The 56,622-nt window shown below is 37.4% G+C and carries 61 protein-coding genes (1 of these 61 only partly in view); 29 read left to right on the forward strand and 32 right to left on the reverse strand.

The window, feature by feature from the left end:
- The first annotated feature begins 634 nt into the window (after positions 1-634).
- Positions 635-1,567, forward strand: coding sequence for a ribosome biogenesis GTPase YlqF (gene ylqF, locus H4J66_RS03645; RefSeq protein WP_182170738.1), 933 nt, complete (start codon positions 635-637; stop codon positions 1,565-1,567).
- Between the two features lie 10 nt (positions 1,568-1,577).
- Entirely contained in the window at positions 1,578-2,006 is a 429-nt protein-coding gene (locus H4J66_RS03650) for an HIT domain-containing protein (protein WP_182170740.1), read from the forward strand.
- 42 nt (positions 2,007-2,048) lie between these two features.
- On the opposite strand, the gene megL is transcribed toward H4J66_RS03650, so the two are convergent.
- Positions 2,049-3,254, reverse strand: a complete 1,206-nt coding sequence (gene megL, locus H4J66_RS03655; RefSeq protein WP_182170743.1) for a methionine gamma-lyase — start codon at positions 3,252-3,254, stop codon at positions 2,049-2,051.
- A gap of 294 nt (positions 3,255-3,548) precedes the next feature.
- On the opposite strand from megL, the gene H4J66_RS03660 reads away from it, so the two are divergent.
- Positions 3,549-5,111, forward strand: a complete 1,563-nt coding sequence (locus H4J66_RS03660) for a sigma 54-interacting transcriptional regulator (protein WP_182170746.1) — start codon at positions 3,549-3,551, stop codon at positions 5,109-5,111.
- 19 nt (positions 5,112-5,130) lie between these two features.
- On the opposite strand, the gene H4J66_RS03665 is transcribed toward H4J66_RS03660, so the two are convergent.
- From H4J66_RS03665 to H4J66_RS03675, 3 genes are all read right to left on the reverse strand, one after another.
- Entirely contained in the window at positions 5,131-5,409 is a 279-nt protein-coding gene (locus tag H4J66_RS03665) for a stress response translation initiation inhibitor YciH (RefSeq protein ID WP_310650620.1), read from the reverse strand.
- A 241-nt stretch (positions 5,410-5,650) separates the two neighbouring features.
- Complete coding sequence (locus H4J66_RS03670) at positions 5,651-6,577, reverse strand: electron transfer flavoprotein subunit alpha/FixB family protein (RefSeq protein WP_182170752.1); 927 nt, start codon at positions 6,575-6,577, stop codon at positions 5,651-5,653.
- A complete protein-coding gene (locus H4J66_RS03675; RefSeq protein ID WP_182170755.1) occupies positions 6,574-7,326 on the reverse strand; it encodes an electron transfer flavoprotein subunit beta/FixA family protein in 753 nt (250 codons plus the stop codon). Before H4J66_RS03675 ends, H4J66_RS03670 begins: the two co-directional genes overlap by 4 nt.
- 306 nt (positions 7,327-7,632) lie before the next feature.
- Between H4J66_RS03675 and H4J66_RS03680 the strand changes: the two genes are divergently transcribed.
- A complete protein-coding gene (locus tag H4J66_RS03680) occupies positions 7,633-9,282 on the forward strand; it encodes an electron transfer flavoprotein-ubiquinone oxidoreductase (protein WP_182170758.1) in 1,650 nt (549 codons plus the stop codon).
- Between the two features lie 1,138 nt (positions 9,283-10,420).
- Here H4J66_RS03680 and H4J66_RS03685 read toward each other — a convergent pair.
- From H4J66_RS03685 to H4J66_RS03700, 4 genes are all read right to left on the reverse strand, one after another.
- The gene (locus tag H4J66_RS03685) at positions 10,421-11,194 is read right to left on the reverse strand and encodes a DUF2884 family protein (RefSeq protein WP_182170761.1); all 774 of its coding nucleotides are present in this window, start codon (positions 11,192-11,194) and stop codon (positions 10,421-10,423) included.
- 51 nt (positions 11,195-11,245) lie between these two features.
- Positions 11,246-12,931 carry a DUF342 domain-containing protein gene (locus tag H4J66_RS03690; protein WP_182170764.1) on the reverse strand — a complete coding sequence of 562 codons (1,686 nt, stop codon included), beginning with the start codon at positions 12,929-12,931 and terminating at the stop codon, positions 11,246-11,248.
- A gap of 37 nt (positions 12,932-12,968) precedes the next feature.
- Entirely contained in the window at positions 12,969-13,295 is a 327-nt protein-coding gene (locus tag H4J66_RS03695; protein WP_182170767.1) for a hypothetical protein, read from the reverse strand.
- Positions 13,296-13,498: 203 nt separating this feature from the next.
- Positions 13,499-14,773, reverse strand: a complete 1,275-nt coding sequence (locus H4J66_RS03700) for a CinA family nicotinamide mononucleotide deamidase-related protein (protein WP_182170769.1) — start codon at positions 14,771-14,773, stop codon at positions 13,499-13,501.
- 183 nt (positions 14,774-14,956) lie between these two features.
- On the opposite strand from H4J66_RS03700, the gene H4J66_RS03705 reads away from it, so the two are divergent.
- From H4J66_RS03705 to dapA, 3 genes are all read left to right on the forward strand, one after another.
- Positions 14,957-15,727: a hypothetical protein gene (locus H4J66_RS03705; protein ID WP_182170771.1), complete on the forward strand. Its 771-nt coding sequence runs from the start codon at positions 14,957-14,959 to the stop codon at positions 15,725-15,727.
- Positions 15,728-15,855: 128 nt separating this feature from the next.
- Positions 15,856-16,242: a hypothetical protein gene (locus H4J66_RS03710; protein WP_182170773.1), complete on the forward strand. Its 387-nt coding sequence runs from the start codon at positions 15,856-15,858 to the stop codon at positions 16,240-16,242.
- 62 nt (positions 16,243-16,304) lie between these two features.
- A complete protein-coding gene (gene dapA, locus H4J66_RS03715) occupies positions 16,305-17,213 on the forward strand; it encodes a 4-hydroxy-tetrahydrodipicolinate synthase (RefSeq protein ID WP_182170775.1) in 909 nt (302 codons plus the stop codon).
- A gap of 7 nt (positions 17,214-17,220) precedes the next feature.
- Here dapA and H4J66_RS03720 read toward each other — a convergent pair whose 3' ends face one another.
- Entirely contained in the window at positions 17,221-18,093 is an 873-nt protein-coding gene (locus H4J66_RS03720; RefSeq protein WP_220463196.1) for an RluA family pseudouridine synthase, read from the reverse strand.
- 124 nt (positions 18,094-18,217) lie between these two features.
- On the opposite strand from H4J66_RS03720, the gene H4J66_RS03725 reads away from it, so the two are divergent.
- From H4J66_RS03725 to H4J66_RS03740, 4 genes are all read left to right on the forward strand, one after another.
- On the forward strand, positions 18,218-18,559 hold the full coding sequence (locus H4J66_RS03725; RefSeq protein WP_070374451.1) for a ribonuclease E inhibitor RraB: 342 nt from the start codon (positions 18,218-18,220) through the stop codon (positions 18,557-18,559).
- Between the two features lie 118 nt (positions 18,560-18,677).
- Complete coding sequence (locus H4J66_RS03730) at positions 18,678-18,890, forward strand: hypothetical protein (RefSeq protein ID WP_182170777.1); 213 nt, start codon at positions 18,678-18,680, stop codon at positions 18,888-18,890.
- Positions 18,891-19,552: 662 nt separating this feature from the next.
- Positions 19,553-20,791: a 3-oxoadipyl-CoA thiolase gene (gene pcaF / locus H4J66_RS03735; RefSeq protein WP_182170779.1), complete on the forward strand. Its 1,239-nt coding sequence runs from the start codon at positions 19,553-19,555 to the stop codon at positions 20,789-20,791.
- A 169-nt stretch (positions 20,792-20,960) separates the two neighbouring features.
- Complete coding sequence (locus H4J66_RS03740) at positions 20,961-21,620, forward strand: lysoplasmalogenase (RefSeq protein ID WP_182170782.1); 660 nt, start codon at positions 20,961-20,963, stop codon at positions 21,618-21,620.
- 6 nt (positions 21,621-21,626) lie between these two features.
- On the opposite strand, the gene H4J66_RS03745 is transcribed toward H4J66_RS03740, so the two are convergent.
- Positions 21,627-22,559 (reverse strand): LysR family transcriptional regulator, encoded by a 933-nt coding sequence (locus tag H4J66_RS03745; RefSeq protein ID WP_182170785.1) that lies wholly within the window; start codon positions 22,557-22,559, stop codon positions 21,627-21,629.
- Between the two features lie 107 nt (positions 22,560-22,666).
- Here H4J66_RS03745 and H4J66_RS03750 point away from each other — a divergent pair, with 107 nt between their 5' ends.
- Complete coding sequence (locus H4J66_RS03750) at positions 22,667-23,194, forward strand: NADPH-dependent FMN reductase (protein ID WP_182170788.1); 528 nt, start codon at positions 22,667-22,669, stop codon at positions 23,192-23,194.
- On the opposite strand, the gene cobD is transcribed toward H4J66_RS03750, so the two are convergent.
- From cobD to H4J66_RS03775, 5 genes are all read right to left on the reverse strand, one after another.
- Positions 23,168-24,238 carry a threonine-phosphate decarboxylase CobD gene (gene cobD, locus H4J66_RS03755; RefSeq protein WP_259369053.1) on the reverse strand — a complete coding sequence of 357 codons (1,071 nt, stop codon included), beginning with the start codon at positions 24,236-24,238 and terminating at the stop codon, positions 23,168-23,170. The two genes, H4J66_RS03750 and cobD, sit on opposite strands and share 27 nt — an antisense overlap.
- A complete protein-coding gene (locus H4J66_RS03760; protein WP_182170878.1) occupies positions 24,238-25,203 on the reverse strand; it encodes a CobD/CbiB family cobalamin biosynthesis protein in 966 nt (321 codons plus the stop codon). The genes cobD and H4J66_RS03760 overlap by 1 nt, the downstream gene beginning before the upstream one ends.
- A complete protein-coding gene (locus H4J66_RS03765; RefSeq protein WP_182170794.1) occupies positions 25,203-25,895 on the reverse strand; it encodes a histidine phosphatase family protein in 693 nt (230 codons plus the stop codon). Before H4J66_RS03765 ends, H4J66_RS03760 begins: the two co-directional genes overlap by 1 nt.
- Positions 25,896-25,969: 74 nt before the next feature.
- Entirely contained in the window at positions 25,970-26,584 is a 615-nt protein-coding gene (locus tag H4J66_RS03770; RefSeq protein WP_182170797.1) for a phospholipid-binding protein MlaC, read from the reverse strand.
- A 167-nt stretch (positions 26,585-26,751) separates the two neighbouring features.
- On the reverse strand, positions 26,752-27,339 hold the full coding sequence (locus tag H4J66_RS03775; protein ID WP_070374442.1) for a TetR/AcrR family transcriptional regulator: 588 nt from the start codon (positions 27,337-27,339) through the stop codon (positions 26,752-26,754).
- A 299-nt stretch (positions 27,340-27,638) separates the two neighbouring features.
- On the opposite strand from H4J66_RS03775, the gene H4J66_RS03780 reads away from it, so the two are divergent.
- Entirely contained in the window at positions 27,639-28,634 is a 996-nt protein-coding gene (locus H4J66_RS03780; protein WP_182170800.1) for a catalase family peroxidase, read from the forward strand.
- Positions 28,635-28,817: 183 nt separating this feature from the next.
- On the opposite strand, the gene H4J66_RS20155 is transcribed toward H4J66_RS03780, so the two are convergent.
- From H4J66_RS20155 to H4J66_RS03805, 5 genes are all read right to left on the reverse strand, one after another.
- Complete coding sequence (locus H4J66_RS20155) at positions 28,818-29,726, reverse strand: hypothetical protein (RefSeq protein ID WP_259369052.1); 909 nt, start codon at positions 29,724-29,726, stop codon at positions 28,818-28,820.
- Between the two features lie 408 nt (positions 29,727-30,134).
- Entirely contained in the window at positions 30,135-31,610 is a 1,476-nt protein-coding gene (locus H4J66_RS03790) for a carbon starvation protein A (RefSeq protein ID WP_182170803.1), read from the reverse strand.
- Between the two features lie 475 nt (positions 31,611-32,085).
- Complete coding sequence (locus tag H4J66_RS03795) at positions 32,086-32,520, reverse strand: tetratricopeptide repeat protein (protein WP_182170806.1); 435 nt, start codon at positions 32,518-32,520, stop codon at positions 32,086-32,088.
- Positions 32,521-32,888: 368 nt separating this feature from the next.
- The gene (locus H4J66_RS03800; protein WP_182170809.1) at positions 32,889-33,170 is read right to left on the reverse strand and encodes a hypothetical protein; all 282 of its coding nucleotides are present in this window, start codon (positions 33,168-33,170) and stop codon (positions 32,889-32,891) included.
- Positions 33,171-33,329: 159 nt separating this feature from the next.
- The gene (locus H4J66_RS03805; protein WP_182170812.1) at positions 33,330-34,205 is read right to left on the reverse strand and encodes a LysR family transcriptional regulator; all 876 of its coding nucleotides are present in this window, start codon (positions 34,203-34,205) and stop codon (positions 33,330-33,332) included.
- Positions 34,206-34,306: 101 nt separating this feature from the next.
- On the opposite strand from H4J66_RS03805, the gene maoP reads away from it, so the two are divergent.
- Positions 34,307-34,627, forward strand: coding sequence for a DUF413 domain-containing protein (maoP, locus tag H4J66_RS03810; RefSeq protein WP_182170814.1), 321 nt, complete (start codon positions 34,307-34,309; stop codon positions 34,625-34,627).
- Between the two features lie 98 nt (positions 34,628-34,725).
- Here the strand turns inward: maoP and H4J66_RS03815 are convergent, their stop codons facing one another.
- Positions 34,726-35,208, reverse strand: a complete 483-nt coding sequence (locus H4J66_RS03815) for a DUF1353 domain-containing protein (RefSeq protein ID WP_182170817.1) — start codon at positions 35,206-35,208, stop codon at positions 34,726-34,728.
- 124 nt (positions 35,209-35,332) lie between these two features.
- Here H4J66_RS03815 and H4J66_RS03820 point away from each other — a divergent pair, with 124 nt between their 5' ends.
- The 7 genes from H4J66_RS03820 (at position 35,333) to H4J66_RS03850 (ending at position 41,369) form a co-directional block, all read left to right on the forward strand.
- Positions 35,333-36,679 carry a magnesium transporter gene (locus H4J66_RS03820; protein ID WP_182170820.1) on the forward strand — a complete coding sequence of 449 codons (1,347 nt, stop codon included), beginning with the start codon at positions 35,333-35,335 and terminating at the stop codon, positions 36,677-36,679.
- Positions 36,680-37,065: 386 nt separating this feature from the next.
- Positions 37,066-37,284, forward strand: a complete 219-nt coding sequence (locus H4J66_RS03825; protein ID WP_070374433.1) for a hypothetical protein — start codon at positions 37,066-37,068, stop codon at positions 37,282-37,284.
- 26 nt (positions 37,285-37,310) lie between these two features.
- A complete protein-coding gene (locus H4J66_RS03830; protein WP_070374432.1) occupies positions 37,311-37,562 on the forward strand; it encodes a hypothetical protein in 252 nt (83 codons plus the stop codon).
- Between the two features lie 524 nt (positions 37,563-38,086).
- Positions 38,087-38,992 (forward strand): 30S ribosomal protein S6--L-glutamate ligase, encoded by a 906-nt coding sequence (rimK, locus tag H4J66_RS03835; RefSeq protein WP_070374431.1) that lies wholly within the window; start codon positions 38,087-38,089, stop codon positions 38,990-38,992.
- 14 nt (positions 38,993-39,006) lie between these two features.
- The gene (locus tag H4J66_RS03840; RefSeq protein ID WP_182170823.1) at positions 39,007-40,044 is read left to right on the forward strand and encodes a succinylglutamate desuccinylase/aspartoacylase family protein; all 1,038 of its coding nucleotides are present in this window, start codon (positions 39,007-39,009) and stop codon (positions 40,042-40,044) included.
- Positions 40,041-40,364, forward strand: coding sequence for a RimK/LysX family protein (locus H4J66_RS03845; protein WP_310650619.1), 324 nt, complete (start codon positions 40,041-40,043; stop codon positions 40,362-40,364). Before H4J66_RS03840 ends, H4J66_RS03845 begins: the two co-directional genes overlap by 4 nt.
- 135 nt (positions 40,365-40,499) lie before the next feature.
- The gene (locus H4J66_RS03850; RefSeq protein ID WP_182170826.1) at positions 40,500-41,369 is read left to right on the forward strand and encodes a mechanosensitive ion channel family protein; all 870 of its coding nucleotides are present in this window, start codon (positions 40,500-40,502) and stop codon (positions 41,367-41,369) included.
- Between the two features lie 87 nt (positions 41,370-41,456).
- On the opposite strand, the gene H4J66_RS03855 is transcribed toward H4J66_RS03850, so the two are convergent.
- Positions 41,457-42,314 (reverse strand): mechanosensitive ion channel family protein, encoded by an 858-nt coding sequence (locus H4J66_RS03855; RefSeq protein WP_182170829.1) that lies wholly within the window; start codon positions 42,312-42,314, stop codon positions 41,457-41,459.
- A gap of 26 nt (positions 42,315-42,340) precedes the next feature.
- On the reverse strand, positions 42,341-42,979 hold the full coding sequence (locus tag H4J66_RS03860) for a phospholipid-binding protein MlaC (protein WP_182170832.1): 639 nt from the start codon (positions 42,977-42,979) through the stop codon (positions 42,341-42,343).
- 402 nt (positions 42,980-43,381) lie between these two features.
- Between H4J66_RS03860 and H4J66_RS03865 the strand changes: the two genes are divergently transcribed.
- The 3 genes from H4J66_RS03865 (at position 43,382) to H4J66_RS03875 (ending at position 44,923) form a co-directional block, all read left to right on the forward strand.
- Positions 43,382-43,705 carry a hypothetical protein gene (locus tag H4J66_RS03865; RefSeq protein WP_070374425.1) on the forward strand — a complete coding sequence of 108 codons (324 nt, stop codon included), beginning with the start codon at positions 43,382-43,384 and terminating at the stop codon, positions 43,703-43,705.
- Between the two features lie 116 nt (positions 43,706-43,821).
- Complete coding sequence (locus H4J66_RS03870; RefSeq protein ID WP_070374424.1) at positions 43,822-44,028, forward strand: cold-shock protein; 207 nt, start codon at positions 43,822-43,824, stop codon at positions 44,026-44,028.
- 304 nt (positions 44,029-44,332) lie between these two features.
- Positions 44,333-44,923, forward strand: coding sequence for a LysE family translocator (locus H4J66_RS03875; protein WP_070374423.1), 591 nt, complete (start codon positions 44,333-44,335; stop codon positions 44,921-44,923).
- 109 nt (positions 44,924-45,032) lie between these two features.
- Here H4J66_RS03875 and H4J66_RS03880 read toward each other — a convergent pair whose 3' ends face one another.
- The 4 genes from H4J66_RS03880 to H4J66_RS03895 all read right to left on the reverse strand — a co-directional run bounded on the left by H4J66_RS03880 (position 45,033) and on the right by H4J66_RS03895 (position 48,927).
- On the reverse strand, positions 45,033-46,328 hold the full coding sequence (locus H4J66_RS03880; RefSeq protein ID WP_182170834.1) for a Xaa-Pro peptidase family protein: 1,296 nt from the start codon (positions 46,326-46,328) through the stop codon (positions 45,033-45,035).
- A 124-nt stretch (positions 46,329-46,452) separates the two neighbouring features.
- The gene (locus H4J66_RS03885; protein WP_182170837.1) at positions 46,453-47,061 is read right to left on the reverse strand and encodes a PilZ domain-containing protein; all 609 of its coding nucleotides are present in this window, start codon (positions 47,059-47,061) and stop codon (positions 46,453-46,455) included.
- A 12-nt stretch (positions 47,062-47,073) separates the two neighbouring features.
- Positions 47,074-47,688, reverse strand: a complete 615-nt coding sequence (locus H4J66_RS03890) for a TetR/AcrR family transcriptional regulator (RefSeq protein WP_182170840.1) — start codon at positions 47,686-47,688, stop codon at positions 47,074-47,076.
- A 12-nt stretch (positions 47,689-47,700) separates the two neighbouring features.
- Positions 47,701-48,927 carry a threonine/serine exporter ThrE family protein gene (locus H4J66_RS03895; protein ID WP_070374419.1) on the reverse strand — a complete coding sequence of 409 codons (1,227 nt, stop codon included), beginning with the start codon at positions 48,925-48,927 and terminating at the stop codon, positions 47,701-47,703.
- A 100-nt stretch (positions 48,928-49,027) separates the two neighbouring features.
- Here H4J66_RS03895 and H4J66_RS03900 point away from each other — a divergent pair, with 100 nt between their 5' ends.
- The 3 genes from H4J66_RS03900 to H4J66_RS03910 all read left to right on the forward strand — a co-directional run bounded on the left by H4J66_RS03900 (position 49,028) and on the right by H4J66_RS03910 (position 51,368).
- Positions 49,028-49,201, forward strand: coding sequence for a hypothetical protein (locus tag H4J66_RS03900; protein WP_182170842.1), 174 nt, complete (start codon positions 49,028-49,030; stop codon positions 49,199-49,201).
- Between the two features lie 127 nt (positions 49,202-49,328).
- Complete coding sequence (locus H4J66_RS03905) at positions 49,329-50,099, forward strand: class II aldolase/adducin family protein (protein ID WP_182170845.1); 771 nt, start codon at positions 49,329-49,331, stop codon at positions 50,097-50,099.
- Positions 50,100-50,183: 84 nt separating this feature from the next.
- On the forward strand, positions 50,184-51,368 hold the full coding sequence (locus H4J66_RS03910) for a mandelate racemase/muconate lactonizing enzyme family protein (RefSeq protein ID WP_182170848.1): 1,185 nt from the start codon (positions 50,184-50,186) through the stop codon (positions 51,366-51,368).
- 59 nt (positions 51,369-51,427) lie between these two features.
- Here H4J66_RS03910 and H4J66_RS03915 read toward each other — a convergent pair whose 3' ends face one another.
- The 4 genes from H4J66_RS03915 to H4J66_RS03930 form a co-directional block, all read right to left on the reverse strand.
- Entirely contained in the window at positions 51,428-51,886 is a 459-nt protein-coding gene (locus H4J66_RS03915) for an Lrp/AsnC family transcriptional regulator (protein ID WP_182170851.1), read from the reverse strand.
- 82 nt (positions 51,887-51,968) lie between these two features.
- Positions 51,969-52,835 (reverse strand): amidohydrolase, encoded by an 867-nt coding sequence (locus H4J66_RS03920; RefSeq protein ID WP_182170854.1) that lies wholly within the window; start codon positions 52,833-52,835, stop codon positions 51,969-51,971.
- 177 nt (positions 52,836-53,012) lie between these two features.
- Positions 53,013-53,750, reverse strand: a complete 738-nt coding sequence (locus H4J66_RS03925) for an SDR family NAD(P)-dependent oxidoreductase (RefSeq protein ID WP_182170857.1) — start codon at positions 53,748-53,750, stop codon at positions 53,013-53,015.
- A gap of 33 nt (positions 53,751-53,783) precedes the next feature.
- Positions 53,784-55,295 (reverse strand): dipeptidase, encoded by a 1,512-nt coding sequence (locus H4J66_RS03930; RefSeq protein WP_182170860.1) that lies wholly within the window; start codon positions 55,293-55,295, stop codon positions 53,784-53,786.
- Between the two features lie 260 nt (positions 55,296-55,555).
- Between H4J66_RS03930 and H4J66_RS03935 the strand changes: the two genes are divergently transcribed.
- The gene (locus tag H4J66_RS03935; protein ID WP_182170863.1) at positions 55,556-56,038 is read left to right on the forward strand and encodes a GNAT family N-acetyltransferase; all 483 of its coding nucleotides are present in this window, start codon (positions 55,556-55,558) and stop codon (positions 56,036-56,038) included.
- Positions 56,039-56,093: 55 nt separating this feature from the next.
- Here the strand turns inward: H4J66_RS03935 and H4J66_RS03940 are convergent, their stop codons facing one another.
- Positions 56,094-56,267 carry a DUF3545 family protein gene (locus H4J66_RS03940; RefSeq protein WP_157470826.1) on the reverse strand — a complete coding sequence of 58 codons (174 nt, stop codon included), beginning with the start codon at positions 56,265-56,267 and terminating at the stop codon, positions 56,094-56,096.
- A gap of 196 nt (positions 56,268-56,463) precedes the next feature.
- Here H4J66_RS03940 and H4J66_RS03945 point away from each other — a divergent pair, with 196 nt between their 5' ends.
- A protein-coding gene (locus H4J66_RS03945; protein WP_182170866.1) for a hypothetical protein crosses the window boundary here: on the forward strand, positions 56,464-56,622 show its 5' portion. The gene runs 90 nt beyond the window's last position; only the first 159 of its 249 coding nucleotides appear in the window; it begins with the start codon at positions 56,464-56,466; its stop codon lies off the right edge, out of view.

Below are 56,622 nucleotides of genomic sequence, written 5' to 3' on the forward strand. Positions count from 1 at the left end.
TCCCATTCCGAACTCAGAAGTGAAACGCAGTAGCGCCGATGGTAGTGTGGGAGTTCCCATGTGAGAGTAGGACATTGCTAGGCTTCTATTTAGAAAAACCCGTAGCTGATGCTACGGGTTTTTTGCTTTCTGACGTTTAAAAATAAATCATTTATACCTGTAGAGTCGTAGCACCAACATTAGTGTGACTTATGTTCGACATTCTCATGTGAGAGTAGTACATTGTTAAGCTTCTATTTAGGTCGCTCTTTGCCATCTTTGGCAACACGACATTAGTATATTCCTACACGTCAGAAACCCAATTCGAAAGAGTTGGTTTTTTTGTTTTCTGTCGTTTAATAAACTTAGCAAAAATTGCTAATTCTCATCAAAATAAATCAATAGGTAACATTTAAACGTAATACTTTATGGCTAGTCTGGCTTTAATAAGCATGCCTGTGATTAACGTAATGTTTATTTGTATTCTAATCTTTGTAAACTTGCCGCTAAGGCGAGTTAAACTTAATATCTTTCAGCTCGAAAACTTATCTTATAACTGGCGATGCTTGTAATATCATATTTATTTTCAATGTAACGTGTGTATCAATGCGTAACTTGCTAAAATCTACACATTAGTAAATTACTTAGTGTTGTTATGGCTATTAATTGGTTCCCTGGGCATATGCATAAAGCCCAAAAAGAAATAAAAGAAATTCTTCCACAAATCGATGTGGTCATAGAAGTGTGTGACGCTAGATTGCCGTTTAGCAGTGAAAATCCGATGATCACTGAGATCAGAGGTGATATCCCCCTTATTAAAATTCTCAATAAGTCCGATCTTGCCGATCCTGCAAAAACAAAAATTTGGCTAGAATATTTAGAGTCTCAAAAAAATGTCAAAGCAATCGCTCTAACCACAGATAACCCTTCTGTAGCGAAGACACTCCCTAGTCTTATTCGTAAATTAGTACCGAGTAAAAATGAAACGGGTAAACAGATCAACGTTGTTATTATGGGTATCCCTAACGTAGGTAAATCTACTTTATTAAATACTCTTGTTGGAAAAGCAAAAGCTAAAGTGGGTAATGAGCCCGCTGTGACTAAAGGTCAGCAGCGAATTCGTTTAGACGAAGGTCTTTACTTGTATGATACTCCAGGTATGTTGTGGCCAAAAATTGTTAATGAAAACAGTGGCTATCGATTAGCGATTACCAGCGCAGTTAAAGATACCGCCTTCGACCATGAAGATATTGCCTCGTTTGCTGGTGAATATTTATTAGCGCATTACCCGCAACGATTAAAAGAACGTTATGAATTTGACGATACGCCACAAACCGAAGTAGAGTTACTTGAAGAAATAGGTCGTAGACGCGGCTGTGTTAAATCAGGTGGTCGTATTGATTATCATAAAGCCGCAGCAATATTAATCAATGAGATACGCGATAATACCCTGGGCGGCATTACCTTTGAAACTCCCGATATGATAGAGATTGAAACACTTCATTTTATAGAGCTTGAGGCTAAAAAGGTAGCGGCTAGAGAAGCTAAGAAAACTGCCCGCGGTCGCGGTCGTAAAAATAAACGTTAAGAGAGTCTATATGTCTAATACATTTCAACTTCACGCGCTATTACAACGTGACACCATTGAGTTACTTGAGTTACCACTGTCAACACTATTACTAATGAATGATAGTAATTATCCGTGGTTTGTTTTAGTACCTAGGGTCGATGATATTCAAGATATTTATCAACTTGATTGGCAGCAACAACAGCAGTTTCTCAATGAATCAAGCTTGTTAAGTGAAATCTTAATACAGTTATTTAATGGCACAAAAATGAATGTAGCGGCATTAGGTAATATTTGTCCACAACTTCATGTCCATCACATTGTTCGCTTTGCGGATGATATTGCTTGGCCTAAGCCTGTGTGGGGTGAGTTTGCAACGAAGGCTTATACAGAAAGTGAATTAACCTTGTTAAAAGAAAAAGTACTGCCTGCGCTAACTAAAATTATAACGCAGGATTAATACTTTACGGGTAATTATACTTACTCGTTATAAAACGCTAAGTTAGGCAACTCGCTCTTGGCGGTTTTCTATTTGATCTAACGATTGCTTTAGATCGTCAAGTAAATCATTTACGTGTTCTAAACCAACAGATATTCGAATCAAACTATCACTGATACCTGCCGCCACTCTCTCTTCTGGTGTATAAGGTGAATGAGTCATCGAAGCAGGGTGCTGAATAAGAGACTCTGCATCACCTAGGCTTACTGCGATCGAAAATAAACTCATCCGATTTATAAACTCTTCGCCACCTTTTAAATCTGCATTTAATTCAAAAGCGATAACTCCACCGGCCGCTTTCATTTGCGTACCAATAAATTTATAACCGTCATGCGATTTAAGGCCAGGGTAATAAACTTTAGCTATCATTGGGTGACTTTCTAAAAACTCAGCAATTGTTTGTGCATTTGAACAGTGACGTTCCATACGCAGTGGTAAGGTTTTTAATCCTCTCATAATTAACCATGCATCATGTGGGCTCATTGTTGCGCCAATATCTTTAAGTGCCGTTAATTTGATATGTTCTATCATTTCAGCATTACTGCAGATAATACCTGCTACTACATCACCATGACCATTTAGATACTTAGTTGCACTGTGAACAACGATGTCAGCACCAAATTTTCCAGGTTGCTGTAAAACAGGGGTTAGGAAAGTATTGTCAACGATTGAAAGAATACTGTGTTTTTTTGATATAGCTAAAATACGTGCTAAATCTAAAACTACTAAATTTGGGTTTATTGGTGTTTCTAGGAATATAACTTTAGTATTTGGTTTTATCGCTTTTTCAATATTTTCAGGCACTTTCATATCAACAAATGAAACTTCAATGCCGAATTTGGTTAGCATATGACTGATCAATGCATATGAACAGCCATATAAGGCACTAGAGGAAATAATATGATCACCACATTGCAAATTAGCTAATAAGGCGCCAGAAACAGCTGCCATGCCTGTTGCTGTGGCAGCGGCATCTTCCATCTCTTCCATGGCAGCAACACGCATTTCTAATTGTCTTACTGTAGGGTTACCTAATCGTCCATAGATATATCCTTCAGCTTCACCCGCAAAACGGTCGGCGCCTTGTTTAGCGTTTTCAAAAATGAAAGTAGATGTTTGGTAGAGTGGTGTTGCTAAAGAGCCAAATTGCTCATCGTTAATTCGGCCTGAATGGATTGCTTGTGTTTCAACATATTTACTATTTTTCATAAATTTTCTCTTTAATAAGCATTTTGATTGAGAAAATTAACAGGCACTTTGTTATTATTTATAGGTTGCGCCGCTAATTTCTATTATATTGATCCGTTTATTTTACAGCTGCAAAAATAGAGCCAGCAATATATAAGTTATTTATATCAATGTGTTATGTTTTATTTAGTGTATGCCCTCACTGATTTGTAATTAAATTATTACAAATCGATCGCTTATCAGCTATTCTGTAATATAATTAATACATTGTAATTAATATATTACAATATGGCTGTAAAACATTGAGATAAAATAATGAGAATTGAAATTAAAGTAAAAGATCGTATTGGTATAAGCCAAGAAATCTTGGCTATTTTTGCTGATAATCGTTGGAATATACGTTCACTTGAAGTGGTTAGTCACTTTATTTATGTCCACTTTATGTCCAATGAATTAGCATTGTCAGATGTGCAAAATTCTCTGTCACATCGCGATGATATAGTTCATTGTTTATCTGTCGATTTATTACCGACACAGAGACGTGAAGCTCATTTAAAGACCTTATTAGACACTATTCCTGACCCTATACTCGATATCGACCAAAATGGTATTATTGTTATCATTAATACGGCCGCTCAGTCGTTATTAAAAGGTTTAGTGATAACAATTGAGGGACATCATATCGATCAATATATAGATCAGTCCTTTCAAGATATGCTTAATTCTTCAATGAGTAATTTTTCACTTTCATTCCTCGAACATTCTTATTTAGCTGACATCACGCCGATATTTTCAGAACATAGTTCATCGGGTGTTATACTCACTTTACGTTCAATGAACCGCGTTGGTCAGCATATCGCGTTAATACAGAGTCGAGAGCAAGCTGAATTTGATAATATTATTGGTGAAAACTCAGCTATTCGGCTGTTAAAGTCTCAAACACTCAGGTTTTCAGAATTAGAATTACCGGTACTTATCAGTGGTGAAACAGGTACTGGTAAAGAGTTACTAGCTCGTGCTTTGCATAATGCCAGTCGACGTGCTGATGCACCTTTTTTAGCGCTGAATTGTGCAGCATTACCTGAAAACTTATTAGAAAGTGAATTGTTCGGCTATGCGCCAGGTGCTTTTACCGGGGCTCAAAAAGGGGGTAAACCCGGGCTATTTGAATTGGCAGAAACAGGAACTATCTTTTTAGATGAAATTGCAGAAATGTCAGTATATTTACAAGCTAAGTTATTACGATTCTTACAGGACTATAAATATCGTCGCTTAGGTGGCACGAAAGAGTTAACAGCGAATGTGCGTATAATCAGTGCCAGTCACCAACACTTACCGCAACAGATTGAACGACAATTATTTAGAGAAGACCTATTTTATCGCCTCAATGTATTGAATTTGTCGATACCACCACTGCGTGAACGACCCGATGATATTATTTTATTAGCGGCACACTTTATTAAAATGGCGGCGCTTCAAGTTGCACGAAAAGTACCTACTTTAACAGAGCAAGCACTTGCTGCCCTTAAGATATGCCCGTGGCCAGGTAATATTCGCCAGTTACAAAATATTTTATTTAGAGCAGTGGCCCTTAATGATAGTGGTGTTATTGAAAAATCTGATATTGATGGTGCGTTATCACAATTTTCAGCTGTCGTTGTGCCAATAAGTCACAATATTGCTGGTTCTGCTAGCGATGGTGATAATTTTGCTGAGCAGCCTCAATGGTCGGACTGGAATAGTGCTCAAGAAAAATTTGAAGGAGATTTGCTTAAAACGTTGTATCCGCTTTATCCAACAACGAGGAAACTAGCAGAGCGGCTAAAGGTTTCACACAACAAAATAGCAATGAAATTACGAAAGTACGATATAAGCTAGCCCGTTAGATATTTGCTGACTAACCGCCAACAAATTTTACCTTAAAGCCATTGCTCTCAAGGACTTGTTTTATTTGCTCTCTTTTATCGCCTTGCACTTCGATGACTTCACCTACAACACTGCCACCGGTGCCACAGGTTTTCTTTAATTTTGTAGCAAGCTCTTTTAGTGCTTTTGCATCTAGGCCTAATCCACTAATGGTGATGACGCCTTTACCTTTTCTGCCTTTAGTTTCACGTCTAACTTTAGCAAAGCCATCACTGGCTGTTATTGTTTGGGCGTTATTGTCTTGCTTGATACGGCCACTATCTGTTGAATAGACTAATGCACTATCGACTGGTTGCTGTTTGGCTGAATGCTCAGCCGTGGATGTCTCTCTACCAAATGCACCAGCAAGATCGCTAAGACTAGAAAGTTTATTTTTCATGATGTCGATATCCAATTGTTAATTGTCTGAATGGCTAAATAAAAGATAAAAATAAAGCCACTATTAAAGTGGCTTTATTATACCTAGAAAATAAGTCTGAAAACGTTATAGTTTACAGTTTACCTTCAAGCTCTGGTAATACATCAAATAAATCACCAACAATACCGTAATCAGCTACCTGAAAAATAGGTGCTTCGGCATCCTTGTTGATCGCAACAATGATTTTAGAATCTTTCATACCAGCTAAATGTTGTATTGCACCACTTATACCTACAGCTATGTATAAGTCAGGAGCTACAATTTTACCTGTTTGACCGACCTGCATGTCATTTGGTACAAAGCCAGCATCTACAGCGGCACGTGAAGCACCAATAGCAGCGCCAAGCTTATCTGCAATACCTTCAAGTAATTTGAAGTTATCGCCGTTTTGCATGCCACGACCACCTGAAATAACGATACTTGCTGCACCTAAATCAGGACGTTCAGATACAGAGAGTTCATCATTTACATGCGTTGAAATGCCAGCATCTGTTACTGAGTCTACTGCTACAATCTCAGCACTACCATCAGTGGCAACTGGGTCAAAACCGGTAGGACGAACCGTAATGATTTTTTTACTGTCTAAGCTTTGCACTGTGGCAATAGCATTACCTGCATAAATAGGACGAACAAAAGTATCACTACTTTCTACAGCAATAATATCTGATATTTGTGCAACATCTAATAAAGCGGCAACGCGAGGCATAAAGTTCTTACCTGTCGTTAAAGCTGTTGCTAAAACGTGTTCGTAATCAGCAGCAAGTTCTGTTACCAATAAGCTAATGTTTTCAGCTAACTGATGTTCATAAGCTGGATTATCAGCAACAAGTACTTTACTTACACCGTTAACTTTAGCGGCTTCTTGTGCGACACTCTGACAATTACTACCAGCAACTAATATATGAATGTCACCACCAATTGCTTGAGCTGCAGCAACTGTTTTAAGCGTGTCAGCTTTTAATGTGCTGTTATCATGTTCAGCAAATACTAAAATACTCATGAAATCACCTTCGCTTCATTTTTCAGTTTTTCAATTAATGTATCTACACCATCAACAATAATACCGGCTTTACGTGTTGCAGGTGATACAACCTTTATTAATTTTGAACGTGGGCTTAAATCAACGCCAAGATCTGCAGCGGGTTTAACCACTAATGGTTTACGCTTTGCTTTCATGATATTCGGTAATGAAGCATAACGAGGTTCATTTAAACGCAGATCGGTAGTAACAATTGCAGGTAGGTTAAGGGATACAGTTTGTAAGCCGCTATCAACTTCACGTGTTACATTAACTTTATCGCCTTCAACTTTTACAACTGATGCGAAAGTACCTTGCGGCATACCTGTTAAGGCAGCGAGCATTTGACCTGTTTGATTATTATCACTGTCGATAGACTGCTTACCTAGAATGACCAATTGTGGCTGTTCTTCTTCAACAATCTTTTGTAAAAGTTTGGCGATATTAAGAGCGTCTAACTTCTCATCAGTTTCGATTTGAATAGCGCGGTCTGCGCCTAATGCTAAAGCCGTTCTTAATTGTTCTTGGCAAGGTTTGTCACCAACGGATACCACAATAACTTCAGTGGCAACGCCAGCTTCTTTTAAACGAACCGCTTCTTCTACAGCGATTTCACAAAAAGGGTTAATTGCCATTTTTACATTAGCAAGATCAACATTTGAATTGTCTGCTTTTACGCGAACTTTGACGTTATAGTCAATTACACGTTTAATAGGTACTAATACTTTCATCGTAGCCTCTGATTGCGTTTGTTGTGTTTGTATTTATAGTGTAAAGCTAAGGTTTGATTAATTAAACTAACATTAGCAAGTATTTCTCAATATTGCTCCACAGACTAATACTAGACTACGTGAACGTCAACGTAATACGGTGCTTGTCTCGATAAATTGAGCTTAAATAGCTTTTGTCGCAATATCTTTCAATAGAAGATAGTATTTATCAACAAAATATCTATAATGAGTGATATTATCAAACAGGTGTTTGAAAATCAAACGAGTGTTTGATTTTATTTAAATCAATATTTTTTGGGGAAATTTATGGAACGCGAATCGATGGATTTTGACGTTGTTATTGTTGGTGCTGGTCCGTCTGGCTTAGCAACAGCTTGTCGTTTGATGCAGTTAGCAAAAGAAAAAGATCAAGAACTTTTAGTCTGCGTTGTTGAAAAAGGCTCAGAAGTTGGAGCACATATTTTATCGGGGGCTGTTTTTGAGCCAAGAGCGCTAAATGAATTATTCCCAGATTGGCAAGACAAAGGTGCGCCACTTAATACAAAAGTTACCGGCGATGATCTTTATTTACTTAATAGCGAAACCAACGCGATAAAATTACCAAACATCTCTGTACCAAAAACTATGCATAACGATGGAAACTATATTGTTAGCATGGGCAACGTATGTCGTTGGTTAGCAGAGCAAGCGGAAGAATTAGGGGTTGAAATTTTTCCTGGTTTCCCTGCACATGAAGTACTCTATAACGATGATGGTAGTGTTGCGGGTATTATTACCGGTGACATGGGTCTAGATGTTAACGGTAAAGAAAAAGATTCGTTTGTTCCTGGAATGGAACTTCGCGCTAAGTATACTGTTTTTGCTGAAGGTTGCCGTGGTCACTTAGGTAAAGAACTGATCAGTAAATTTAATTTAGATGAAGGTGTCTCTCCACAGCATTATGGTTTAGGTTTTAAAGAGATTTGGGACATTGACCCCGCTAAGCACCAAGAAGGTCTCGTGGTACATACAGCCGGTTGGCCATTAGATCAAGGTGCAACGGGCGGTGGTTATTTATACCATGCAGAAAATAATCAGGTATTTGTAGGTATTATTGTAGATTTAAATTATAGCAACCCGCACTTAAGCCCATTTGATGAATTTCAACGTTATAAACATCATCCAAAAATTAGTCAGTACCTTCAAGGCGGTAAACGTGTTTCTTATGGAGCACGAGCGATGGCAAAGGGCGGTTTTAACTCATTACCTAAAATGACAATGCCAGGTGGTATTATAGTTGGCTGTGATGCTGGAACGATAAACTTTGCTAAAATCAAAGGTAATCACACCGCAATGAAATCCGGTATGTTAGCCGCTGAAAGTATTTTTCAAGTGATCGTTTCCGGTGATGAAGGTGGTAAAGACCTTGCCGATTATACTGAAAGGTTTAAAAACTCTTGGTTATATGACGAACTTTATAGCTCTCGCAATTTTGGCCCGGCTATGCATAAGTTTGGTATGACCTTGGGTGGTGCTTATAACACCATAGATCAAAACCTATTTAATGGTAAATTACCGTTTAACCTCAAGGACGATACGCTTGACCATGACCAGCTTAAATTAGCCTCGGAGTCGGCGGTTATCAATTATCCAAAACCAGATAATAAACTAAGTTTTGATAAATTAACCTCAGTATTTTTGTCAAATACTAACCATGAAGAAGAACAACCTTGTCACTTAAGACTGACTGACGTTGATGTTCCAATTACGGTTAACTTAGCTAAGTATGCAGAGCCTGCTCAGCGTTATTGTCCGGCTGGCGTATACGAAATTGAATCGACAGAGCAGGGTGACAAATTAGTGATCAATGCGCAAAACTGTATTCACTGTAAAACCTGTGATATTAAAGACCCAAGCCAAAATATAACTTGGGTAACACCAGAAGGCACCGGTGGTCCGAATTATCCAAATATGTAAGTTACTATTTGTATGATTTTAATTATAAAAAACCTGCTGATGCAGGTTTTTTTATGTTTAGGATTAAGTCGTTGTGTTGATGATAGTGATGGTTTCAGAGAGTCGGTGAGCGTTTAGTCCTTTAGTCGTCATGCTTAATTCATTTCAGTATCTGATTTTTGTGGTTGTAATTACAGATCCTGAAACAAGTTCAGGATAACGGTGTTGTGTTGAGAATGACGTTGCCTGTCTCAGGATAACGACGTTGTATTAAAGACGACGATGATGCTATCAGCAATTCGGTAATCGTTTAGTCCTTTTGTCGTCATGCTGAATTTATTTCAGTATCTGGTCTTTGTTGTTATCAGTACAGATCCTGAAACAAGTTCAGGATGACGGAGTTGTGTTGGTGATGGCGGCGTTGTGTTGAGAATGACTGTGCCCGTCTCAGGATAACGACGTTGTGTTAAAGACGACGGTGATGCTATCAGGAAGTCGGTGATCGTTTAGTCCTCTTGTCGTCATGCTGAATTCATTTCAGTATCTGGTCTTTGTTGTTATCAGTACAGATCCTGAAACAAGTTCAGGATGACGGAGTTGTGCTGGTGATGGCGGAGTTGTGTTGAGAATGACTGTGCTTGTCTCAGGATAACGACGTTGTGTTAAAGACGAAGGTGATTTGATCAGAGCGTCGGGGATCGTTTAGTCCTTTTGTCGTCATGCTGAATTTATTTCAGTATCTGGTCTTTGTTGTTATCAGTACAGATCCTGAAACAAGTTCAGGATGACGGAGTTGTGCTGGTGATGGCGGCGTTGTGTTGAGAATGACTGTGCCCGTCTCAGGATAACGACGTTGTGTTAAAGACGACGGTGATGCTATCAGGAAGTCGGTGATCGTTTAGTCCTCTTGTCGTTATGCTGAATTCATTTCAGTATCTGGTCTTTGTTGTTGCAAGTACAGATCCTGAAACAAGTTCAGGATAACGGAGTTGTGTTCAGGATGACGGTGTTATGTTCAGGGTTTGGGTTGAGGATAACGACGTTGTGTTGATGATAACAGTGTTGTGTTTAGGTGATTATGCTTGCTCAAAATGAAGGTGTTGTGTTTAGGATGACGGTGCCTGTATCAGGATAATGTTGCTCTTTGGGAGCAATGGAGTTATTTTGTTTGTATCAAATCAAATTCACTTAGTGCAGTGATACTTTGCTGTAATTTAGACTCTAGTTGATCTAACTTCTTTAAGCTTTTACAAAACTGCGCAGCTTTTAATTTAACTTCTTGTGCTCGGGGTTCAATGTCAAGCTGTAAATCCTTTTCCATACCTTTGATACGTTGGTCAAAGGTTTTTACGCGCTGCTCACTACTGCTTTCTTCGTTTGTAGTCATTGCTTCACCAACGGCCATTAAAATAGTGCCAATTGATTCGGTTACGATACTTTCAATTTCTTGTTCAAAGGCGCCAGCAAAAATTTCATCAAAATCAGCAAAATCTTGCGAAGCAATATAATAATTAGTATCGCTATGGTTAAAACGTTCTCTTAAACGGTATTGCATCTCATCGAAGCGCTCTTGAATTTTTTGATGTGAGGCGCTGTTTTCACCAGTTAAACTAGCAATAACTTTGTTTACTGCTTTTAAATCAATATCGACACCTTCAATCGCTATTGCCACTATTTCAGGTATTTGTTTACGAATGCCTTGGCTGTATTGCGTGAGTAATTGTCTTTGCTCTTCATTGAGGGCTATCTCTCGCCCACGAATAAATAATTGTTGATCATTATTAATTTGAACGTAGGTTTGGCTTTCTTTCAAAATACGTACATGAGAAGGATTGATTACCACACCATGATTAAAGTTTATATCGCATTGCTGTGCTGAAGCAGTACTAGCAATTAAGCTCGTTGCAATTAAAGCAAGAGTATTAAATTTCATCGTTTTCCTAATATAACTAAATGATATTAATAGAAGATTTTCAGTAATATTCTATGTATTAACGATAGGATTAAAATGAATTTTTCTTTCTTTATAATTCACTTTAGTTGGTCCATATTCACGACGAGATTTATCTTGGAAATCGCCAACAATCATTTGTACACCGTGATAAAGTTTCTCTGTTGCTTCTACATATACACTTGCCATATAAGTTTGTATTTGTTCTTCAAAAGCTTCTTTTTTGTTAAGGATCTCACCTACGCGATGAGCATGAAACTTATAAGTAGAAACCAGTTTACTGAGCATCTCAGGGTTTACTTTATCGGCAGGCAACTTTTTGAGTTTGTTAACAGCTGATTGTAATTCTGTTGATTTATCAGAATCAACTTTTAATATAAATTCAATATCTTCTAACTGTTCTTTCATTAGATCTACTTTTTTGGAAAAGCTTATAATGGTGCTGCTTCCTGCTGTTGCGCCTACAATACCGGCATGAACAGATTTTCCCGCTTTTATGTAACCAGCGATTAGCTTACCATTAGCTTTATTTTCAGTGCCTAACCAAAGTATCTCTTCAACATCAACAATGCTGTGCATCATTTGGCTTTCAATACGTAAAGAGTGACAATATATTTGAGCATATTGGGCATACTTTGCGAAAATATCACCTTTAGCAGATATATAGGCACTCATTTTAATATTATCGAGAGATTGACCTTCAATGTCTTGTTTTTTACCAATAATACCACTGCCAATAGTAATGTCACCACCAGCTTCTAAGGTTGCTGACTCAACAAAACCACCAATAGTGATATCGCCGGTAGCCGTTACTTTCATACCCTCACAAATATCACCATCAATAATAACACTGCCTTCAAATTTGATATGCCCTGTACTAATATCAACATTTTTTATGCGATAAACCGGGTCAACTTCCATGCCGTTATCAATAACTCTTGGTAAGCCGACCAGTGTTGAGATTAAGACTTTATCATTCTTAGGGCTTATTGTTGTACCTTCGCCAGCGGTTAGCGTGATGTCATCTCCTGCCAGAGGCTCGAGGGGAGAGCCAGTCACAGTAAAACCTTTAACGCCTTCGGTAAGCATAATTTTTTTCGCGAGCGGTTCACCAACTTTTACACAAATTATATCACCTAAATCACGCATATCAACACTTCCATCTTCGCGATCTTTAGGACGTAAAATTCTATCTTGGGCGCTTTGTACTAACCATTTTATTGATGAATTTTTGCCATTAACGGCAATTTTACCGTGGGCAATTTCGCCAGTAATTATAGAGCCAGCAGGTTCTTTCGCGGCTTTATGAGCAAGTTTTAACAATTGCTCTTTGCTAAAGCCTTTGCTGACACCCGCTTCTTGAGCAGAGTTGAGAATGGCCTTAGCGGTTAAATGTTTACCACCAAGCGCTGTTGAAATCTCAGCTGTTGCAGACATTTCATCTTTATCAATGGTAATTGAAATAGTCGCGTCTCTGCGCTCAAGCACTTGATAACTAATTTCTCGACCAGATTTATTCGTTTGAAGAGGTTTTAGAACACTATTAAGTTCCGCGATGGCATTCTTTATATTACCATTATCAACATATAAGTCTTTAAATTCAGAACTTTCTATTAGTTCATGGACGCTGGCTTCTGTTACCTGTATATCATCTTTAACCGGTTGCAAAATAAGGTCAATATTATTTTTTTTATTTGCTACTAAGCTTACTTGAGTCACGCTAGACTTACTCCAATATTACCACTTAAAATATCGATTAAATGTAGTTTTCCTGGTGAATTTTGATGAAAGAGCCAGTATTTACTTTTGAATAATCAATTTTATATTCTTTGTTATCTAATGCTTGTATAAAAATTAATGTTTTATACTCTCCAAAAACGTCTGTTGTACTAACATCAACAACATCTTGATAGGCTTTTTTAGCATCAGCTTTTTTATTTGGAACTTCACCTTTGTAAATACCTATACCACGGTTACTTACAATCACTACAGGGTGACCACCATTTATAATCAGTAAATCAAATTTTCTCATCTTATGGATAATGGTATTACGACCACTCGTGATGAAGTTTTTTTCTATCAAAATATGCTCCTATTTCTACTCAAACGTCTAACAATATTAGTTACCCAAATAACTAATATGCAGCTTCATAATTCTATTCTAGTTTATTTTACCTACAAATATATAAAGATTTGATTTGTGGCGCAATAAAAATCACGTTTCTTGCAATATCAGTATAGTTAATACCTAACGTTAACATGCATACAACATATTAAGGCTATATATTAAAAATAAAGTGGTGTTTGACTACTCTCAATTAATAACCGTCTTATTAAATCAAGAGACCGTGCTGCTACCATACGTTGAAAGTTTTCCCTATTTGCCTTTATACAAAAATATTTGGTGTGTATTTTATCTTTATTACCCCAAGCTATCCAAACTGAGCCAACGGGTTTTTCTTTACTGCCACCCGTTGGGCCAGCGATACCAGAAACGGCAATAACTAAATCAGCCCCTGCTATGGATAATGCACCTTCTGCCATTGCTATTACTGTCTGTTCACTAACCGCGCCATATTGTTCAAGTATATTTTCATCAACATGCAGTAGTTTGCTTTTCATATTATTTGAGTAAGTTACAAAGCCAGCTTCAAACGAAGATGATGACCCTGAAACTTTGGTTATTTCGCTGGCGATTAAACCGCCGGTACAAGACTCTGCTGTCGTTATTTTAAGATTTTTTTGTTGGCATAATTGCAAAACTAGTTCGGCTAAAGAATAAGGTTTATCTTTAATCTCTTCAATGATGTGATCGTTTAATAATGTTTTAATTTTTTGAATAAGATCGACTTTTATTGATAAATACTCATTTTTTTCAACGGTTAACTTTAATTCTATTAATGGCGAAGAAGCGCGAAAACCAACTTCAACTTCTTTAGGCCAATCGGGAAAGTTTTTTAGCAACATTGACTGAAGGGTTGACTCGCCAATACCAAATAATTGTAAGCGAGTAATATCCATTTCCGCGGTGAAGTTTGATTGTGAGGCCAATTCAGGAATTATTTCTTCATCAAGCATTATGTTAAGTTCACGGGGTACCCCCGGCGTACAAAAGATTTGGCAATTATTCAGTGTTAAGGAAAAACCTACTGCGCTGCCAATTCGGTTGGCAATAATATTACAATTTTCTGGCAGCAGGGCTTGCTTTAAATTAGCCTTACCTAAATGAGCATTACGTTGTTCACACCAGCTCTTTAGATGGGCCAGTGCTATAGGATGTTGCTTTAAAGAACGTTGTGTCGCCAACGCCAATGCTTGTGCGGTTAAATCATCTGTCGTTGGACCAAGCCCGCCATTAATAATTAATACATCGGCATCTTTTGTTAAGTGTTCTATTTCCTTTGCAAGTAAATCAAGATCGTCAGCTAAGGTTACTTTTCGACTAATTTTTATGCCAATGGCTTTACATTGTTGAGCGATCATTGCTGAATTACTGTCGACAATATCTCCCGTCATCAATTCATTGCCAGTAAGAAGTAAGTGTACGTTAGCGATGGTCATTTATTAATCCTGTCAATAGGGTGAAAATTACTGTTAGGTTACTGTAAAAGTTGAATTGTTGTTAGTTATTAAAAGTAGGAAAAGTCATTTAAAAAAGTAAAATAAAATTTAAACCTTTTCAATGCCATTGTGTACTTAACCATTATAGCCATTAAAATAGTTAATAAACCCTAAGGAAATTTCATGAAACAGTCATTTAAGAGACAACTTACTTTAGTCACAATTTTATCACTTGCGAGTATTAGCAGCGTATATGCAGAGGTTAAAGATACCATTGAAAAATCATTTGTTGTTGGTGAACAAACAAGTTTACGTTTAGCTAATATAAATGGTGATGTTGATATTCAAGGTTGGAGTAACGATGAAATTAGAATAACAGCAATAGTGACCACGGAAAATCAAACTGATAGAGACCGTATAAACCTTGAGTTTTCTGAAAGTTCTAGGGGGGTTAGTGTTGAAACTACATACCAAAAAAAATCATCTTGGGGGCATAATAATAGCTCTGGCAAAGTTGATTATATTGTTATGGTTCCGTTTGGCGCGGCATTAACCGATATTGAATTAGTAAATGGTTCATTGGTGATTGATAAAGTACAAGGTGACATAAAAGCGAATACAGTCAACGGTACTATTAGTGTGCAAGGCTTAGCTGCAAACCTTGAATTAAATTCAGTCAATGGCAGTATTAATGCAACCTACCAGCAAGTTGGCAACAACATCGACAGCGTAGAACTAACAACGGTCAACGGCAGTATTAAACTTTATATGCTTGGTGAGCTCAATGCCACTATTAATGCCGAAACCATGCACGGTAGTATTGACACGGCATTTGGGCTTTCAAGTGATAAAAAAATGTTTAGTGGTCGTCACTTATCTGGGACGGTTGGTAGCGGCGATATTACGATTAATTTAGAAAGTGTCAATGGTAGTATTAAGGTCTTAAAAAACTAATTTTTCATAAAACGTCAAGCGCTTTATTTAACCACAACAATCAATGTTGTGGTTTTTTTTATTTGGTTGTCGGTGAAAATAATGCACAATAGTATTTATATCTGACAGAGTTATAAGGCGTGTTTTAAGTGAGTGAACAATATAACCGAGCATTATTAGCCGGCCGTTGGTATCGTATGGAAATGAACGACGTCGGTCACCAACTTGTTGAGTATGCTGAGCTTTGCCTTGATGGTAGTTTTGAGTTTTCATTTGTTGAACAAACGTCTCAGGGCGAAATTGTTAGCCAAATTATTGAGTTAGGCGATTGGGGATTAGTGGGAGATATTCACTTTACTATCACACAAGAAGAAGTTGTTGACAGTGAGCATTATCGAGCCGATTTAAATGATGAAAATAACTATCAGGCTTATAAAGTTTTAGCCTTAGACAGTCAAATTTTCAAATATCAGCACATTGTTAGTAATGAAGTGTTTATCCTACGCCGAGTTGTTGATAAAATCGGTCATTGTTAAATTCAGTTATTCTTCAAAAATAAGAAAAATTACCCTTTTACCTAATATGTAGTTGAGAAAAAATGAAAAATATAAAGGCAGCAAGTTTAATTACTGCGATAAAAACCCCTTACAACGCACAGGGTGAAATTGACCTTGTTACTTATGACAAGCTGGTTGCAAAGCAAATAGCGGCGGGTGTTGACGGTATTGTTGTCGGTGGTACTACAGGTGAAGGACACTTATTAAGTTGGGAAGAGCATTTAATGTTAATCGCTCATACCGTTCATCAGTATAGTGACAAACTTATTATTGTTGGTAATACCGGTAGTAATAATACCCGTGAGGCGATTAAAGCCACACAGAATGGTTTTGCCATGGGGATGGACGCAGCATTGCAAATTAATCCTTATTACGGGCGAACCTCAATGGCGGGTGTTGCCGCGCATTTTAACAAAGTCTTAGATATTGGTCCTGCGTTTATTTATAACGTACCAGGAAGAACGGGCCAAGACCTTACGCCTGATTTGATCGAACCTTTGTCAAAGCATAAAAACTTTATTGGTGTGAAAGAATGTGGCGGTAATGACCGTATTGCTTATTATGAAAAGCAAGGTATTGCTTGTTGGTCAGGTAATGATGATGAATGTTATGTTGGTCGCCACCAATTTGGCTCTCACGGTGTTATTTCTGTAACCTCGAATCTGGTTCCTGGCCTAATGAGAACATTAATGGACAGTGAAGATAACGAACTAAATGAACGTTTACAAAGTCTGATGAAATGGTTGTTTTGTGAGCCTAACCCTATTGCCATAAACACCACGTTAATGATGACAGGTGCCGTTCAAGCTAACTTTAGATTACCTTATTTAGCGTTGACACTAGAGCAACGTCAAATCGGTTTTGACCTGTTAGCCAAACTTGAAGCGGCTGAAATTGTTGGTGATAAATTAGCTATGCTTAATGATAGTGATTTTAATTACTGTTCATAAAAAACACTTAGCCAAGAACATTTAATGAGGGCATTAAATGTTCAGGCACTTTAAACGACCGCTGTTCTGCGGTTAGTGGGCAAATAAAATTAAGTGCCACCGCGCACAGCTGTAAGTTAATCGTTTTTTCAATGCTGGCGTCGCCAACTTCCCCGTGTAATCTATCGCCAACCACCGGCATATTAATACTTGCAGCATGACTTCTTATTTGGTGTTTTCTCCCCGTATCAATAATAACTTGTACCAACGAGGTGTTATTTTTTTCATTATAAGCAAGATGACTAAAATGGCTGCTGGCGCTTTTACCATCGACATCACAGGTTAATGTCTCAGGTTGTGGTCGTAAACGATGATCGCCGTGAATAATAATATGATAAATTTTCTCTAAATCATGCTTTTCAAACATCGCACTTAATGCGCGCGCTGCTTTTTTACTATGGGCTATTAGAATTAATCCGGTGGCTGCTCTATCTAAACGGTGAACAATAAATGCGGGGCGCTCAGGGGTTAAATGTGTTTGAGCCCAACGGGCAATCGTGCAGTGATCACTCCACTTTGAACCTTGAGATAACATACCGTAAGGCTTATACCACACGCTATAATCAACATCGTCATTAATTAATAACGCTTCATTAGGCTGTTGGCTTAATACTTGTTCGTCATAATAAAAGTGGAGGGTATCGGTTACTTGTAATGGCTTTTTGATGCGTCGCAAACGCTGTGTGCTTTTACCACGGGTTAACCATAACGCACCTCGTTGAATAGCCTGTTTTAATTGAGCATTACTTAATGAGCATGCTTGGTTAAGTTCGCCAATAATGCTGCTATTTTCTGTATTAACATCGATATGAAGCTCAAATTTATGCAAGGCTATATTCAAGGTGAGTGATTCGTTGGTAAGTTATATCGCTAGTTTACCAAAAATAATCGCTAACTGAATTGGTATTATGTTTTTCATCAGATAAAATGGCGAATTAATGCCTACAAAGATAAGATGAAAAATAATGAACCGTGATTTAGCCCTATTTCCACAAGACAATGTTGGTGATGCCTTATGGCAAATGATGATTGATGGTGATGATTTAAACCAAGCCCGTGAAATTGAATTTTCAGTGATATTTCCTAACGAAGAAGCCGCTTTGAAATTTGGTCAGTTACTTTTAGAAAACAACCAAAAACTCTCTTTTTGTCCTTATGAAGGCAATGATGATTTTCCTTGGGAAATTACCGCTTATCCTTTTGTTGGCGCCAGTTATGAAAATATTAGTTCTTACCAAAATTTATTGATTTCAAGCGCTGAGCCGTTAGGTGGTCAATATGACGGGTTTTATTGCGCGGCTGTTTAACTTAGCGCTCTTATATTAATAAAAGTGCAGAACCATTGAGAACGTCAATATCGGTTGATGATTTTCATTGACTATTACCCAGATGCTGAAGGCTATTTAGCATTAATAAGGCAGCTTTATGCTTGATATAACTCAGTTTGACCTATTAAAAAAAAGCAGTGCAAAGTCCTTTAACGATCAAAAAGCATTGATTAAAAAAGTGATGGCGGGCCGTCAAATGAAATGTGAAACTTGCGGCAGTATACTGCGTTTAATTGTCCCTGAAGATAAAAGTACTCCGGGTGTTTATTGTGGCAAAGGCTGTACCGATATCTGTTTAGACTTTATTTAAGCGATAAAGTAAATTTAACTCACTCGAGCAGAGCGACAAATTTCTTTTATTAATTTATTATTTTCTAACGGTATTTATACGATCGCTTCAGTTTCTAAGACTTCTTACCAATCAGGGAGTATTGAAGCACCAATGCCAGTACAGACTGATTGCCAAGCAGATTCAATAGTTTAATACTCGCAGGTGGCTAAACCTTATTGATTCATCGACCATAACCACTTTTAATTTATCGAGTGCATCACAGGGTGCTCGATTGATAAAGGGCATAGCTTGTCATTTCGCCATATAAATTCAAGGTTGCTGAGCAATAAGTCAACCTTTTGCGCAGTGAGTTGATGGTTGTCCTGTTAGATAATAGTCTTGTCAGATAGCAATGAAGTTTTGTAGTTTTTAACTGAATCAGCTCGAGTAAAACGTCTGTCACAAGGTTATTGTGGGTCAATCAAGGTTAACTTGATATCTTCAATCTATTCGGTGATTTTATCAATAAATCGTTATTCTCAGTAAAAAGAAGGAGAATAGACTTGGCGTTGTCAGCTATTTCTTGTGCTTTTACCAGTAAATAAAAAATAGTTAGATTAAAAAGTGCTTATCATGGCGCTTAAGATTATGCTGAGGTCAGTTAGATCGCAGCACCGATAAACTCAAAAGAGAATATATAGATGAGTGCCTTTTCAACAAAAACTGAAAATAGCGGACAAAATGAAGTCTTTATTTGCGATGCGATTAGAACACCCATTGGCCGTTATGGCGGCTCGCTAGCGACTATAAGGGCTGATGACCTAGCCGCCTTACCCTTAAAAGCATTAATGGCACGAAATCCAACTCTAGATTTTAGCCAAGTAGACGATGTTATTTTAGGTTGTGCTAACCAAGCAGGGGAAGACAACCGTAATATTGCTCGTATGGCAACGTTATTAGCCGGCTTACCTTACCAAGTACCCGCAACAACGCTAAACCGTTTATGTGGCTCAGGGTTGAATGCTGTCGGCATTGCTATGCAAGCGATTAAGTCAGGTGAAGCTGAAATGATTATTGCTGGTGGTGTTGAAAGCATGACTCGTGCGCCTTTTGTGATCGGCAAAGCGGAAAGTGATTTTTCGCGTACTCAAGAAATGTTTGATACGACTATGGGCTGGCGCTTTGTTAACAAAGCACTTGATAGCGCTTATGGTACTGAAAGTATGCCACAAACAGCAGAAAACCTTGCCGAAGAGTTTAACATTAGTCGAGCAGACCAAGACAAGTTTGCTTTTGCTAGCCAGCAAAAAGCGGCGAGTGCCCAACAAGCTGGATTTTTTGCCGAAGAAATAATGCCTGTCAGTGTTATAAAAGGTAAAGAAGAGCCGATTATTTTCTCTCAAGATGAGCATCTTCGCCTAACAAGCTTAGAAAAAATGTTAGCACTCAAACCTTTTGTTCATGCCAAAGGCAGTATTACCGCGGGTAATGCCTCAGGGATTAATGATGGCGCTGCCGCAATCTTATTGGCGTCAAGTCAATCGGTACAAAGAAACAACTTAACCCCGATAGCTAAAGTGCTAGGTATGGCTGTCACTGGTGTACCGCCACGTATTATGGGGATTGGCCCAGTACCGGCAACACAAAAACTATTAAAACGTTTAAACTTATCGCTTGAAGATATCGACCTTATTGAACTTAACGAAGCTTTTGCAGTACAAGCTTTAGCTTGTATTCGCGAATTAGGTTTACAAGATGACGATCCGCGTATTAACCCACAAGGTGGCGCTATTGCCTTGGGGCATCCTTTGGGCATGAGTGGTGCGCGTTTAATAACGTCTGCGGCTCGACAACTACAACGTACCAACAAGCGTTATGCACTTTGTACTATGTGCATAGGTGTCGGCCAAGGCATAGCCTTAATTATTGAGAGAGTTTAAGCCATTTAAAAGCCGAATAGCTGACAAAGGGGGGTAGGGTATACTCCCTTTGTTGTCGGTGCTAATAAATAGCGGCCAGTAGTTTAGCGATATTATCTCGAACTGAATGATGACTTATTTCTGTTTTTCAGTAGATAGTGTTTTTTAGCGAAGGTTTATAGCAAAGAAGATGACAGCAATGACCCGATCCCATTTACTTTTATTTTTGCTTACTGCCTGTGGTTTTATGGTAAGTCTTTTTTTTAAGCCTTATCCGCTGAGCTGGTTAGTAAAAATTTTGCCAATATTAGTGTTATTGCATTTTTCATGGCAAAACATTAGAGGTACTAAAGAACGCGCTCATAAGTTATTTATGCTTGGCTTGGTTTTCTCTATTTTTGGCGATTTCTTTTTAGATTATGACCGAGTTAATTGGTTTGTACTCGGTTTAGCTGCTTTCTTAGTGGCTCATCTTTTTTACATCTTTAGCTTAAAACCCTTAGTAGCCATGCCTATTGTCAGTAAACGTTTACCCGTTATTGGGCTCTATTGTATCTATGGCGTTGGCGTGTTTTTGATCATATATGCTGGCTTAGGCGATTTATTTATCCCGGTATTGGTTTATATAACCATATTGCTATTAATGGGGATCACTACCTTACTTTCACAAAAAGCTAATATTTGGCTAATTATCGGTGGGCTCAGCTTTATTCTTTCTGATTCATTCATTGGGCTTAATCAGTTTTATCATCAAATACCTTATGCGAGTGTTTGGATCATGACTAGCTATTACTTCGCTCAACTGGCATTAGTTAACGGCATGTTTACTCAGGATAATAATTTAGCATAGTTGTGGTTAACTATCGCCTAACTTATCGACAATAAAGTCGATAAAGCATTTCACTTTAGCTGGCATATTTTTTCTACTGGGATAAACCAAGTAAACACCAATGTTTATTGGCATAAAGTCTTCAAACAAGGGCACTAATTTCCCTGTTGCCACTTCTTCACGTAAATTAAATAACGGCATACGAATAATACCTTGTCCTGCTAAGCATAACGAAATCATCATTTCTGAGTTATTACATGATACTCGACTGGTTACATGTGTTTGTGTTACTTGGCCATTCTGGCTGCGGTACTGCCAAGTTTCAGGTGTTTTTAAGTTACGGTAACTGATCATGTGATGATGGACCAATTCATCGGGATGTTTAGGTCGACCATATTGTGTTAAGTACTCGGGAGAAGCGAGTGTTAAGCTGGTTGAGTTCATAAAACGTCGGCTAATTAAGCTTGAGTCTTCAAGTTGCATAGCGGCTCTTATTACAATATCAAAGCCATCAGCAATCAAATCAACTTTATGATCGTTTAAGTCGATGTCTAAGGTTACTTTCGGATACTTAGCCATAAATTCAGCGAGGATAGGCCTAATACGAGAAACACCTATACCAATAGGACAGCTTAACTTTAATCGACCTTGCGGTATTTGCTGACGTCCAGAAAGGCTATTTTCAACGTGCAAAGCATCTTCAATGATCTGTTGGCATTGTTGATAATAGACTTCGCCTTCCGATGTTAAACTTAAAGTTCGGGTCGTGCGGTGCAGCAAGCGGACGCCTAAACGGGTTTCTAGCTTACTAACCTCCTTGCTGATATAAGACGTAGAGTGCTGCATTTTTTCAGCGGCATTGACAAAACTTTTGCTTTGCACAACTTGGACAAAAACAGCTATACCATCAAGTAAGTTACTTTGACTTTGTGAAAAAGAAAATAATGTATTAGCTTTCATATGGAAATAATGTATCTGTAAGTAAGTTATTAATCTTGTATAGGAAACAAATTACACTATCTTCACTGAAATACCTATTGTTACCTTTTCTTACCTTTGGAGTTTATATGAAAATTATCGCTTTTGCTGCCAGTAGTAGTCGTCAATCCATTAATAAACAGTTAGTGAGCTATGCCGCTAGTCTCGTTGAAAATACACAAGTTGAAGTACTTGATATTAACGATTATGAAATGCCTTTATATAGTGCTGATAGAGAAGCTGAACTCGGTAAACCGCAGTTAGCACAAGACTTTCTTGATAAAATAGCCACTGCAGATGCTTTGGTCATTGGTTTTGCTGAGCATAATGGTTCTTATACGGCCGCCTATAAAAACTTATTTGACTGGAGCTCTCGAACGCTACAAAAAGTCTACCAGCATAAGCCTTTGGTTCTATTAGCAACGTCACCAGGACCCGGTGGAGCAGCAACTGTTCTTGCCGCCGCTGTAGGGTCGGCACCCTTTTTTGATGGCGAGGTAAAAGCCCATTTATCTATTCCTAGTTTTTATGATAATTTTGATGTCGACAAAGGACAGTTAAAAAAGGGTGAGTTAGCTGAAAAGCTCGCTTCAGCTATGGCTATGCTCAGCCAATGATTTTGCTAATATCTGGTATTGCTCTTGATCAGGTATGCCAAAACGCAGAGCGTTTTTTTCATCGCACAAACGCACGTAGAGTCCTTGGCAACAGAATTTTTGATAAAGTTCTGTTGCTTGGGGATGAACGAGAGTTTTAAATAAACCACACCCACTGATGGTGATGCTTGGGTCATTGCTTTTATCTTGGTTAGGTAAAAAAGTTTTTGCCAATAACGCTTCTAACCTTATTGATAAGGCGATTAACTGCTGTTGTTGCGCTACTTGCCATACTTTATTCTTTAAGGCTTGCTCAGTAATAAATTGAGCCGGGCCATTAACTTCCCAAGGTGAAGATAACTGCTGTAGTTTATTTATCCAAGAAGGATGCGCACTTACAAAGCCGATTCTAATTCCCGCTAAGCCAAAAAATTTACCGATTGAACGTAACACAAAAAGATGTTTGTTGGCTGTTAAGTGGATCAGCGATTGACTAGGTGTTATGACATCCATAAAAGCTTCATCAACAATTAGCCAACCCGATAATGATTCCAGAGTCGTTAACAGTGTGGTTAATGTTTGCTGTTGCTGTAATTCACCGGTTGGATTATTAGGGTTAATCACCACAACAATCGCGTAGCGAGATAGCACTTCGCAAGTGGGTAAATGCTGATAATTTTTTATGGTAAAACCAGCATCATGCCATGCTCGTTCATGCTCTTTATAGCCCACTTCCGGTAACCATACCTCTATCCCGTTTGCTGGCTGATTGATATGATTAAGATAGAGCGCAGGTAAACGGGCAATAACCGCTTGGCTACCGCTCGTTACGCTAATATTCTGTGTACCATAATAATTTTTAGCCGCAGATAGCATTGCTTGGTTTGGCTGCGGTAACTGTTGCCAGATATTTTCAGGAATAGCGGGGATCGGGTAATTAATTGGGCTGATACCTGTCGACAAGTCTAGCCATTTTTCCAAGGGAATTTGATAGCGTTGGGCAACTTCATTGAGCTGACCACCGTGTACTAACAGGGGCGAACTTCCATCAGCTTGATTGTCCATCACAAATTTACACTATAAAAGTAATGCAGGAGCTGATAGCAAAAATAAGTAAACATCAAAATAATAACCGCTTTATTGACCAGATTTATACTACGAAAAATATCATTTTTAACAACGCTATTACCACAACCTAATGGTGTCGACGTTACTGTCTTGCCATGATAAGTTGCTGTTCCACCTAGCGTAAAGTTTAGAACGCTGGCGCCCGTAGCCATTACCCAACCGCCATTTAGGCTTTTATAATGCTGGCCTTGTCGATAACCATTATTTAGCGCACTGATCATTTTTGAGCAAGAAAAATTTGTTTGGCAAGCATAAAGTAATGCGGTAATTTTTGCACTTGGCCAACCGAGTAAGTCGTCCATGCGGGCAGCACACCAACCAAAATGAATAAAACGTTGATTTTTATAGCCCCACATTGCATCTAATGTATTGGCGAGTCGATGTAAAATCACCAGCGGAATACCACCAATAATAAACCAAAAAAAGCTAGCAACAGCTGCGTCATGACCATTTTCTAGGACAGACTCAACGGTTGCACGTGAAATTTCTTGTTCGGATAGGTCTGCTGTATTTCGGCTAACTAAGTAACCACAAAAATATCGTGCGGTGGCTAAGTCATTTTTATTAAGGGGATTAAAAATTTGTAAAGCATGTAATTTCAGACTTTTTAAACCGATAGCAAAATAAAGGACTAAGGCATCTAAGCACCAAAAAAGTAGCTGGTTTTGGTGAAAGTAATAATAAATAATAGGTAAAGGTAAACATAAGATAAGCCAAGATAAAACCCCCAATAATCGAGGCAACAATAATGAGGTTGTTTTCGGTGTCACATGCTGAAAATTAAAGGTATGCTCTATTGCGGTGCTTAACCAACCAAAGCCCACTAAAGGATGAAATCGTTTTACTTCGCCGAGCCAACGATCTAGCAGGTATGCCATCACCATGATCACTGAGCTTATCATCACCGCATTATCACCGCTGAAGGTTTAGTGATGTCGTGTGTCGCTATAAGGGTAAATATTTTAGTTTTACACTGGTAGGCAAGCTGAAAAATGCAGCCATTATCAAAGGCTTTTTGTTGACTGTTAATTGCTTGTTTATCAGAAAAACTTTCAACAAACAAAGATAAAAAACAGCGTAATATATCGCCGTGACTAACCACAAGAATACTCTTAATCGTTATGTCGTTCGGCTTGGTGGTCGTTTTATCTTGTGGAGTTTTTTGATCATCATCACCAGTATTAGCAATCTCAATTAATGCTTGTTGAAAGCGAAGTGCGCAGTCAATACCCGATTCTCCACTCGGCGGTGCGGAACCGTTTACTTGATGAAAAATAGCGTGGAAGTTTTTTTCTAATTTTACTTCGTCAATAACTTTTCCTTGCCAGAGGCCAAAGTCTCGCTCGATTAAGGCCGGCGCAAAGTTAAGTGGACAATCTACGGTCACCTGACAAATTTCAGCGGTACTTTTTGCTCTTGGCAATGTTGAGCTTACAATAAGGTCTATCTTGTGATCAACTAGTTGCCTAGCAATTCCATCAGCTTGTCGATAGCCTTTATCGGTTAAAGGGCTATCTAACTGTCCTTGAAACTTCCCTATTTTATTCCACTGTGTTTCGCCGTGGCGCGTAAGATAAAAATTAATAACCGTCATTTATGCTAATACTTACTGATGCATTGATAATATTAAAAATATTTTAGCATAGCTTGATAACGGAATTAGAGAACTTATTGATTAAAAGAAGCTAACTCTAAGGTCACTTGGTCAATGCCACTCTTTTGGATCCGTTGGCTTATTTCAGCTTCTTTGCTACTGAGTAAAGAGATACCCTCGATGATCATATCATAAGCTTTCCATTGACTTGTTTGTCTGTCTTGGCGCATTTGAAAAGTAATGTTAATTTCAGGCGCATTGGCATTACGAATAACTGAATTAACGCCAACAATTCTTGCGCCATTTGTTGATTTATGAGACTCAAATACAACGTCTTGTTGTTTATATTGTTTTAACGCTATTGCGTAAGTTCTTACTAAGTAACTACGCATAGAAACAACAAATTTTTCACGCTGTTCTGGAGTCATCGTTCTCAAATTTCTACCTAAAACCTTGAATGCGGCGTATTTGTAATCTATTGATGGCATTAGCTCTTCTTCAACAATATCACGCATCAGTTCAGGGAATTTTTTCAGTGACTCTTGATCTTTAGCAATACGAGAAAACAATCGTTCACCTGTTTCAGCAATTACCGTGTATGGAGAGTTTTCAATGCTGTAGGCATTGCTGGAAAAGCTTGCCAATGAAGTCATGAATAAGAGAGTAAATATTGCCATTAAGTGTTTCATGTTTTTGTCCGTATTTGAGAGAGCGCATTAAGTGCTGAGTCATTGTTAATTCATTAAGGGTATTTTACATACCGACCATGCGGTATGTAAATACTTAATTGATATCTTTTATTACTATTTGCTATATCGGCTGTAAAAAGCCAAGGAGATAAATGAAAAGAGTGGCGTTAATGACTTCTAAGGTTTCTAATATAGTTACACAGTTCTTTGATGACTTTTTCAAAGAGGTCTTTGTTTTTAGAACTTTTACTTAAACTAGAAGAACCATGAAAAGTTGAAACAATAAAATAGGCAACTTGGCTAAAATCAATGTCGTCACGAAGCTGGTTAGCGACACGTTGTAAGTTAATGGCGATAAGTTGGTTGAGTTGTTGCTGCATGTTTAGAATACGTAAGCGAAAGCCTTCATCTACGCCAGACATCTCTTGGCAAAGGTTATTTAAAGGACAACCACAAACAATCTCGTCACAAGATGAGTTAGTATACATAGCGGTAAAAAAGTCGCATAAACCTTCAATAGGATCATCTACCTCTACTGCTGGCTGCCATAATTCTAAAAACATGGGTGTATAAATTTCTTCAAAAACAGCGTAGCCCAGCTCCATTTTATTTTTAAAATGATGATACAAGGCACCTTTTGAAACTTCACAGCGCACCAAAATACAAGATAAGCTTGTTGCGATGAAACCCTTTTTATGAATTTCATCCGCACTTATTTCTAGTATCTTTTGACGAGTTAGCTCTGCGTCTCTCATATTCAGGACTTAATTAACTATTAATGATAATTCATTCTAACCGACCGGTGGGTAGGTTGTAAACCCAGCTTTTTTATTGATGAAAGATTTGAAGTTGAATAAGAATGTTTTGTGTCATTAAGTCATCATTATTTTCACCGTAACTCTGACAACAAATTTTTTTAGTCTTATGCTCGTTGGTCGTGAAATATTTATTACACTATTAAGGTCCTTTGCTATGCTTGTAGATAATACTCTAGATCTTATCGATGACATTTTTCGTCATTTGAACTATTGAAATAACCACTCTAAGGAAACCAATGAAACATAATCTCATCACCTCTAGTATTAGTGCTTTTTTTCTCATCGCTACTGCTACAGCAACATCGAACGCTGCAGCCACTGATAAAGAAGTTGTCGCTAATGATTTTGTTGAAATATTTGAAAAATTGGGCGGGAAACATCCTGGCTATAGAAAAGCACATGCTAAAGGTTTGTGTGCATCGGGTACTTTTATACCAACACCTAATCAACATTTTACGGGGGCTGCTTTGTTATCGAACGGCGAACTACCGGTATCTATTCGCTTTTCCGTTGGTGGTTCAAATCCCAATAGTGATGAAAAAGCGGCTGGCACACGCGGCATGGGCATGCAAATAAAGTTACCTGATGGCTCTTTCCACACTTTTACTGGTAATAACTTTCCGGTGTTTGCCGGTAAAAACCCAGAAGTTTTTCATGGTTTTCTATCAACCTTACTTCCTGACGAAAATGGTAAAACTGATCCCGCTAAAACCATGGCATATATTCAACAACATCCGAGTGTTCAAGCTAATGCTATGTGGAATAAAACGGCTAAAACAGCCGCTTCATTTGCCAACACTGAGTTCTTTGGTCTGCACACTTTTTACTTTGACCAACCTAATCAACAGAAAACTAAATTTCGCTGGACCATCGAGCCTAATTTAGGGGTGAAAACATTAGAAAAAGCTGAGGCTGCTAAAATGCCTACTGAGTTTTTAGCGGATACCTTTGCGCAACAGCTTAAAGATGAGACGGTTAGTTTTAACATTCTGGCAAGTTTAGGTGAAGCACAAGACAGTGATATTGACCCATCACAACAGTGGCCAAGTGAACGTCCTCAAGTAACGCTAGGCACAGTGACCGTTAATACCAGTGGCAGCGATGCATGTAAAAATACTAATTTTGATCCTAATATGATGTCAGTAGGCTTTACGCCAAGTGATGATCCGGTATTAAGAATGCGCTCACCAGCTTATGCTATATCTTTTGGCAAAAGGTTGAGTGGTCAATAAGTGACTCGTTAGCAGGTATAAATCTGCATTGCTTTTATGAAATGGGGGTCAGTAAAACTGGCCCCAAGTGTCATTGATTTGACAATAAACGGTTAGCAAAGGGCAGTTGTTACTTATTTTTATTATAAATACAAAAAGTTCAATAGCTTATTGCTTCTAGTGAAGTCTTTATGCAATTAAGCTTTATTTACTGTTTACTTCAAACATTATTTTTAGCCATCTTAAGTCTTTAGGCCCAAGGCTCGCTTTTTTGTGCAGAGATGGCGTTTGATAAACCTCCTTGTAAACATGACAAATAGCGACCTCAGTTAGTTCTCGCCATCTTTCTCCATCAAGCTCAGGAATACTGCCATCAGCTAAATTGGCGTCAGTTATTGGGTCGTGCTGCAATTCTGTGGTACGTAGTGTCAACTCTAACTCTTGTAATATAGGATTAATAACCTGCAGTGTACTTGCATCAGCAAATTCTTTTGCAATATGAGCATCAGCTTCTTCTATTGATTTATTCAGCAGATGCTGGGAAAGTTTCTCTCCCGTAGGGCGCAAGCCGTACTTATTAATTATACCGCCAACACTGGGTAACAATGCTTTTGCCGCAATACCTACGCCCAATAATGGATTTACCACCGCGGCTAAACCACCCACTAATAGCATGCCATATGTGAGCTTTTTATCTAGCGCGTCAATTTGATCGGCCAAAGATTCAATACTGTTTGGATTACTTGCGCTTTTATTTCTTACCATCTCTTCTGCGGATTGGCGCATATAATTTTTAAGCATTTCTTCTGAATGCTGGTTGGGGAAGTGAAAAACACGCCTTTTGGGTAGGTTGTTAATTTCTGGAACAGCATTCGGGAGACACCGCATGGTGTGCAAGGCAAATTTATATTCTGAGAGTTGGAAAGGTATAACAAAATAGTGTTTTTCGTCATACTCGATATCATCATACTTATCTGACTTCTCTGCGGAAATAAAGACGGGTAAACCATTCACTTTTTCTTTAACAATGGAGTAATTAGCCGCTAACTCTCCTGTGGCTTTGTCGGCAACTGAGCGAACGACATTGAGTCCTTTTTTAAAAAAAATTTGCATAAATTTAGCAATTCCCTTGGCATATTGTCACTAACACAATAATGTTTTTTTACTATAAAGGTACTAATACCCAATACTTTTAGCGGCAGCATAATAATTATGGCCGTTTTGCGCGACAATAATATTTTATTTTTACTGACAAGGTTTCAAAGGCTAGGGAAATATAAAAATATAAGTGCACGCCTTAATGTTGGCTGTTATTGCTTAGAATACGTTAATTATCATCAGTTATCAATTTGGCCTAGGTCTGATTGAGCTCCCTAGGGACTAATGATTTTCTTTGATTTTTCACCCTAAATAATTAACAGTAATAGTGTTTTATTGGGCTGATACAAATAAAAAAGCAGTGCTAATTAGCACTGCTTTTTTCTTAATGTTAAACATTAAACACCTTAAACACCTTAAACATTAAGCTGTTGTTGAGGCAATATTTACCCGTTTATTGTGTGCCACTATTAATAAGATAAGTGAGATAACACCGACCACAGCCCCGATTAATTTGCCATATTCACTGGGTAAATTTAAGCCTATTCCTGCCGTCATAATATAAGAGACACTAACACTAGTACCAACAATGGCAGGTAAACTGACGATCCAATGGAAAGTGCCACGGTCAAACAAAAATTTAGTGGCCAGCCATAATACGCTGGTAGAAAGTAGCATGTTTGAAAAAGCAAAATAACGCCATATTATTGAAAAATCTAATTTTGTCATAAAATAAGCAATAACTAAAATAGGCACGGCTAACAAGAGGCGGTTGCGTAAACTTTGTGGGATATTAAATGCATCCACTAAGGTTAGACGCAAGGACCGAAAAGCGGTATCTCCAGAAGTGATAGGGAATATCGCAACGGCAATAATAGCCATAATGCCACCGAGTGCGCCAAGGTAGCTGTTTGCAATATGGTTAACCACTAAGCCAGGCCCCCCTTGGTCAAGCAATGCTTTAAGTTCTGAGTAACCTTCAGGAAATGCTGCTATACCGGCTAAGGCCCAAACACAACCTACAATGCCTTCGCACATCATCGCGCCATAATAGACTGGGCGTACATATTTTTCATTGGTTAAACAACGCGCGATAATCGGTGCTTGTGTCGAATGAAAACCACTAATTGCACCACAGGTAATTGTTATAAATAATAACGGCCAGACAGGGAGACCGTCAGTATTAGGCTCTAAAAAGTCATGACTGTAATGGTCTGAGTTAAAATACCCCAAAAAATCACCAGCGACAGGTAAGTGTGGCGCATTCATAAGTAATGATATCGCGATAAGCGAGGTCATCACTATCATGAGTAAACCAAAAAGGGGGTAGAGTTTGGTTATTATTTTATCTATCGGTAAAAGTGTTGCCAGTAAATAGTAGCCTAAAATAACTAAAACCCAAAAGGTATTACCGGCTAAAAATGTGCCTTCAAAATAACTTAAATTACTTAATAATCCGGCAGGACTCATGATAAAGACAACGCCAACAAAAAACAGTAGCATGGTGGTGAATATCAACATTATCCCTTTAAAGTAAACGTTGTAATAGTGACCTGCAATTTCAGGCAAACTTTTACCATCTTCTTTAATACTCATGACCCCAGAAAAGTAATCATGTACTGCGCCACCTAAAATATTACCAAGTACAATCCAAATAAGTGCAACCGGTCCATAGAGAGCACCAAGGATAGGACCAAAAATAGGACCTACCCCGGCAATATTTAAAAACTGAATAAGAAAGGCTTTAACTGGATGGATGGCAACATAATCAACCCCTTCTTCAAAACGTACTTGAGGTGTTTTGATTGTTTCATCAATGCCCGCTTGTTTTTCAATGAAAGGGCTATAAAATTTATAGCCCAATATTAATAGAGTGATGCAGATAAAAAAGATAATCATGATTGTTTATTACTCCGTTCTAGTGAATAGATCCATTCAGGGGGAGCACAGATGTGTGCAAGCGAATATTTGCTAAGTATTACCTATATATATTGAGTATCAAAGGAGAATTTATGTTTATTCCCCCACTTTATTTAGCATTGGGCAATACTTTATGCTCTTTGTTTGGTTATTATTTTTTTGGCTTTACATAACGTTTATAAAGTCATACTCAGTATGAAAAATTATTTCGGGGATATATTGAGTTCATATTAGGCGAACAGCGTCGATAAAGGCATACATTGAATGCAACAGGCGGATATTAACTTTCCAACTAAAGCAAATAAGAACCAGAAGTCATAAGGTAAAGCGACCTTACTATAGCTTATAAATTAGGCATTGCAGTCGTCTACGCTAGCAGGCGACTGTATCAATTTAGGTGTAACTTGATTATTGATCAAAGTTAAATAAAGTTACTCGTTGGGCTATGAGTTATTTAGTAAGGACTCGATACTTCACTTTTTAACGCTTCTAATAAATCATGAATTTCAGCTTTTAATTCTTTGTCGACAATTTTATTACAGCTGATTTTTGCTTTTTCTAAGTTTTCAATCGCATTTTCTTTTTCACCTAATTCAACTTGCAGTGATGCAACGGAGAAGCCAATTGATGAACGAAAATCTTTTGAATTAATCTCTTCTGCTTTAAGTAATGCTTTCTCGTAAATTGAAATGGCTAAGGGTAAATCATCGGTAAAGTCAGCCAGTGTTTCCCACTGTACAGGATGGTCTTTATCAGTACTTTCATTATCATCACAGAGTTGTTTTAATTCACTGTAGCAATTGTCAAAGTTGATTTGATTTCTTTCCTGAGCAGCAAGCATTAACTCTCCAGCCAAAGCAAATACGCGCTTATAGATTTTTGTATTCATGGTTATTAGTACTCTTAAGTTGTTTGAGGTCTAGGTGCTAGCGGTTGACTTGCAAGGTCTATTCTTGATTTGTGGTTTTTGATGTTATCAAGCCTTATTGTGTCACTATTGAAACCTAAATGGGCTATTTGATATTTTAACACCAGTTCTAACTTTAGACTAGTTTAGACCTGAAAATTGAAGAGCTATGACTCAGTAATAAACTTAATCACTTTTTTAATGGAAGTTAGTTGATAACAACGTTTTGTTTGACTCACTCAATGGCAATTTAGTGGCGGGTAATCTTTTTTGCTAAAGAACTAAACGCGAATTAATTCATCATTAATTCGCGTTACTATTATTTTATCAATTAAGCGTTAATTATGCGCTTAATCCCAATCATCATAGTAATCTTGAGTGAACCTTCTCAGTTGTCGTTCTTCTTGCAGTTGTTCAATTTTTTTCTTGGCTAAATAAGTACGTTTGTTACTGTGTCTTGATTTTTTTACATCGCTAGGTGAGGTATGTAACTCAAATTCAGCAATGTTATTGTCACTATCGTTATCATTATCATCATCATTGTTATTATCATCTCCTTCGTTTGAAGACAGATCATAGTTAAAACTTATTTCATCAGAAGCTGATAACTCATAATTAGAATTGATATTCATTGTTATATCACCAAAGGATACTCAAGTAAAAACAGCATAATCTACGCTTTTTACTAACAAGAAAAGTAAAATATTTTTACGTTAACGATAAATGATTTTTACTAAAAACATTTTGTATTGACTGTGCTGGTTCGCTAGCAAGCGTATCCGTTTTTAATCTTACTGTGGGCTCATAATAGCGGGGGCTTCGGGCTGATCTTTTCTCAGTAAATTTTTAATATCAATAATGCGTTCTTCATTCTCATTTTCTTTATGAAAGGCAATAAATAATTCACGTTCGAAAACAAGTAAAGTTTTGATTTCAAATAACTTTCCTTGTTCTATAAAAGGTTTTGCTAGCATGTCTGGTAGATAGGCACTCCCGCCACATTGCAGCATTAAATCAAGTGCAATACGCGCTGTACTCGTTCTAATTGCAGGAATTGAGATGTCAGGAAATTCTTTAGCATGCCAGTGAGTAAAGCTTGTTCCCCAATCAATCATAATATAACGCTGTAGGTCTGCGGCGGTTGTTATTTTGTTATTAAAAGTTGTCACGGGGATTAAATTAAACATATGCAAAGATTCAATCTTTAGCTCTTCTACTTTTGGGGGATCAAATAGAATGGCAACATCTAAAGTGCGCTCAAGTAGTTGTCTGGTTAATTGCTCTCGCGATAATATTTCAGCGATTAAACTGATCTGTGGTTCATTGATATATATCTTTGAAATGGCATCATGTATATAAACATCCCAAGTATTAGGTGTGCCGGCAATATAAATGTGCGCAACTTTTTCAGTGCTTATGGCAATATCTTGTTTTGCCATTCGAAGAGTATTGATCATAAGCTCCGCGTAGGGGACAAGCTTTTCTCCTGCGGGTGTTAATTGAATATTGTTTCTGGTGCGCTGAAACAAGGTCACATTAAAGTATTTCTCTAACTGACGAACTCTGGTACTAACCGCCGCTTGAGTCAGATATAGGTTTTCGGCCGCTTTACCAAAGTGACGACAATCCTTAACTTCTAAGAAGGTTTTAATTAACTCAATATCCATACTGCAATCTCTTATCGATACGATAATTATTATTTGTTTTACAGCCTTGCTTGTTAGCCGCATAATCCGCTAAAACCTATACCCTGTCAATAGAGGCACAAATGACTTTAATACATGGATTTATTGCTGCAACACAATTTTACGATGATGTAAATTTCCCACGTGGTTTCAGAAAATCTGGAGATTTCAATATCGCCGAAGCAGAATTATTAACACAGCTAGGCAAACGTTTACTGATGTTAGAAAAAGCTATTTGTTCGCCAGAAAATGACGTTGAAATACAGTTTGTCAACATGTGTGGATCACAACTTGAAGGTCAAACTAAAGTTGAACTGTTGTGGAAAAAATACATAAAAATAACTAGGCATAAGTCGTTTCATTGTTTAAATGGCAGCATATTTACTCAAGCAGCAGCCCTTTAGTCGATAGAACAATCAATATGCAGTAGATTTAAGGATAAACTTACCAATAAGTTTATCCTCTTCTTAACAAATTCTAGGTTGAGACTTTTAAAATTTTCTTATTTGTCCTCCGGTAATAACGTAGGCTTAGTTTTGCGCTGAAATGTTAGCCAATTTACCCAACCAAAAGCCATACACAGTATCCATATAAAATAATCAATTAGCAGTAGTTCGTTTCTTTCTATACCGACTTTGCGGATCAGTGTTGACCATTTTAAAAAACCATAGCCTTCTTTAAATTTAAATATTTTATCATCCTGCTTAGCCCATAAATAATTATACTCAAAACAAAAGTCATGCAAAATAACTGGGATGAGTAATAACCCTGTTGGCGAGAAGAAAAGCCAGACTATTGGCGGATACGAACTACCATCAAAAATAAAGCCTTTTGGAATTATAACGATTCTTTTGTTAGGTAAGCTATAATGCCAATCTTCGATAAGTTGCCATTGCCGCTTCTTAAAAAGTAATCGCCACAATTTGGAATAAAATGAAAACTTTTGCGTTTTTATAGCAAAAGGTTGTAATTTTGGCATTTTCATTAGTTTTCTAGTTTAATGATTAGAGAATAATGCGATTCTATAGTTAAATAACCCATAAAATAAAACGCAAAATTTTACTTAGTTTGATTCAAAAAATTTGTTGAAATCTTTATTAGGAAATTAAATGTCCCTAGAACTACTCCCTACTTATATTGAAAAAATCGAAGAACTATTAGCCAACGATCTTCAATTAAATGAATTAGCTGCTGAGATTGAAGATACGCTCATGCCAGAGCACGTAGCAATTCTTTTAGAAGCTTTCCCTATCAAACCTCGATTAAGTCTTTGGGTGTTGTTGAGCGCAGATTATCAACAAAATATTTTTCTAGAGATGAAAAATGAATCTCGGCAGATGTTATTAAATGCAATGGATGACGACGCCTGTTTTCCTTTGTTTGATAAATTAGATGCCAACAGCTTAATAGAACTTACTGAAGATTTAAGCGATCGCTTTATTGAATATGCTGTCACAAAAATGACAGCTAAACAAAGAGAGTACTTAAAAAAGGCTCAAGATTATTCTGAAGATGAAGTGGGACGTTGGCAAAGCTTTGACGAAAAAAGAATTTCGCAAAAATTGAAAGTGGCAGCCGCAAAGAAAGTGTGTGCAAAAAATTTATTACCGTTAACTGAAGTTATTTATATTGTTGATAATAATGCCCAATTACTTGGTGAAATCCCCATCAATAAATTGTTGCTTTTAGATGGTGATACTCCCTTAGCCAGTGTGGAGTATCAAGATGTTCAAGTGTTAGAAGCCAGTAAAGATATAGATGAATCAATTGACGAAGTGATCCTTTCTGGAAAATCAGCATTACCTATCGTTGATGAAAATGGCCATTTAACCGGCCGTTTAGATTTGCACTCTGCTTATAGGTACAAAGACCAGCAAAAAGATAATCAATTAATGCAAGCGGCTGGTTTGAGTGATGAAGAAGATTTATTTGCCAGTGTTTGGTTAAGTAGTAAAAACCGAGCGATTTGGCTGGGCATTAACCTAGTGACTGCATTTTTAGCTTCTTGGTTTATTGGTTTATTTGAAGCGACCTTACAACAAGTTGTTGCACTTGCCGTGCTTATGCCTGTGGTTGCATCAATGGGCGGTATTTCAGGTAGTCAAACGTTAACCTTGATTATACGTGGTTTAGCGTTAGGGCAAATTAGTGATGCTAATAGGCAGGCTATCGTTAAAAAAGAGCTTAAAGTTGGCGCAATTAATGGCATGTTATGGGCGACGGTCATTGGCATCATTACTTTTTACTGGTTTGAAAATCCTATGCTATCAGTCACTATTTGTATCGCTATTTTAGGTAATATTTTAGTGGCTTCGTTATCTGGGGTATGGATACCTTGGATATTAAATAAATTTAACATCGATCCCGCATTATCTGGAGCTGTTATTTTAACAACCGTAACAGATATATTTGGTTTTATAGCCTTTCTTGGCTGTGGTACATTATTACTGCTTTAGAAAAATCAGCTTAATTAACGTTTTATCGTTATTTTAGCGATAAAGAGTGTGGATATTCTCAGCGCTGAAAAGAATAATGTTGCTGCTTATTGCAGGTCAATTGAATTTTTAAGCCGCTGGGAATTACTTTATTGTTAAGGAATAATCGATTTAAATAATCTTCTTGAAATTTATCTTTTTGTTTTTTAAAGGTTTATGCCTTTTTTATTCTCCCCCCGTCACGTTTTGAACTTTCTATACTCGCACTCAATATATCAAGGGTTAGCTATTTTCCTTTTTTAACAAAAAAAATTGATTAGTTAAACGAAAATATTTTGCTTTTCAATTCTCAAATAGTGGAACATTATCCAACCAGAATCTAATTATGATTTTTTTGAAGGCAAAAAATGAATATTGATACATACGAAAGTACTGGCATAGGTAGCAATTTGAATTTCAATCCTGGTATCACTGGATTCGAAGTAACGAGTGTCTCTGCAAACAAAAAAGAAATTAGCAATATCGCCAAACAAAAATATCTGGTTAAAGAAAGATTAGATATTTTAAATGAAAAAAGGTTTCTTGACCGTCAACTTAATTCATTAAGTGACTATTGGGACATGTAAGTAATTTTAATTTAAAGAGAATATTTATGAAAAAAACAATTTTAGCTATCGCTTTATTAGCCCTAACTTCAGGCATAGCACACAGTGAAGAAGCAGAACCTGCTTTAATGGATGCACCTAGTGACTACGTATCAAGTCTTTTAAGTCAATGTAAAGAATACGCTATTGAAGATGAAATAGCAGAAGCTGACATGAAAACTTATTTATTAAATTGTATCAATGACGAATTAAAAGAAGGCGATTACAAAGCAATAAAGGTTTTACCTAAAGACGAGTAATCGTTTTGTATTATCAGCTTGTCTAAGTCACTCAAATTATTTAGACCACTTAATATAAGTGGTTTTTATAATTTGAGTTCACTTACTTCACTTCATTCGTACATAAATAAACACAGCTATTAATTATTCTCAACAAGCTTACCCCTCATTTTTTCTAAAACTCTGCCAGTATTGCGACTTTAAAAATCCTATACAAAATAATCTGCCATTATTGATTTAAGCCATTTTACCCGGAAAAATCACAGTTTAGTCCAATGTTGTAGAGCCAATAAATTTGTCTAAACAAGTAAAAATTGCTCAGTGACTTGTCTTAAAAAATTTTAATCGTTATTTTTTTCAACTGTTGACGTAAAACATTCTATAATAACGACTTTATAATTATATAAATCGCCTTCTAATCATTTTATTTGATTAAACGTATCGATATATGACGCTTTATTATTTAATGAGCTAACTATACACTCGATATTACTTATTACCTCACTCTTTAGCCTTAAATAAAGGTGAGCACTACAGGACTTATTATGAAAGTTGCTATCTTATCTAGAAACAAAAACCTTTACTCTACGCGCCGTTTAAAAGAAGCCGGCGAAGCTATGGGCCATGAAGTTGATATTATCGATACACTACACTGTTATATGGATATTACGAGTACTCGTTCAGCTGTGCGTTACAAGGGTAAAGAATTGCCAAAGTATGATGCAATTATTCCTCGTATTGGCGCCTCTGTGACTTTTTATGGCACAGCGGTGGCAAGACAATTTGAAATGATGGGTACCTTCAACATTAATGAGTCCGTCGCTATCAGCCGCTCACGCGATAAATTACGGTCATTACAGTTGCTATCGCGCAAAGGTCTGGGACTACCGAGAACAGGTTTTGCAAACAAGCCAGATAATGCTAAAGATCTGATTAAAAATGTTGGCGGCGCGCCAGTGGTTATTAAGTTACTCGAAGGTACGCAGGGCATAGGCGTCGTATTAGCCGATACGGCTAAATCGGCCGAAGCCATCATTGAAGCGTTCATGGGCTTAAAAGCGAACATCTTAGTACAAGAATTTGTTAAAGAAGCGGGTGGTGCAGATATTCGCTGTTTAGTGATTGGCGGTAAAGTTGTTGCTGCGATGAAACGTCAAGGCGCTGAAGGTGAGTTTCGTTCTAATTTACATCGCGGCGGCTCTGCTACTGTGGTTAAATTATCGAAAGAAGAGCGTGACACAGCAGTTAAAGCCGCAAAGGCTATGGGCTTGAACATGTGTGGTGTCGATTTACTGCGTTCGCAAAATGGTCCTATGGTCATGGAAGTTAATTCATCTCCTGGCCTTGAAGGTATTGAAAAAGCGACGGGCAAAAATGTTGCAGGTATGGTGTTTGAGTTTTTAGAAAAAAATGCCAAACCTCATGATACTAAGACACGTGGCAAAGGATAATTAAAGAGAATTTTATGGATATATTACGTATAGGTGAGTTCGAAATTTTACCTGGAGAGCAGCGAAAAATAGAGTTGCCAGTTGCTAAGTTATATACCGATGCCGACGTTTCTTTGCCCGTTCATATTATTCGCGCTAAAAAAACCGGGCCCACTATTTTTTTGAGTGCGGCGGTACATGGCGACGAATTAAATGGTATTGAAATTATTCGACGCTTGATCCACGAAAAGAAACTTAAAATAACGCGAGGCACGGTTATTGCCGTACCTATGGTTAACGTTTATGGCGTGGTCAATCAAAGTCGCTATATGCCTGACCGTCGTGATCTAAACCGTTGTTTTCCCGGCTCTGCGAAAGGCTCTTTAGCGGGACGCGTTGCACATATATTTCTTAATGAAATCGTTAAGCATTGTGATTACGGTATCGATTTACATACCGGGGCAATTCATCGCTCAAACCTGCCGCAAATTAGGGCGGATATGTCTGATCCTGATACCAAAGCCTTGGCGGAAGTGTTTGGCGTACCGGTTGTGTTGAACTCTACTTTAGTTGATGGCTCGCTAAGAGAGTCAGCCGTTAAAAACGAAACGAAAATATTATTATATGAAGCGGGTGAAGCGCTGCGTTTTGATGAGTTTTCAATTCGAGCAGGTATGAAAGGTATCTTAAATGTATTACACCATTTAGGTATGACTAGAAAAGTTGTTCGCACCAAGAAGAAAAAACGTATGCCGTTTATTGCTAATGGCAGTCAATGGGTGCGTGCAAATGCCAGTGGTATTGTTCATAATATTGTAAATTTGGGCGATCAGATCACTAAAGGTCAAGTGTTAGCCGAAATTGGTAGTCCATACGGTGCAATATTTGATTCGGTTAAAGCAACACGCTCAGGCATTTTAATTGGTAAGCAAAACATACCCTTAGTTCAAGAAGGTGAAGCCATGTTTCATGTCGCTTATTTCAGTGAAGACGATGAAGAAATTGCAGATCATATTGAAAATGTACAAGAGCAGCTTTTACCTGTAAATGACGACAGCTATGAAACCGTATGAAAAAAGTGAATAAAGTTGTTATCGGCCGTTTAGAATCAATAGCTTTGCCAGACTTAGCTATTGACGACTTACAAGTGCGAGTTGATACCGGTGCAAAAACGTCGTCGTTACACGTTGATAATATTAAAAAATTAATTGTTGATGGCGTACATAGTGTGACGTTTTATCTACACCCTGATATGCATAATGTCGATACCATGCAGAAATGTACGGCGCCTATTAGTGATATGCGTAAAGTTAAATCGTCAAATGGCACTACAGAGCAACGCTACGTTATAGAAACACCCATCGTACTTGGCGAAGAAAAGTGGTCAATCTAAATAACCTTGACAGACCGCTCTGATATGAGTTATTTAATGCTGTTAGGAAGAGAAGCACTGGGTAAACGCTTTCTCGTGACCCATCAAAAGTCTTTTTAGGATCAAAATAAAAAGTCGGTTAAATTAAGGGATTTTATGGATTTTACACAAATAAAAGAAATCTTATCTACTAAGGTTATTACTATTGCTGATCAACCGGTAACATTGGGCGGGTTACTGTTAATTCCGCTAATTATTTACCTGGGGTTGTTACTCACTAAGTGGGGCGTAAGGTTTATAACCAAGCGTTTAACGACCAAAAAAACTGATCCAAATATTATACACTTATTACAGCGTGTTTTTTATGTGATTGCGATAGTTATATTGTTGATTACCACCCTAGATTTGATTAATGTGCCTATCACCGCTTTTGCCTTTTTATCGGGTGCAATCGCGATTGGTTTTGGTTTTGGTGCACAAAACATCATTAATAACTTTATCAGTGGTTGGATTTTAATGTGGGAACGACCTATTAAAATTGGTGACTTTTTAGAAGTTGAAAATGCCAAAGGTGTCGTAGAAGAAATTAATACCCGTTCAACGCGTATTAGGCGTGTTGATGGTGTTCATCTGCTTATTCCTAACAGTAAACTACTTGAAAATACGGTAGTGAATTGGACGCTTCGAGACAGTTTAGTGAGAACAAGTGTTTCTGTTGGGGTTGCTTATGGTACTCGGGCTAGAAAAGTAGCGGATCTTATTTTAGAAGCGACACTCGCACAAAAAGAAGTATTGACCAAGCCAATGCCCGTCGTCGTTTTTGAAGACTTTGGTGATAATTCATTAGTGTTTTATGTAAATTTTTGGATAAACTCAACTGGAGAAACGGCTTTAAGAGTGACTAGAAGTAATATTCGATTTCGATTAGAGGAATTGTTTGAAGAGAATAATATTGTTGTTGCTTTTCCGCAACGCGATGTGCACCTCGATGGCACGCTTACTTTATTGAATAACGATAAAAAATAATTTTATTTGTCACAGTGTTAGCGTATGACAAGTCACTCAGTCAAGAAAAAGATCGTGATTAGTGACTTGATAATCAGTGATATTACATTAGTTTGATAAAGTTGATGAAGACACTTTTTGCTTAAACCACAATGACATAAAATCAGCAGTTAACTTCTGCTCTATTTCTAATGCTATCTCTGTTGGGCAAAATATAGTAAAAAATATTTGCGTATCACCAAACTCAGAAGTTGCTACTTGAATATGTGGCTCTGGGCCTGCAATGTGAACCTCTAAACGATTTTCGATCAGTTGATTATAGCGGATTGCAACTTCTTTGAAGTCACTACAATATAAACTTGCTCTAGTATACAACTCATCAATAAACTCGAAGGGATTAACACTGTCATCTCTGACAATGGTAAAATGATGTATTGCATATCGTTTTAAAAAGTTAAGGTTTTTAATAACCGAAGTAATTAGCTGGCTATTGGGTAGGTATAGCGTTTTACCTGTGTATTGATAATCATCTATATTTACCTCTAACAGCGTTAGTTTTGCCCAGTCTGTTGAATGCACTTCGCCGTAATGATTGCCGACTTTTACCCAGTCACCAATACGAAATGGTCGACTTGACAGGATATAAATAAAACCAATAAAACATTGAATAAACTCTCTGGTTGCTAAAACAATTGCTACAATAAAGGCAGCAATCGAAAAAGCAAATTTTTGAATTTCTTCAGACCAAATATTAAAAACCATCACAATTATTAATACTGTAAATATATTGTTAACTACATCGATTTGTAATCTTTTATCTTGTTTTGATTTTTGTTTTATTCTTATAACAATGAGATGTTTAATCATATAAAAAAGAAAAATAAACAATAGCGCAATAACAAATTTATTATTGGCGAGTACTGTTGAAAGTGCTTTTAAATTATTCGTATGATTAAGCCATTCCATTAGAACGATTGTACCTACCTTTATTTTTATGAAGAAGTGAGACTTCTTTGATTAATACTTTTTAGATGTAACAGCGTACCTTCGATACCTAACTTACTGAAACTTGAGTTTATTTCTTTTTGCTTTGCATCTAATAAACTAATACCTTCAATGATAATATCAAAAAACTGCCAAGTGCCGTCTTTCGATATCAGTAACTTTACTACCGCTTTGTTGATTTTATTTTCACCGGTAATCGTTATATTGATCATCGACATTTTACCACTTTTTGATAATGACCCTGTACCTATAGTCATTGATTCACCACTATATTTACTTAATAAGTTGGTATAAGTATTTATTAATTGATTTGATAGCTCAGTAACAAACTCAGTCCTAAGTTCGGCAGATAGTTTGGGCAAATTTTGATTAATAACTTTATAACTAAAATATTGAATATTTACCTCAGGCAAAAGATATTGGGTTAATACACTTCTGATATTGCTTTTAGTGAATTCATTGTTACTTTTTAAAATTAATAAAGCCGATTCTATTTGACTAAAAACGGCCTTAGTCTTTATCTCTGGGGTATCTGTTGTCGCTACCGCTAAAAAGGAAATACAAATACTTAACAACAAAAAAATGACAAGATATAGATTTACGTTATTTTTGTATGATTTTTTCATTTATATTGTGCTTAGTTATATAATAATTATGCAGATTATAGACTTACAAGAGAAACAATCAAGCGTAATAAATCACAGCTTTTAATCAAAAAAAGTGATTGAACTCAGAATTTTAAATAATATAATCTGGTTGTAGTAAAGTTGTAGTAAAGTTGTTGTGAATATTAAGTATGCGGCATTAGCGGCTTTATCGACCAATAAGGTGGGATTCATTAAGTTATATTATTAAAAAAGTAACAATAATTCATCATTGCTCTTAGCTATTTAAATAGAGACTGTTTACTCAGAGGCATTCACTGTATAATAATTTTTTTAAGTAGGTTAGTCATACTGACTTGCTTCTCCTGTAAAATGATAGCCTGTTGGCATTGTCAGATAATATTATAAGAGCTAAATAATTTAATGAAACCATATTCAGATATTGCCGAGTTAATAGAAATGTTAGGATCGGAAATAACATTACTTACCAATACCATTGCTACTTTAAAGCAAGAACCACAAAGCTTTAATGAACAAATTATTTTTAAGTATATTGATACGGGGAGTACAGGTAAAACAAAAGATTTTGTAAGATCATTAGGCGTAAAAGCTGAGCGGGGCTCATTCTTTTCATCTGGTGATGTGAGTAAACTAATAAAAGATGGTGCTGATGATGTTTCACCTGAATTACTTGATATAGCTCGAAAAGTAGTCAACATGAAAAAGAAAGGTGGCGCGCACCGTTAATTATAAATACAGTATATAATGTTAAATATAGTTTGTATTAATGAGATTCAAATCCTGACTTGTAATGGTGATAGCAAGTTAGGTTTATATTTTTCACCAATGATAAAGAGAGTGTTATGAGTAAAGGTATAGTTAAGTGGTTTAATGCGGATAAAGGTTTCGGATTTATTACTCCAGAAGACGGCAGTAAAGATTTGTTTGTTCATCATTCAGAAATCCAATCTGGCGGTGAATACGCTACATTGGCTGACGGCCAAGCTGTTGAGTTTGAAGTTGGACAAGGACAAAAAGGTCCATGTGCAAATAAAGTTGTTGCTATCTAAGCAATAATATATAACAAATGGGTAAGATGGGAGGGCTATGTTCACCCACTTACCTATGCGTTATAGATGTTTTCTTCGCGTTATCCCCATGTAAAAATGATACATTTACCCAACTTTCTTTGATCTTTGGCACTACCAAGGGTTAGGTCATCGAGCCTCTGCATTTAGTATTTAAGACTTCTATTTTGATAATAAGCGCCCTTAGCTGATTTTCCAGTATAACTTTGTGATATAACATCTGAGCATTTAAGTGAAAATAGCTTGAAATTTACCTGCCTCTCAAACAATTAAGAGCAAAATAACAATGAATTTAGACATACTATCAGCCTTAACTATTTTTGCCTTTGTGTCTTCAATAACACCAGGCCCAAATAACTTGATGTTAATGAATTCTGGTGCAAATTATGGTTTCAAAAAAACGACCCCTCACTTATTAGGAGTTGGCATTGGTTTTACACTGATGATTGCTTTAGTTGGGCTAGGTGTTATTCAATTATTTGATCGTTTCCCGGTGAGTTATCAAATACTAAAAGTGGTCAGCATTGTTTATTTACTCTATTTAGCATTCAAAATAGCTAGCTCTACCAGTAATATCGAACAACAAACGTCAAATCATAAACCTTTTAGCTTTATTCAAGCTGTTTTATTTCAATGGGTTAACCCAAAAGCTTGGACAATGGCGCTAACGTCAATAAGCCTTTATGCTCCATCAAAGAGTTTTACCTCGGTATTGTTAGTGGCGATTGTCTTTGGGCTAATCAATTTACCCTGCATCAGTTCTTGGGTTGTTTTAGGGCAAAAAATACAAGTGTTGTTAACTAACCAAAAACGCTTGAGAGTTTTTAACATTACCATGGCACTTTTATTGGTTATTTCATTGTATCCTGCGTTATAAAAACGGGAGGAGTAAGGAAGATCCGTTACTCCTTTTTTTAGGATAAAGTGAAGCCACTGTTATTGATTAGTTTGCTAAAAACAGCCTACTGTAGATTATAAATAGTGCGTTAAGTGAACTTAGCAAGCTTGCCTAACGGAGAATCTAGCGAGTCTGGGGGAATAGTAAACCACTGTGGGCCTTTATCGGTCATGTAAATACAGTCTTCAAGTCTTACACCAAATTCGCCAGGTATATAAATGCCAGGCTCATTAGAAAAACACATACCAGCCGTTAACTTTTCTTGTTCACCATGAACAAAATTAACGCTTTCATGACCTTCCATACCTATGCCATGGCCAGTTCTGTGCGACAAGCCAGGTAATTTATAATCAGGACCAAATCCTTGTGCTTGATAGTATTTTCGTACTGCATCGTCAACAGTACCTGCAGCATTACCTATTTGCGCTTGCTCAAAGGCTATTTTTTGGCCGGTACGTACCGTTTGCCAAACATCACGTTGACGCTTTGTTGGCTCACCGACCACAAAGGTTCGGCTAATATCTGACTGATAACCATGAACATTACAGCCACAGTCCATTAATACAATTGAACCTTCTTTAATTAGATGCTTCTTTTTACTGCCATGAGGGAAAGCACTTGCTTGATCAATTAAGGCCATATTCCACGCGCTTTTTCCTCCTAACGTCGCTTGTGCATTGCTCATCAAGCTCTTAACCTGTGCAGAAGTCATACCCACTTCTAGCTTTGAATATACTTCGCTATAGGCTAATAGTGTTACTTCATTTGCTTTATGCATCAATTGCAATTCATGATGACTTTTAAACATGCGACAACCACGAGTAACGGGTTCAGCGCTGACATGTTGAAGAGTTGATAATAAACTCATTACACCGTGTTGAACAAAATAACGTACCGAGTTTTCAAAGCCAATCGTCCCTTTGGTAAGGCTAATACCTCGGTCTGCTAGTATTTGTTTGATACGCTCGAACGGGCTTTCATGTTCTTGCCAAACACGAATATCGCCATCAATAGCTAAACTTTCTTGAATACTAGGCTCTTCAAAAAAGGGACAAACTACCGCTACTTTACCTTGTTGAGGGATCACTAAAGCGGTTAAGCGTTCGCTGCGCCACCACTGAATACCAGAGAAATAATCCATGGCAGCACCTGGCTCAATAATAAGCGCAGAAATATTCATTTGCTGCATTAATTGCTGAGCTTTTATTATTCGAGCTTCACGCTCTGCAGAAGTAATGCCAGCAATATCTTTGGTGATGTCCTTTAGTACTTGGCTATTTGACTGACTTTCTTTCGTTGATGAGGCAAATGCTGAAGTTGATACGGATAACGCAGCAATGCTTGCACCACCCGCTTTTAAAAAAGATCTTTTATTCATGTTCATAACTATCTTCCTGAAATTATATCGTGATCACGCTAACGGTTTTTGACTTGCTCAACAAGGAATAGGCGCTAAAGTGTGCTTTATATCAGCTAGACTTAACGCAGAAATATTTTTACGCGCTAAATTACTTTTCTTTTGCTGATAGCTCATTGCGCTGTTGCGCTAAAACCTGCAACTGTTTTGATTGCTGATGAAGACTACAACGTACTAATATTTCACGGTCTTCTTCTCTAATATGATGATAAATAACTTTGTAGCTAGTGAGTTCATCGCTTGTCGTTGTTGCTGAAATTATTTCTCCACAACAGTAAATTGCACAATTATCATCAAGGAGAAATATTTTCAAGGTAATAAATTGGCCAGTATCAAAAAGGTTTTTACTGGTAAAAATAACGCCGCCACCACCAAAATCAGTACCTTGGTACCGTTGCATTTCGTTGTCTTGCTCGCTCAAAATATAACTAACCAATAAGTCTATTTTTTTAGCTTGATGATGTAAATAATCAACTAATTGTCCCGCAACGCTACCAAGTGTTTGCAGTGGGCGCAATGCAGCTTGGTCAAGGGTGACTATTTCAGAGGCCATTTTAAACGGCATCGGCATGGTGTTCATAAAACATTGATAACTTGGCGCTGTATCTGTTTCAATGATAGTTGCATTGACATTGAAAGGATAACTAATAGAAAAAAACTGGTCAAACTGAGCGGTTTTATTGTTATTGTCTTCAGACATGCCTAACCCTTATTATAATTTTTGTTGGTGAATAAAAACCTTGACGACACATTCACACATTTCATCAATATGGCTGGTATCAAGGTAAATTCCATCAATGAGTAAACGCACAATACCGTGCAATGTTCCCCAAGTTACTTGTGCTAAACGTAAGCTATTTTCGTCTTCAATCAATAAGCCTTGTTGCTGCCAAGTTTTGGTCATTTCTAGTTGGTAATTAAAACTAGGATAAGCGATATCACGCAAAGCTTGATCGCTATTGTTTTTTTTCCAAATTGTTTTACCAAACATTAATTCGTAAATTGAAGCATTTTCGGTAGCAAATGTTATGTAATGATAAACAAACTGACGAAATTTTTCTTCCCCGGAAAGCTCATTATCGTCAAATATGGCATTAGAAATACTTGTCCATTGAATAAACCCCAGTGCAGCTATCGCACAAAGTAAATCATTTTTATTTTTGAAGTGGTGATAGGTTGCTGTACGAGAAACACCAATACGCTCAGCAAGTTTACGTAATGAAAGTCCTTCAATTCCTGTCTCTTCAATCATCTCGGCGCCCGTTTCAACGAGCGAACTGCGTAAGTCGCCATGGTGATAGGCTGTTTTTTTGTTAACTGGTTTCATTAGCGTTCTTTATTACAACGTTTTACGAGAAGGTAAGGCAACATTTGAAAAAACAAGGCCAGCGACAAGCGACATAAAAATTAGGAAGGCTTCAGAACCAATATTATTGGTATTTAACATATTCACTCCAGATACCGCACTGTTTAAGCCGATATAAACTTTACTTCCAGGCACCAGCACGACTAAACCTAATAGCTTAACAATGCTTGAAGGTAATCTCATTATGCGTGAGAATAAATTAGCATACATGCCTAAAACAAAGGCACCAACGAAAGCGCCAAGCGCTGGGCCTAAGTAAGCGGCACCAATAATGCTAGCACCAAAAGCAACATAGCCAGAAATAATTCCCCATGGAGCGTCTTTTTTACGAACGCGAAATAATATAACTAAGCTTATAGATAAAGTGGTCACTGCCGCCCATGCTGTCCAAACAGGCATGCTAGCGGGGGTAACATATAATACTTCGCCCCAAAATAACTTTCCTAACGCCATGCCTAATACCGCGCCAAAATAAAGCTTAAATAGCATCATTACCGCGTCCATAATACGGGCAGTACCTGACATTAGATGTCGAGCGGCTAATTCAGCTAAGCCTAGCGTTAATGCTAAGCCGGGTATAAAAGCAATGATGGCTGAAAGAATAACCAAGGGCATATTAATACTTGGGTCAATTAGCGTAATGGCCGAGGCGAGTAGGGCGGTGGTAATGGCTGCAATTGGTTCTAATGTCTCGGTAACTCGGCGTGAGTATTCGGCCCAAAAGGTAAATAAGCAAACAACAAAACCTAATAATACTGACCAAAATACATCGTTCCAGCTGGTGTGCATTAGCATGGAAAAAGCACCACTTGAAGCACCAAACGCTAAAAAGGTAAGAAAACGACCGTAAGGGTTGGGTTTATTGGCGATATCATCAAGTCGTTCAATGGCCTCAGATAACGTGCGTTGACCCGAACTTAATTCATCAACTAATTCATCTGTTCGTGCCAGTGAACCTAAATCAAGATCACCTGGCTTTACTCGAATAACATGATTATATTGTTGGTTCTCTTCATCTTCAGATAAGACAAAAGTCAGAGCTGTTGGTGTGATGATAAAACATGCTTTTAATTCGAGAAATGTCGAAACATCTTGAAGATGTGCTTCAAGACGATAAGCAGGCGTGCCAAACTTATGCAAAGCTTTGCCTAATCTTATAATAAAGCGTCGCTTCTCAGCAAAGTTATCAGGTGCAGTCATATTGTTGTTTACATATTTTTGCTTGTTATCTTGCTATGGTAATTGAATAATTAGCTAATGCAATGTGCAATTGGTTTAGAGATTAATAATAGGAGAAATAATGACTTTAATCATGATTTTATTAGCTGTTTTTGCCGGTATTGCCCTAATGGTTATTTTAGGTGAGCGTTTTGGCAAACCTATGGGTGAAGAAGAGCAAGCTAAGTATTCAAAAATCATTCCTATTTTGGTGTTTATTTTACTCATTGGTAGTTTAATTAAGATGTTTATTTAATTGATACCAATTTGCTTAACTTAGCTGATTTTTATCTAGCCTTTAATTGTAATTTATTACACTAGCGGTTTGATTTGTATTATCGATGATTTAAAATTATAGAATAATAATTCTTTAAAGGACTTTAATGTTAACTATCCCACAGATTAACTTAAAAAATAAAGTATCAGCACAAGAGTGGCAAACACGCATCGATTTAGCGGCTTGTTATCGTCTTATCGCTATGCATGGCTGGGATGATTTAATTTACACTCATATCTCAGCACGCATACCTGATTCTGAGCATTTACTCATTAATGCTTTCGGTTTAGCTTTTGATGAAATTACCGCATCGAATCTGGTTAAAATAGATATAGCAGGTAATATTATTGACCCAGCATGTCCTTTTGAAATTAACCCTGCGGGTTTTACTATCCATAGCGCTGTCCATGAAGCTCGCCATGACGCGCAATGTGTCTTGCATTTACACACTAATGAAACTATTGCTGTGGCGAGTTTACAAGAAGGTTTATTGCCGTTAAGTCAATATGCTATGTTCGCATTGGCTTCTCTTAGCTACCATGATTATGAAGGTTTAGCGGTAAATGCTGACGAAAAACTTCGCTTACAAAATAACTTGGGCTCGGCAAACTTTATGTTATTAAGAAACCATGGAGGTTTGACTTTAGGTGAAACTATTGGCGATGCTTTTATGCACATGTATGATTTAACACGTGCTTGTCAAGTGCAATTACAAGTAATGGCAACCGGTATGGCAACTATTTTAGTCGATCAAAGTATTGTCGATGGTATAAAAGCGCAAGCAAATATTGTTCATACGGGTAGTACCGGCGGTCAAAAGGCTTGGCCGGCCATGGTCAGGAAAGTCTATCGCGCTGATCCTAGCTTTGCGACCTAATCATAAAGTTGTCTTTACACCTCCTTATGCCGCTATTGAAATAAGTTCTCTGCGACAAACACTCACATATTTAGAGAAGATAAAATGAAAGTTACTCACGTAGAAATTTTTGATATTGAATGTCCAGATCGCGCCGGTTGGAATCCTGTTTTTATTCGTGTTCATACCGATGAAGGTATCTCGGGGGTTGGCGAAGCAGGCCTTGCTTACGATTGGGGGCATAGTGCTGCAGCGGCGATGATTAAAGAAATTACCGAAGCGGTTTTAATTGGTTTTGACCCTTTTAGAACCGAATTGTTATGGTCTCGAATGCTGCGCGAAAGCTTTTGGGGATTAGGTGGTGGACCGGTGCTTTATTCTGCCATGAGTGCTATTGATACCGCACTTTGGGATATAAAGGGTAAAGCATTAGGTGTGCCTGTCTATCAACTGCTTGGCGGCAAAGTTAATGATAAATTACGTACCTACGCTAGCCAATTACAGTTTGATTGGGACGTTGAAGTTAAGAAGTTATTTTTACCTCAAGAATATGCTGAAGCTGCACTAAAAGCGGTGGCTGAAGGTTACGATGCGGTAAAAGTAGACCCTATTGTTTATAATGCCGATGGCACATCATCGTTCGATCGCACTAAATTATTTACCAAGCCGCAGATGCGTTTATTTGGAGACCGATTACGCGCTATTCGTGATGCCGTCGGTGAAGATGTTGATATTATTTTCGAATCACATTCATTAATGGGCGCTGCATCTGCGATTCAAATGGGCGAAATTGTTGAAGAAGTTGGCTGTATGATGTACGAAGAGCCGGTTAATTATTTAAACGCGAAAGTGCATAAAAAAGTGGCTGAACGGGTTAATGTCCCCATTGCCGGTGGTGAACGTTTATATCATCGTTGGGATGTACGCCAGTATTTTGAAGATCAAAGTATTGATGTGCTTCAACCTGATGTGGGTTTATGTGGTGGTTTTACCGAGTCTAAAAAAGTCTGTGACTATGCTGATGTCTATGATATTCGTATTCAAGCCCATGTTTGTGGCGGCCCAGTAGCAACAGCAGCGTCTTTGCATTTAGAAACAGCAATTCCTAACTTTTTAATCCATGAGCATCATACTTATGCGACTAAGCATTGGAATCGTGAATTGTGTTTGCAAGACCCACAACCGATAAATGGCTTTTTCCAAGTGACAGAAGTACCTGGTTTAGGCATTGAATTAAATGACGAAGTCGTGAAACGCTCACCGCATGTTACGGTTAATTCATTAAAGTAATCAGCTTCAATATCTGAAGGTAAAAAGGATGGCTAATCGCCATCCTTTTTTATCACACGTTACATATAATCAACGGGTAGTGCGGTCGTATATTTAATTTCTTCCATGGCAAAGCTTGAGCTAATATCGGCAAAGCTGGCTTGGCCGATGAGTTTTTTATAAAAAGCATCGTAGGCTTTCATATCAGAAACAACGACACGTAGTAAATAGTCTACTTCGCCACTCATTCGATAAAACTCGGTAATTTCTGGAAACTCTTTTGAATTGATACTGAAATCATCAAGCCAATCAGAATTATGCTGGTTGGTTTTAATCATCACAAAAACGGTTAAGCCAACATTTAACTTTTCAGGATCGGCCAAGGCAACCCGCCCTTTTATAACACCATTTTTCTCCATAGTTTGAATACGTCGCCAGCATGGGGTTGTTGAAAGCCCCACTTGAGCGGCAACCTCGCTGACTGGCTGCGTACAGTCATTTTGTAATATTTTAAGAATTTTTCTGTCGAAGTTATCCATTAATTCACCATGAAAGTGCGAAGTAATGAAATAATATTTTATCTAAGGTCTTATGGGTAGATTTTTCTTCTTAATTTATAGCTTAAATAGGAATTTGGTAGATGTGCAAGGCATTTTTATAACATAACAATTCAAGTTCAGTTGTTGATAATGGTTGGTTTTCGAAATGGATTATCCAGTTTTTTTGATAGCTACTTTTAAATAAACACAAAGGAAAATTACTGGCTAGCATGGTTTTATCTAAACCAAAGGTGGTTAAACAATGTTTGATGACATGCTGTTGCCACGGTTCACTATATTGGCGATTAACCATTTCAAACCCCGAGCATTTAATGGCAACATTATCATAACCACTTAGTGCTTGTATGCCACTTTGCCAATTTTGCCATTGTTTACTGTCAATATCTTCGGGTGGCCAACCGGCATGATTAATGACTAATTTTAGTGTCGGCAGTTCAGTGATAACCGCTATTAATTGCTCGGTCGCTTCCACATCAGTTAACGGCATTTGGCATTCAAAAATCAACTGCTGCTGGGCAAGTTGTGCTAAGTTTTCCTTAACGTGCGGATTTGATAAATATGCGCAGGCATTTTCATCTAGAATGTCACGAACACCGACTACGGACTCAAATTTATCAAGCTTATCTAGTATTTGTTGAAACTCGTTTGTCGGTAAAAGTAAATTAACGCCAGCAATAGCTCTAAAGGGTAGGGAGCAATTATCTTCTAACCAAGCAATTTCTCGCCAAGGCTGTTGATTATCAAATCCGGCTTCGATGTGAACAAAACCCGCGAGTTGCAGAGGATCAGATAAAGCTAAGTCATTTTCCGTGAAACTTTGTCTAATGGTATTTTTATCCAACCAGTAAGGTGGACTATCAGCTTTTAACCACTGATAGTCGCCTTGTTCAAGGTTAAATAAATGCAAGTGAGGATCAATTATTTTCATATTACCCTATGTTCATTAACGCTTTGATTGAAATGTATCATTGAAAACACCCTGCTGAATTTTCCTAAAGAGAAGTGGCTACTTAGTTGTTATTACCAACAAAAAAAAGGAGATTTCAACTTCTACTATTCTCTTTGTACTGTCGTTGAACGCTAGTTTTTATAACTACTAAGTGAATTATTGCGCAGTATAGCCACCATCAATCACTTGTAAACTGCCAGTGATAAACTTAGCTTTATCTGATGCTAAAAAATAAACTAACTCTGCGACTTCTTCGGGTTGACCTAAACGACCTAAGGGTTGTAAAGCCGCTTCTTCAGCGTGAACCTCTGCTTTTTTGGCGCCAGAGCGTTGACAATAATTATCAATCGCTTGATGATACAAAGGGGTCTCTATCGTGCCGGGGCACACAGCATTGGCACGAATGTTAAAGCTAGCGTAATCAAGCGCGGTGGTTTTTGCTATTGAAGCGAGCGCGACTTTACTGATGTTATAAGCAAATGAATTTTGCTTGGCAATTAATGCTTGGTCAGATGCCATTAAGATAATAGCGCCATTTTTATTGGCTTTCATATGGGGGAGTACCGCTTTTATTGCGGCATACGCGCCCTTAACATTAATGTTAAGGACTTTATCTAAATCAGTGGCTGACGTATTCTCAATATTTCCTGAAAAATGAATGCCAGCATTTGAGACTAAAACATCAATAGTTGCTGTTTTAGCTATATTACTGATAATACTTTGCACTTGCTGAACATTAGTGACATCACAGTTAAGATCAGCACCGCGCAGTGTGGCAAGGTTACTTGGTTGTAAGTCTAAATTAAAAACCTGATAGCCTTTATCTGTAAATAATTGCACTATGCTTAGACCTATACCGGAACTTCCACCGGTAACAATACATGTTTTTTTCATAACCTCTCCTGTTCCTTAGTGCTGCGCTTCTCGTTACTGTGTTTTGGCTGCAGCCATTTCAACTAAAGCGGCGGTGTACATTTTTAAATTTAAAACGAACTGTTTCATGGTAATAAATTCATGCTCAGAATGGCCGGTATAATTAGCATTTGGCATTGATGGCCCAAAGCTTACTGCATTTGGAAATAAGCGTGAATTTGTTCCGCCACCAATAGCAATAGGCTTAGCGTCCTTTATACCGGTAAAGTGAGAAAATACAGCCAGTAATGTGTCAATATGTGGCGCATCGTTTTGAATAAAAGGGTCACCAATATAATGTTCAAGCTCGGTAATGTCAGCCATATTTGTTAGCTTCCAAGTTGCGATGACATGATTAATTTCTTCCGTTAACTGTTGCGCTGATTTGCCACGCGGACGACGAATATTAATATTCAATTCAATATTATTTTTGAATTGCTTAATAACCGTGGGTGAAACCGTCATAGGTCCCATAAAGTCATCACTGTAGGCTATGTTACCAAACTTTTTTCCTTCTAAGCCTAAACCAATATTGTCATTAATAAAGTTAACCAATGTACCCGCACCATTGCTAGGCCAGCGAGTTTGCGATAATAAACCCGCTAAAAATGGAATGGCATTTAAGCCTTCTTCTGGCTTCGATGAATGAGCTGATTTTCCTAGTGCAGTAATCGTTAAGGTGTTTCCTTTTAATTCTAAATCAAAACTAACACCTTGGTATTCTCTTGCCTTATCCATCAGTTGTTGCAGTAAACTAAGGTCCGCATTTTCAATCACCGCTTTAGCATCTTCAGGTATTTGACTACCAAAAAAACCGCCACTAAATTCACTGAGATAAGCATCTAAACCGGTATATTTATTTTTATTAAAGGCTATTTTTATTGTCCCGTAGCCTTTTTCAGCGGTGACAACAGGGTATTCTGCGTCAATGGTAATATTGGTTTGTGGCAATGTATGGGTCTTAATATAAGCTTCTAATGGACCCCAGTCTGATTCCTCAGCCATGTAAACATACAATTCAATACGCTTGTCGAGCGTTATATTTTTGTCTTTAATGGCTTTCATTGCAAAGAGCGCGGTTGATATTGGCCCTTTATCATCTTCGGTACCGCGAGCGATAAGTTTGCCGGGCTCTGAAGTTGTATCAAGTTCAAACGGAGATTTTTGCCATTTTTTGGGGTTTACTGGTTGTACGTCACCGTGGGTAATTATTCCTAAGCGCTCTGTGCTTTCGCCTAAGCCAATAACAACAACATAACCGTCGTCGGTATAATCAAAGCCTAAATCTTCAGTTTGTTTTTTTAACTCTGCTTTAAAAGCTATATGTTCAGGGTTGTCATTAGCCGAAACACCATCAATTGCTAAGGTATTGTATTTTACTAACTCGGCTAAGCTAGCAACCATAGATTTTTGATAAGTTTGCACGGCGTAATCGGCGGTTAACTTTGCTGTCGAGCTGACCTCTGCTGAAAATACCGGTAAAGTGATAAAGGTGAATAAGGCGAGTGAAGCTATTTTATTGAACACAGACTTTCCTTTTTTAATGGCGATAATTCATTTGTTATATTGTATCGATAAAGTGATTTACTAAATAGAGACAAACTTTAAAAAGTTTACGAGAAGTGTTTTATTATCTTTTAATCTCTTACTTAGAGCTAATTTTTGATATTAGTTCAACCTTGTTATTTATTTATGTGGCATTGCAGATCAGGTGTTTAAATATCTTGGTACTGGTATGCTATAGAAAAAATTAATGAAAAAATTAATGAAAAAAATAAGGAAGTAAAATGTCTGAGATAACGATACGTGAAGCAAGCATAGATGATGCCGCGCTTTTATTAACTTTTATTAAAGAGCTCGCTATTTATGAAAAAGCTGAACATGAAGTGTACGCAACAGTTGAAACCATAAAAGCCAGTATGTTTAGTACAAATACCCAAGTACACGGCTTAATTTGTGAACTCGATGGTGTGGCTATTGGTATGGCGATTTATTTTTATAATTATTCAACGTGGTTAGCAAAATCAGGTTTATACCTTGAAGATTTATATGTAACGCCAGAGCATAGAGGTAAAGGAGCGGGTTTAAAATTATTAAAAAATATGGCAAAAACCGCGATTGATAATGATTGCGCACGTTTTGAATGGAGCTGTTTAGATTGGAATAAGCCTTCACGTGACTTTTATCAAGCGATAGGCGCTGTTTCTCAAGATGAATGGGTAGGTTACCGCATGACTGGCAAAACGTTGGTTGATTTTGCCCAATCATAACGGATTAAATTATGCAGAGTTTGGCGTAATGTTTACTTATGCCAAACGCTAATGATTAAGACGAGTAATCTTGTAAATCATGAAGCTCTTGGCGTAATCGTTTTCTATCTTTATACGTTTCAATTTCTCGCCACTTTCTTTTTCGTGAGCGCGATTCTTTTTGATCCGTGAGTAAACCGTCGAAAAGGCTAAATATTTCATCATATTCATCAAAGTTATTATGTTCCATGAGTATCCCTTATTGAGCTTTATTTAGTTAACGTGAGGCACTTTACAAGTTGAATATGACTTTTTTCTTACTAAATTGTGACGATTCAAATACGTTTAGCTTTATCGATGTTGAACAAAAAAATAAAGCTTGGCTATACTTATTTTTATAAAGCTTGCCTATACTTATTTTTATAGTATTTTTTATAGAGTTAGCGATGAAAAAAAGTAGTGATATAGAAATAATTTCTCAAGCAGAATTAGACAACCTATTACGTATTAATGAATTTATAGAGCAAGTTGATGAGAATTCGTTAGTCAGTGAACTAAAACTCGCCATATTAGACTCTGGTAAATTAGAATTAACGCAATGGGAA

The sequence above is a fragment of the Colwellia sp. MB3u-55 genome (assembly GCF_014076785.1).
Lineage (GTDB): Bacteria > Pseudomonadota > Gammaproteobacteria > Enterobacterales > Alteromonadaceae > Colwellia_A.

Bases quoted from the DNA above. Each gene is read 5' to 3' on its own strand.
- ylqF (WP_182170738.1), top strand. From the start codon at position 635: ATGGCTATTAATTGGTTCCCTGGGCATATGCATAAAGCCCAAAAAGAA.
- H4J66_RS03650 (WP_182170740.1), top strand. From the start codon at position 1,578: ATGTCTAATACATTTCAACTTCACGCGCTATTACAACGTGACACCATT.
- megL (WP_182170743.1), bottom strand. From the start codon at position 3,254: ATGAAAAATAGTAAATATGTTGAAACACAAGCAATCCATTCAGGCCGA.
- H4J66_RS03660 (WP_182170746.1), top strand. From the start codon at position 3,549: ATGAGAATTGAAATTAAAGTAAAAGATCGTATTGGTATAAGCCAAGAA.
- H4J66_RS03670 (WP_182170752.1), bottom strand. From the start codon at position 6,577: ATGAGTATTTTAGTATTTGCTGAACATGATAACAGCACATTAAAAGCT.
- H4J66_RS03675 (WP_182170755.1), bottom strand. From the start codon at position 7,326: ATGAAAGTATTAGTACCTATTAAACGTGTAATTGACTATAACGTCAAA.
- H4J66_RS03680 (WP_182170758.1), top strand. From the start codon at position 7,633: ATGGAACGCGAATCGATGGATTTTGACGTTGTTATTGTTGGTGCTGGT.
- H4J66_RS03685 (WP_182170761.1), bottom strand. From the start codon at position 11,194: ATGAAATTTAATACTCTTGCTTTAATTGCAACGAGCTTAATTGCTAGT.
- H4J66_RS03700 (WP_182170769.1), bottom strand. From the start codon at position 14,773: ATGACCATCGCTAACGTACACTTACTTCTTACTGGCAATGAATTGATG.
- H4J66_RS03705 (WP_182170771.1), top strand. From the start codon at position 14,957: ATGAAACAGTCATTTAAGAGACAACTTACTTTAGTCACAATTTTATCA.
- dapA (WP_182170775.1), top strand. From the start codon at position 16,305: ATGAAAAATATAAAGGCAGCAAGTTTAATTACTGCGATAAAAACCCCT.
- H4J66_RS03725 (WP_070374451.1), top strand. From the start codon at position 18,218: ATGAACCGTGATTTAGCCCTATTTCCACAAGACAATGTTGGTGATGCC.
- H4J66_RS03730 (WP_182170777.1), top strand. From the start codon at position 18,678: ATGCTTGATATAACTCAGTTTGACCTATTAAAAAAAAGCAGTGCAAAG.
- pcaF (WP_182170779.1), top strand. From the start codon at position 19,553: ATGAGTGCCTTTTCAACAAAAACTGAAAATAGCGGACAAAATGAAGTC.
- H4J66_RS03740 (WP_182170782.1), top strand. From the start codon at position 20,961: ATGACAGCAATGACCCGATCCCATTTACTTTTATTTTTGCTTACTGCC.
- H4J66_RS03745 (WP_182170785.1), bottom strand. From the start codon at position 22,559: ATGAAAGCTAATACATTATTTTCTTTTTCACAAAGTCAAAGTAACTTA.
- H4J66_RS03750 (WP_182170788.1), top strand. From the start codon at position 22,667: ATGAAAATTATCGCTTTTGCTGCCAGTAGTAGTCGTCAATCCATTAAT.
- cobD (WP_259369053.1), bottom strand. From the start codon at position 24,238: ATGGACAATCAAGCTGATGGAAGTTCGCCCCTGTTAGTACACGGTGGT.
- H4J66_RS03760 (WP_182170878.1), bottom strand. From the start codon at position 25,203: ATGATAAGCTCAGTGATCATGGTGATGGCATACCTGCTAGATCGTTGG.
- H4J66_RS03765 (WP_182170794.1), bottom strand. From the start codon at position 25,895: ATGACGGTTATTAATTTTTATCTTACGCGCCACGGCGAAACACAGTGG.
- H4J66_RS03770 (WP_182170797.1), bottom strand. From the start codon at position 26,584: ATGAAACACTTAATGGCAATATTTACTCTCTTATTCATGACTTCATTG.
- H4J66_RS03775 (WP_070374442.1), bottom strand. From the start codon at position 27,339: ATGAGAGACGCAGAGCTAACTCGTCAAAAGATACTAGAAATAAGTGCG.
- H4J66_RS03780 (WP_182170800.1), top strand. From the start codon at position 27,639: ATGAAACATAATCTCATCACCTCTAGTATTAGTGCTTTTTTTCTCATC.
- H4J66_RS20155 (WP_259369052.1), bottom strand. From the start codon at position 29,726: ATGCAAATTTTTTTTAAAAAAGGACTCAATGTCGTTCGCTCAGTTGCC.
- H4J66_RS03790 (WP_182170803.1), bottom strand. From the start codon at position 31,610: ATGATTATCTTTTTTATCTGCATCACTCTATTAATATTGGGCTATAAA.
- H4J66_RS03795 (WP_182170806.1), bottom strand. From the start codon at position 32,520: ATGAATACAAAAATCTATAAGCGCGTATTTGCTTTGGCTGGAGAGTTA.
- H4J66_RS03800 (WP_182170809.1), bottom strand. From the start codon at position 33,170: ATGAATATCAATTCTAATTATGAGTTATCAGCTTCTGATGAAATAAGT.
- H4J66_RS03805 (WP_182170812.1), bottom strand. From the start codon at position 34,205: ATGGATATTGAGTTAATTAAAACCTTCTTAGAAGTTAAGGATTGTCGT.
- maoP (WP_182170814.1), top strand. From the start codon at position 34,307: ATGACTTTAATACATGGATTTATTGCTGCAACACAATTTTACGATGAT.
- H4J66_RS03815 (WP_182170817.1), bottom strand. From the start codon at position 35,208: ATGAAAATGCCAAAATTACAACCTTTTGCTATAAAAACGCAAAAGTTT.
- H4J66_RS03820 (WP_182170820.1), top strand. From the start codon at position 35,333: ATGTCCCTAGAACTACTCCCTACTTATATTGAAAAAATCGAAGAACTA.
- H4J66_RS03825 (WP_070374433.1), top strand. From the start codon at position 37,066: ATGAATATTGATACATACGAAAGTACTGGCATAGGTAGCAATTTGAAT.
- H4J66_RS03830 (WP_070374432.1), top strand. From the start codon at position 37,311: ATGAAAAAAACAATTTTAGCTATCGCTTTATTAGCCCTAACTTCAGGC.
- rimK (WP_070374431.1), top strand. From the start codon at position 38,087: ATGAAAGTTGCTATCTTATCTAGAAACAAAAACCTTTACTCTACGCGC.
- H4J66_RS03840 (WP_182170823.1), top strand. From the start codon at position 39,007: ATGGATATATTACGTATAGGTGAGTTCGAAATTTTACCTGGAGAGCAG.
- H4J66_RS03845 (WP_310650619.1), top strand. From the start codon at position 40,041: ATGAAAAAAGTGAATAAAGTTGTTATCGGCCGTTTAGAATCAATAGCT.
- H4J66_RS03850 (WP_182170826.1), top strand. From the start codon at position 40,500: ATGGATTTTACACAAATAAAAGAAATCTTATCTACTAAGGTTATTACT.
- H4J66_RS03855 (WP_182170829.1), bottom strand. From the start codon at position 42,314: ATGGAATGGCTTAATCATACGAATAATTTAAAAGCACTTTCAACAGTA.
- H4J66_RS03860 (WP_182170832.1), bottom strand. From the start codon at position 42,979: ATGAAAAAATCATACAAAAATAACGTAAATCTATATCTTGTCATTTTT.
- H4J66_RS03865 (WP_070374425.1), top strand. From the start codon at position 43,382: ATGAAACCATATTCAGATATTGCCGAGTTAATAGAAATGTTAGGATCG.
- H4J66_RS03870 (WP_070374424.1), top strand. From the start codon at position 43,822: ATGAGTAAAGGTATAGTTAAGTGGTTTAATGCGGATAAAGGTTTCGGA.
- H4J66_RS03875 (WP_070374423.1), top strand. From the start codon at position 44,333: ATGAATTTAGACATACTATCAGCCTTAACTATTTTTGCCTTTGTGTCT.
- H4J66_RS03880 (WP_182170834.1), bottom strand. From the start codon at position 46,328: ATGAACATGAATAAAAGATCTTTTTTAAAAGCGGGTGGTGCAAGCATT.
- H4J66_RS03885 (WP_182170837.1), bottom strand. From the start codon at position 47,061: ATGTCTGAAGACAATAACAATAAAACCGCTCAGTTTGACCAGTTTTTT.
- H4J66_RS03890 (WP_182170840.1), bottom strand. From the start codon at position 47,688: ATGAAACCAGTTAACAAAAAAACAGCCTATCACCATGGCGACTTACGC.
- H4J66_RS03895 (WP_070374419.1), bottom strand. From the start codon at position 48,927: ATGACTGCACCTGATAACTTTGCTGAGAAGCGACGCTTTATTATAAGA.
- H4J66_RS03900 (WP_182170842.1), top strand. From the start codon at position 49,028: ATGACTTTAATCATGATTTTATTAGCTGTTTTTGCCGGTATTGCCCTA.
- H4J66_RS03905 (WP_182170845.1), top strand. From the start codon at position 49,329: ATGTTAACTATCCCACAGATTAACTTAAAAAATAAAGTATCAGCACAA.
- H4J66_RS03910 (WP_182170848.1), top strand. From the start codon at position 50,184: ATGAAAGTTACTCACGTAGAAATTTTTGATATTGAATGTCCAGATCGC.
- H4J66_RS03915 (WP_182170851.1), bottom strand. From the start codon at position 51,886: ATGGATAACTTCGACAGAAAAATTCTTAAAATATTACAAAATGACTGT.
- H4J66_RS03920 (WP_182170854.1), bottom strand. From the start codon at position 52,835: ATGAAAATAATTGATCCTCACTTGCATTTATTTAACCTTGAACAAGGC.
- H4J66_RS03925 (WP_182170857.1), bottom strand. From the start codon at position 53,750: ATGAAAAAAACATGTATTGTTACCGGTGGAAGTTCCGGTATAGGTCTA.
- H4J66_RS03935 (WP_182170863.1), top strand. From the start codon at position 55,556: ATGTCTGAGATAACGATACGTGAAGCAAGCATAGATGATGCCGCGCTT.
- H4J66_RS03940 (WP_157470826.1), bottom strand. From the start codon at position 56,267: ATGGAACATAATAACTTTGATGAATATGATGAAATATTTAGCCTTTTC.